Consider the following 57,671-nt stretch of genomic DNA (forward strand, 5'->3'; position numbering starts at 1 on the left):
TAGTCCCAGAGCACGGGGGGGGGGCGGCGCCCCCCAACCCCCCCCCCTTTCCCCTTTTTCCCCCCCCCCCCCCCCACTCCCCCCCCCCCCCCCCCCCCCCCCCCCCCCCCGCCGTCCATGTCGGCAGTTCACCCGAACTGCTGCTCCAGGTCCTTCAGTTTGCGCTCCAGCGAGTCGAGCCGGGGCAGCGTCTGGGTGTCGTCCTCGGCGGTGAGATCCACCGTCCGCGGCTCAGTACCCACGGCCTGGAGGGAGGGCCGGTGTCGAAGCGGCAGCTGTCCGGGGTCCGCTATGGCGGGCTCCGCGACGGCGGCCCCCACGGACTGCGTCGCGGAGCCCGCGCCGGAGGTCAGGGACGGCATGTCGACCTGACGGCCACCGCCCCGGCCGAGACCGAAGGCCCGGTGCTGGCGGTTGATCGCCTTGATCCTGGCCCGGTCGAGCCTCCCCTGCTCGCGCCTGCGGATCCGGTTCTGCTCCTTCTCGCGCCGGTCCTCGCGTACCTCGTCGACCGCCTCGTCCAGCGTCTGTACGCCCTCGAGCAGCATCAGCGACCAGGCGCCGAAGGTCTCCCTGGGCGCCCTCAGCCACCGTACGACCCGGATCTGCGGCAGCGGACGGGGCACCAGGCCCTGCTCGCGCAGCGCCGCCCGGCGGGTCTGCTTGAGGGCCCGGTCGAAGAGGACCGCGGCCGAGAGGGACATGCCCGCGAAGAACTGCGGGGCGCCCGCGTGGCCCAGACCCCGGGGCGCGTGCACCCAGTTGAACCAGGCCGCCGCGCCCGCGAACGTCCACACGAGGAGCCGTGAGCCGAGGGCGGCGTCACCGTGACTCGCCTCTCGGACCGCGAGCACCGAGCAGAACATCGCCGCGCCGTCGAGGCCGAACGGGACGAGGTACTCCCAGCCGCCGGTGAGGTTCAGGTTCTGCCGGCCGAAGCCGACGAGGCCGTGGAAGGAGAGCGCGGCGGCGACGGCCGCGCAGCAGAAGAGCAGGACGTACGAGGCGGTTCCATAGATCGCTTCCTTGCGTCTGCGGCGTTCCTCACTGCGTTCCCAGGAGTCTTCGGCCGGGGCCTGGTCACCGGCGCGCTTGCCGCGCGCGAGCACCGCCACCGCCGTCAGGACTCCGGCCACCATGACGCCACCAGGAAGCAGCCAGTCCAGCGATATGTCGGTCAGTCTCATGCGGTGTCCCTTGCATCGCAGTAGGGCGTTTCGGCCGCCCATACTGGCCGACCCCGGAGGCCGCTCAACGGGTTTCGCGGCAAGAGCACGCCATTGGGGCCGGACGGCATACGAATAGGTGCCATCTGGTCGAACGACCGTACGGCGCAAGGGAGTTGCGTTCGACTCACGCCACCCGTACGAGTGGCGTAATCCGCCCGTCCGTCAGGCGGTCGCGGCGAGCCTGCGGACCCGCTCGGCGTCACAGGTGCGCGGACACGTCAGACAGGTGTCCTCGGGGCGCAGTGTGTAGAAGAAGCAGCACGTCACCCGGTCCCGGGTGGAACGGGGCGTTCCGTCGGCCGCCTCGCCACCGGCGAGCTCGCGGAAGCCCGCGGCGCCGGCGTACGGCTTGGCCGTGCCGGGCATCAACAGCTCCAGCTCGGCCATCGCCCGCTCCTCCTCGCCGAGCAGCGCCGCGATGTACCAGAGTCCCTCGACGATCTCGTCCGTCGCCATGCCCCACAGCGCCCGCTTCCCGCGCCGCATCCGCGGCCCGAAGCCGGCCAGGACGTCCGCGAAATGCTCGGCCAGCGCGTCCCTGACCTCGGCGCGCAGCGCCTCCTCGTCCGGGACGACCCGGGCCCCGGGCAGGGAGGCGGCGGGATCGCCCGGCAGGCACGCGAACTCCTCGATCCGTACGGACATCCGCCCGAGGGCCCGCTGGAAGGCCACGTTACGAGCGGGCAGCCGCGGGACCCTGCGGTGCAGGAACCAGGGAACCGTGACCAGCAGGCAGGCGGGCCAGGCGTACCGGTGCAGCCCGAAGCTGGCGACCACGTCGGGGCGGGCCTGCTGTCCGTAGTCGCGCAGCACCTGCGCGTTGTCCCACGCGAGGAAGGCGTCGAGCGCGGCGCCGCCGGCCGCGAGCTCGTCCGCGCCGACCCAGCCAGCTCCCCGGGGCGCCCGCTCGCCGCTGCCCAGCTCCTCTATCCGCAGCCCGGAGAACACCTCGCCGAGGCGGGCGTACGAGGCCGCGACGGGCGAGGCGAACGGGGCGGGGAGCAGCGTGGGGAGGGCCATACGGGACCACCGAATCGCGATCGTTAGCAGGTTAGCCTTACCTTACCCGATGCGACCGATGTTTGAACTGCGGCCCCGTCCGCCTATGGTGCACAGGGGGCCTCGGTATCGCGAGCCAGGCCCGGCACGACCCCGCAGGAGGACCCGGGTGGAGCAGGGCAGAGCGCGCGAGCGGTCGGAACGGCAGCTGTACCCGCCGTTCGGCGACACGGTACGGGTCCCGGAACAGGCACGAGGCGCTGCCACGGCGCAGGTATGTGCTCCGTTGCCACAGGCGCGCGGCGGCGCCTCCGGATCCGTTCCGCTGCCACAGGCGCGTGGGGAGCACACCCACAGTGAGCCGCCCGCGCCCAGGCTCGCCCCGCGGCCCGTCCAGCGGCACTCCGTGCGCGGGCAGATCCTCCAGGCGCTGCGCACCGCCCTCGTCGGTGGCGAACTCGTGCCCGGCGAGGTGTACTCCGCCCCCGCCCTCGGCGAGCGCTTCGGCGTCTCGGCCACCCCCGTCCGTGAGGCGATGCAGCAGCTCGCCATCGAAGGCGCCGTGGAAGTCGTCCCGAACCGGGGATTCCGGGTCGTCGAGCGCACCCCGCGCGAGCTCGCCGAACTCGCCGAGGTCCGCGCGCTCATCGAGATCCCGGTCATGCTCCGCCTCGCCCGCACGGTCCCGGCCGCCCGCTGGGCCGAGCTCCGGCCGCTCGCCGAGGCCACCGCGGCCGCCGCCGCCCGCGGCGACCGGGCCCACTACGCCGAGACCGACCGCGCCTTCCACCGCGCCGTCCTCTCGCTGGCCGGCAACGAACAGCTCCTCGCCGTCGCCGACGACCTGCACCGCCGCTCGCAGTGGCCCCTGGTGAGCGGCCCGGTGACCCGGCACGGCGACCTCGTGGCGGACGCGGCGGAGCACACCGCCCTCCTCGACGCCCTGATCGCCCAGGATGTCACCGTCGTGCAGTCACTGGTCCGTGAGCATTTCACCGGATCGGCGGACTGACGACTAAGGTCGTTGCCGTAGTCCCGCCCGTACAGCGCCGTCCGTGAGGTGTCTCATGCCGTCCGCGACTCCGTCCCCGGCATGGGGAAGGTGCCCGTGACCGGATCCGTCCGCGGAGACCGCCCGGCCGCCGGTACGGAGGCCGAGGCGGCGGCCCTGCTCGGCTGGCTCACCGACCCGGACGCGCCCCGCCTCTGCCTCGTCGTCGGCGGTCCCCGCCGGGGCAAGTCCGCGCTCCTCTCCTGGCTCGCCGCACACGGCACCCGCGGCGGGTCGCGCCGCAGGCGCGCGGCGCGCGAGCTGATCCCGCTCGCCGGCCAGTGCGCGCTCGGCGCGGCCTGGACGATCGCGAACCGGCTCGGTGTCGTGGCCGGGACGCCCGGCGAGCTCGTCCGGGCCGTCGCGACCACCGAGGCCCGCCGCGCGGCCCTCGTCCTGCCGGACCTGCACGCCGCCGCCGAGCCGGAGGCGATCGCCGAACTGATCGCGGAACTCGCCGCATCGGGCCGCGTCAGGCTCGTCGTCGAGACCTGCACGGGAACGCCCGCGTACGCCCTCCTCGCCACCGGCCGCGTCACGGTCGTGGACCTCGGCGAGGGCCCGGAGAGGGCGGGCGCGGAGAGGGCGGGCGCGGAGACCCAAAACACCGCCGAACGACGGGAGTCGGGGGCGCGGCCGGGCACGGGGCCGGGTTCCGGACCGGGTTCGGGTGCGCGGTCAGGACCGGGTGCGCGGCCCGGTTCGCGGCCGGGGCCGGCGCCTGGACCGGAGCCGTACGAGGCCCGGCATCCGGTCGACCTGGCCGACCCGGTCGCCGTGTGCACGGCCGACCCCCTCCGCGTCACCACCGCGTACGTGACCGGCCCCGGCGACGACCGCGGCGGCCTGCGGTCCGCCTGGCTGCGCGCCGGCCAGTCGCTCTGCCGCGACCAGAACCCGGCGGACCGGGCCCTCGTCCTGCTCGCGGCCCTCGGTGACGCCGCGGACCCCCGGCTCCGTCCGGCGTTGCGCGCGCTCGCGGCCGACGCGCCCTGGAGGGTGCGGTGGACCCGGGTGCGCGGCGACCTGACCCCGCCCTGGCCGGGCCCGGTCACGGCCCTCGGCGCGATCGGCGACCGCCTGCTCGTGGCGGGTACGGCCGATGCCGTACGCATCCTCGGCGCGGCGGACGCGACCCCCGTGGGCGAGCCGTTGCGGAGCCCGTCGGGCGGCCGGGTCAAGGCGCTGGCGCCGGCGCCGGACGGCACGGTCCTGCTCCTGGACGATCGGGGCCGGCTGCTGCCCGTGCCCGGGCCGGGGCCCCGGCCGCCGTATCTCGAACGGCTCACCGCGGCCGTCGTGGCGACCCTCACCCGGCACCCGGGCAGCGCGCTCGCGGCGATCAGCGGCTCCGTGGTGGTGGGTGACCGGCTCGGCTCGGTCCACGCCTTCGGCCTGACGGGCATTCACCAGGCCGCGCTGCACAGCGGCCGCGTCACGGCCGTCACGGCGGTCGAGACGGCCACGCCCTTCCTGTGCAGCGGCGGCCTCGACGGGACGGTACGCCGCTGGATCCCCGGCCAGGACCCGGATCCCACCCCGATCGCCGAACGCCGGGCAGCGGTCGTCGCGTTGCATGCCACGGAGACCGCCGAAGGCCTGTCACTGGCGATCGCGTGGGCGGACGGACTCGTCGAACTTCACGGCCTCGACACCGGCGCCCGCCTCTCCTTCCGCCCCGGCCCGCCGGTCCGCGCGGTGGCGGTGACTCCGGATGGGGCGGTGGTGGTGGGGATGGACGAGGCGCTCGTGTGCCTGGACCGGTGGGCGGCGGTACGAGTGAGGTGACGCAGCGTCAGTCCCGGTTGGGGCGCCGGCGGCTCGACAGCCCTCGGCCACGCGGCCCGAGCGCAGGGCCCGCGCGCCCGCCCCGGCCCCGGGACTGGCCCCCGGGGGCGGGGGCCTTCCCCTCATCCCCGGGGGTGTACGCGCGGCCCGAGTGCAAGGCCCGCGCGCCCGCCCCGGCTCCGGGACTGCCCCCCCGGCTCCGGGACTGCCCCCGGGGGCGGGGGCCTTCCCCTCACCCCCGGGGACGTACGCGGCGCTCTCGTACCGGCCCCGGCCCCCCGATCCCCCGTCAGATTGCTGGCCGAGGCGTCAGTTGGGCCGCCAGCCACGTCGGGACGCCGCCCAGGAGACGGAAGAGGCGCGCCGCCTCGGCCCGTAGGCGGCCCGCCTCCGGTTCCGTCTCCGTGTCGGCGAGGGCCGTGAGGGCCGGGGCCGTGCCGACCAGGTAGCCGAGCTCCTCGCGGATGCGGAGGGACTCGGCGAAGCCGTGCCGGGCCTCGGCCAACTCGCCCTCGCGCAGGGCGAGTCCGGCGAGGTGACGCCACGTGGAGGAGAGCAGCAGCTCGTCGCCCTGGGCCGTCGCGCCCGCGTGGGCGCGACGGTAGGCGGCGCGGGCCGCCTCGGGCGAGTCGCCGATGTTCTGCGCGATCAGCCCGCGCCGGTAGTCGAGCAGCGGGCGCCCCTCCGCCGAGGGGCCGATGAGCGCCGCCGCGCGACCGAGCGCCGCGGTCGCCTCGTCGGCCCGGTCGCGTACGCCGAGGAGCGTCGACGCGTAGGCGAGATAGCCGCGTTCGCACGCGGCCGCTCCGCGCTCCTCGTCGGTCTGGGCCACGGCCTCGGCCGCCCGCAGCGCCTCCTCCGCCTCCGCCCAGCCCTTCTCGGTGTACAGGCACCGCTCGATCAGCAGGGCCGCCCGTTCCAGCGCCGCGGCCGGTTCCGCCGCGCGTGGTGTGAGCAGAGCGGCTGCGTCCGTCCAGCAGCCGCGCGAGCGGAGACGCCATATGGCCGTCTCCATCGGGGTCGCCCCGCCGTAGGCAAGGGACGGATCGTCGCCACCCGTTGTTTCGGAACCAGACATGGCGGTGTCCGCCACATTGCCCTCCCCGAGCGCGCCATTGAGCTGTTGAGTCAGCCCGCATCTCAGCACGAAGGCGCGGCGCTGGCCAAGGGGTCAGGTGAAAGTTTTCACAAGTACGGAAGGTTGACCGGTATGCGGACGTCAGCGTCCGGCGCCGTCGGGGTGCCGATACCTGTGACACCGTCAGGGTCCATATTCCCTCGAAGAGATGAACGTCGCCGTGCCGCCTTCGGGTGACGGGACCCGATCGCCGCCCTTGGGGTGGACTGGCGGCGACCGCGAGCCGGGAGACCAGGCGTCGCCGGCCCCCGCGCTCAGGAGTCCTCGCCGGGAGCGTGCCCGCTGCGGCGCCGCGGCGACCTCGCCTCAGGGGCCGGGACGCTGCTCGACCGGCGTACGCGGGCTGCGCGCGGGGCACGGAGGCGGTCGAGACCGTCGAAGGGGCTGCCTGGAGCGGCCTGTGGGCGTGGGCCGCGATGGCCCTGGCGCTCGGCTGTCTGGCGCCGGTCGCGGATTCAGCAGCCGCGTTGGGCCAGGCGGGTGATCTTCGGGCGACGGCCCGGCCCGCGTGGCCGCGCAACCTGCGTCTCGCGGCCCCGGACGGGCGCGTGCGGGAGGCCGCCAAGTGTCCGGCCGCGCGGTCGGTGAACGCGGCGCCACGCTTCCGGACGGCGGCGTGCGCGCGTCGAGCGGGCGGCGCCCTGCTCGCCTGGACGCGGCCGGGCGGGCCGACCTCGCCCGAGCGCGCGCCCCGGCGCCCCGCGTGGGCTCCCGTCGCCCGCGCCCCGTGGGCCGGAGGCCCGGCCCTCGCCAGACGGAGGCCCCGCCGACAGGGTGCCGGTGCCCCGGCCGAAGCCCTCGCCCCCCGAAGCCGGAGCCCCCGCCCCGGAGCCGCGCCGACCCCGGCCCCCGCCGGCCGGAGGTCGGTAGCCCCCGCCGACAGGATGCCGGTGCCCCCGGCCCGAAGCCGGAGGCTCCGCCCCCTACGACATCCGCAGTGCCAGGAAGAAGTCCAGCTTGTCCTCCAGGCGCGACAGGTCCCTGCCTGTCAGTTGCTCGATCCGGCCCACCCGGTAGCGCAGGGTGTTCACATGCAGGTGCAGGCGCGTCGCGCAGCGGGTCCAGGAGCCGTCGCAGTCGAGGAAGGCCTCCAGCGTGGGGATGAGCTCCGCGCGGTGGCGGCGGTCGTAGTCGCGCAGGGGGTCGAGCAGACGGGCCGTGAAGGCGCGGCGGACGTCGTCCGGGACGAACGGGAGGAGCAGCACGTGCGAGGCCAGCTCGTGGTGGCCCGCCGCGCACACGCGGCCCGGGCGGGCGGCGGCGACGCGGCGGGCGTGCCGGGCCTCCTCCAGGGCGCCGCGCAGGCCCTCCGCCGAGTGGACGGCCGCGCTGACGCCCAGCGTGAGGCGGCCGTCGTCGGCGAGGCCGGACGACAGCGGGTCCCGTACGGCGGCCAGCAGCTCGTCGGCGTGCAGGCCCAGCGTGGTCGTGCCCTCGTCCTCGCTGTCGGGCAGCGGGGCAGCCGGCAGCGGCACCAGGGCGATGGCCTCGTCCCCGTGGTGCGCGACCGCGATCCGGTCGGCCGAGTCGGCGCCCACGGTCGCCGGGTCGACGAGGATCTCCTCCAGGAGCGCCTGTGCCACCGGGCCGGTTTCGACCGTGCCCGCCCCGCCCTCCGCGTCCCACTCGACGCGGGCGACGACGACCTGCCAGTGCGGGGCGGTCCCCAGGCCCGGCAGCAGGACCGGGGCGGCGACCCGCAGGCGGGCGGCGATCTCGGCGGGCGCGGCGCCCGTCTGCACCAGCTCCAGGACCTCCTGCGCGAGCCGGCGCCGTACCGTACGCGCCGCGTCCCGCCGGTCCCGCTCCACGGCGATCAGCTGGGTGACGCCCTGGAGCAGGTCGAGCCGGGCGGCGGGCCACTCGCCGGCGTCGGCCTCGACGGCCAGCAGCCAGTCCGACAGGACGGTCTCCCGTACGTCGCGCGAGGCCGGCGCGGCGCCCCGCCCGGTGTTGCGGATCGGGAAGAGGGAGTACGTGGTTCCGGCCATGCTCAGCCGGTGCGGGCCGCGTCGTCCGGTCCGGGTCGCGGCCAGGTGCTCGCCGGCCAGCTTCGAGGCGAGCGAGGCGTCCAGCGGCTCTCCCGCACCGGCGATCTGCCGGCCGGTGGGGGAGAGGACCCAGGCCCGGAGGTCCAGGTCGGAGCCGAGGAGGTCCAGGACGACCTCGGGTCCGCCGCCGGCAGGACCGGAGGTCATCAGCCGCCTGTGGCGGTCGACGACCGCCGCCAGGTCACCCGCCCGCTCACCGGACACCTGTCGAACAACGTGCTCCGTGATCGTCGCGAATGCAACGGTCTCGTTCACTGCGAACAGCGGCAGCCGATGGCGCGAACACGCCTGTACGAGATCGTCGGGGATGTCCCCGAGCTCCGCCTCGCCGGCCGCGAGTGCCGCCACCCCAGCGGAGGCCAGGATCCGGACGAAGGGCTCGGCGTCCTCCGGCTTGTGCAGCCAGGCGAGCCCGGTGAGGACCAGCTCCCCGCCGGACAGATACCGGCTGGGATCCTTGAGGTCCGTCGTCATCACGCCGCGGACGGTGCGATCCAGCTCGTCCTCACCACCGAGCAGGCGCAGCCCCAGCGCGTCGGTTTCCAGCAGTGCGCGCAGCCGCATCTCGTTGCCGCCGTTCCTTCTCGTCCGTCACAAGTCTGTCACTCCCGGCGGTTCTCGTCCGCCGTGCTCCCCGGGGGCGACCGGCTGTCCGGCCGACCGTCCGGCGGTCCCGCCGATGGTCGCCGAGACTGTCGTGATGTCGCCGGTGGCGTGGTGCCACCGTTTCCAGGGGGAAACGGCGAGGTTGCCGATCACCGCCGTTCGTTCGAATCTACAAGACGAACAAGGTCACCAGCCAACTCCTTCATGTTTTCGGTGACTGCACCCCGGCGGGCCGGGCTTGTGTACTAGGCCACACATCGCGTTAACAGCACGTGAACATGAATTCGAAGTCGAGGGCCGGCCGTCCCCCCGGGCCCGTACGACCGACCCCCGACCACTAGAAGCACAAGAAGAGAGCCACCATGGACTTCCTTCGCCCCGCCAGCTGGGAGGAGGCGCTCGCCGCCAAGGCAGAGCACCCCACGGCCGTGCCCATCGCGGGTGGCACCGACGTCATGGTCGAGATCAACTTCGACCACCGCCGTCCGGAGTACCTCCTGGACCTGAACCGTATCGAGCTGCTGCGCGAGTGGGAGGTCGGCGAGGAGAACGTCCGCCTCGGCGCTTCCGTTCCGTACACCCAGATCATGGAGAACCTGCGGACCGAGCTGCCGGGCCTCGCCCTCGCCTCGCACACCGTGGCCTCCCCGCAGATCCGCAACCGCGGTGGCGTCGGCGGCAACCTGGGCACCGCGTCCCCCGCCGGAGACGCACACCCCGCCCTGCTCGCCGCGGGTGCCGAGGTCGAGGTCGAGTCGCAGGCCCGTGGCAACCGGTTCATCCCCATCGACGAGTTCTACACGGGCGTCAAGCGCAACGCGCTGCAGCCCGACGAGCTCATCAAGACCGTCCACATCAAGAAGGCGGACGGCCCCCAGCAGTACTCCAAGGTCGGCACGCGCAACGCGATGGTCATCGCCGTCTGCGCCTTCGGCCTTGCGCTCCACCCGGAGACCCGTACGGTCCGCACCGGCATCGGTTCGGCCGCGCCGACCCCGATCCGCGCCAAGGAGGCCGAGGCCTTCCTGAACGCGGCTCTGGAGGAGGGCGGCTTCTGGGAGAGCGGCAAGATCATCACCCCGTCGATCGCCAAGCAGTTCGCCGACCTGTGCTCGGGCGCCGCGAACCCGATCGACGACGTCCGTGGCACCGCCAAGTACCGCCGCCACGCCGTCGGCATCATGGCCCGCCGCCAGCTCGGCTGGACCTGGGAGCAGTACCGCGGCACCGGCCGCACGCTTGAGGGAGCTGCATAACCATGCGCGTCAATTTCACGGTCAACGGTCGTCCGCAGGAAGCCGACGACGTCTGGGAGGGCGAGTCCCTTCTCTACGTTCTGCGTGAGCGCCTGGGTCTGCCCGGCTCCAAGAACGCCTGCGAGCAGGGCGAGTGCGGTTCCTGCACCGTCCGTCTCGACGGGGTCCCTGTCTGTTCGTGTCTGGTCGCCGCCGGCCAGGCCGAGGGCCGCGAGGTCGTCACGGTCGAGGGTCTGGCGGAGTACGCCAAGCAGCGTGAGGAGCACGGTGGTTGTGCGTCCGGCGCCTGCGGCACCCCGCTCGAGTCGGCCCAGAAGTGGGAGGCCAGGCCGGGTCAGGACTCGCAGACCGGCGAGGGCGTCGAACTGAGCCCGATCCAGCAGGCGTTCATCGACGCGGGCGCCGTCCAGTGCGGCTTCTGCACCCCCGGTCTGCTGGTCGCCGCCGACGAGATGCTGGAGCGCAACCCGTCCCCGACGGACGCGGACATCCGCGAGGCGCTCTCCGGCAACCTCTGCCGCTGCACCGGTTACGAGAAGATCCTCGACGCGGTCCGCCTCGCGGCCACGCGCCAGGAGCGCCAGGGAGAGGCGGTCTGACGATGGCTCAGAACACACGCACCGTACCGGCGGGTTCGCCCACGGACGTCACCCAGAAGCACACCAAGGGCGGCATCGGCGAGTCCACGCTGCGCCCGGACGGCACCCTGAAGGTCACCGGCGAGTTCGCCTACTCCTCGGACATGTGGCACGAGGAGATGCTCTGGGGCCAGATCCTCCGCTCCCCGGTCGCGCACGCCGAGATCGTGTCCATCGACACCTCCGAGGCCCTGACCGTGTCGGGCGTCTACGCCGTCCTGACGCACGAGGACCTGCCGGCCGCGAAGAACTACGGCATGGAGTTCCAGGACACCCCGGTTCTCGCCTACGGCAAGGTCCGTCACCACGGTGAGCCGGTCGCCCTCGTGGCCGCCGACCACCCGGAGACCGCGCGCCGCGCCGCCGCGAAGATCAAGGTCGAGTACAAGGAGCTGCCCCTCATCACCGATGAGGCCTCGGCGCTCGCTCCCGACGCCGTACTCGTCCACGAGAACCGCGACGACCACCACTCCGGTCACGTGCCGCACCCGAACATCGTGCACCGCCAGCCGATCATCCGCGGCAACGCCGACGAGGCCGCCAAGCGTGCCGACGTCATCGTCAAGGGCGAGTACACCTTCGGCATGCAGGACCAGGCCTTCCTCGGCCCGGAGTCCGGCCTCGCGGTGCCGGCCGAGGACGGCGGCGTCGACCTGTACGTCGCCACCCAGTGGCTGCACTCCGACCTCAAGCAGATCGCGCCCTGCCTCGGCCTGCCCGAGGAGAAGGTCCGCATGACGATGGCCGGCGTCGGCGGCGCGTTCGGCGGCCGCGAGGACATCTCGATGCAGATCCTCGCCTCCGTGCTCGCGCTGCGCACGGGCAAGCCGGTGAAGATGGTCTACAACCGGTACGAGTCCTTCTTCGGGCACGTCCACCGGCACCCGGCGAAGCTCTACTACGAGCACGGGGCCACCAAGGACGGCAAGATCACGCACATGAAGTGCAAGATCGTGCTCGACGGCGGCGCCTACGCCTCGTCCACGGCCTCGGTCGTCGGCAACGCCTCGTCCCTCTCGGTCGGCCCGTACGTCATCGACGACGTCGAGATCGAGGCGATCGGCCTCTACACCAACAACCCGCCCTGCGGCGCCATGCGCGGCTTCGGCGCGGTCCAGGCCTGCTTCGCGTACGAGGCCCAGATGGACAAGCTCGCCGCGAAGCTGGGCATGGACCCGGTGGAGTTCCGCCAGCTCAACGCCATGGAGCAGGGCACGATCATGCCGACCGGGCAGCCGGTCGACTCGCCCGCCCCGGTCGCCGAGCTGCTGCGCCGCGTCAAGGCCCGTCCGATGCCGCCCGAGCGCCAGTGGGAGACCGCGGGCGAGGGCGCGGACGTCCGCGCCCTGCCCGGCGGCCTGTCCAACACCACGCACGGCGAGAGCGTCGTCCGGGGTGTCGGCTACGCGGTCGGCATCAAGAACGTCGGCTTCTCCGAGGGCTTCGACGACTACTCGACCGCCAGGATCCGCATGGAGGTCATCAACGGCGAGGCCGTCGCCACGGTCCACACCGCCGCGGCGGAGGTCGGCCAGGGCGGTGTCACGATCCACGCGCAGATCGCCCGTACCGAGCTCGGCGTGCAGCAGGTCACCATCCAGCCCGCCGACACCCAGGTGGGTTCGGCCGGTTCGACCTCCGCGGGCCGCCAGACGTACATGACCGGCGGCGCCATCAAGAACTCCTGCGAACTCGTCCGCGAGAAGGTCCTGGAGATCGGCCGGCGCAAGTTCGGCTCGTACCACCCGGCGTGGGCCACCGCCGAACTCCTGCTGGAGGGCGGCAAGGTCGTCACCGACGGCGGCGAGACCCTCGCCTCCATCGTGGACGTCCTCGAGGACGAGGTCGTGGAGATCGAGGAGGAGTGGCGGCACCGCCCCACCGAGGCCTTCGACCTGCGGACCGGCCAGGGCAACGGCCACGTCCAGTACGCCTTCGCCGCGCACCGCGCGGTGGTGGAGGTCGACACAGAGCTGGGCCTGGTCAAGGTCATCGAGCTGGCCTGCGCCCAGGACGTCGGCAAGGCGGTCAACCCGCTCTCCGTCGTCGGCCAGATCCAGGGTGGCACCACCCAGGGCCTGGGCGTCGCGGTGATGGAGGAGATCATCGTCGACCCGAAGACCGCGAAGGTGCGCAACCCCTCCTTCACGGACTACCTGATCCCCACCATCCTCGACACGCCGACCATCCCGGTCGACTACCTCGAGCTGGCCGACCCCAACGCGCCGTACGGCGTGCGGGGCATCGGCGAGGCCCCGACCCTGTCGTCGACCCCGGCCGTCCTCGCGGCGATCCGGAACGCGACGGGTCTGGAGCTCAACAAGACGCCGGTCCGCCCCGAGGCGCTCACCGGCACCCTGTAGGACTCTCCGGGCGGTGCGTGCCTCCCAGGCCCCGGGAACGTCACACTTCCCAGCCCGCCCGTACCGCCCGGAGTAACACCAGCACCACCCAGTAGTACCGAGCACCACCAGCACCACCAGCACCATCCAGCAGTACCGAGTAACACCAGATTGACCTGATTCAACCAAGTTCGTCTCGGGCCGTCCCCCGGGTCGTGCAGCCCACGCAGTATCCCAAATCCCGCAGCTTGTCTGACCTTCGGAAAGTCTTATGCGGGTGCCCCTTTGAACCTTGGGAGTAGGCCCCATGACCCAGTCGTCAGTGGAGCCCAAGACCGCCTCGGAGGACGCGGGCTCCGGCTCGAACGTCCCCGCCGGCCGCTCTTGGCTCGACCGGTACTTTCACATCTCGGAGAGAGGATCCACCGTCGCGACGGAGATCCGCGGCGGCGTCACCACCTTCATGGCGATGGCGTACATTCTCCTGCTCAACCCCTTGATCCTCGGCGGCAAGGATGTGGACGGAAACGTCCTCAGCCAGCCCGCCCTCATCACGGCGACCGCCCTGGCCGCCGCGGTGACCACCCTGCTGATGGGCTTCTGGGGCAAGGTCCCTCTCGCCCTCGCAGCGGGGCTCAGCGTCTCCGGTGTGCTTTCGTCACAGGTCATCTCCGTCATGACCTGGCCGCAGGCGATGGCCATGTGTGTGGCCTACGGTGCGGTGATCTGCCTCCTGGTGGTCACCGGCCTCCGTGAGATGATCATGAACGCCATCCCCCTGGCGATCAAGCACGCGATCACGATCGGCATCGGCCTCTTCATCGCGATCATCGGCTTCGTCAAGGCCGGCTTCGTCCACGAGAACCCGTCCCCGGGCGGTGGCCCGGTCACCCTCGGTCCGCTCGGTGAGCTCCAGGGCTGGCCCGTCCTCATCTTCGCGGTGACCCTGCTGCTGATCTTCGCGCTGCAGGCCCGCAACATCCCCGGCGCCATCCTGATCGGTATCGTCGCCGGCACCGTCATCGCCATGATCGTCAACGCCGTCGCCGACATCCCGGCCAAGGGCGCGGGCTCCTGGTTCTCCGGCGCGCCGGAGCTCAACGGCAGCGCCGTCTCCACACCGGACTTCTCGCTCATCGGCAACGTGTCCTTCAGCGGATGGGGCGACGTCGGCTACATCACGGTCACCATGATCGTCTTCACCCTGGTGCTCGCAGGCTTCTTCGACGCCATGGCCACGATCATCGGTGTCGGCTCCGAGGCCAACCTCGCGGACGACAAGGGCCGCATGCCGGGCCTGTCCAAGGCCCTGTTCATCGACGGCGCCGGCGGCGTCCTCGGTGGTGCGAGCGGCGGCTCCGGCCAGACCGTCTTCGTCGAGTCGGCGACCGGCGTCGGCGAGGGTGCCCGTACGGGTCTCTCCTCCGTCGTCACCGGCGCGTTCTTCGCGGCCTGCCTCTTCTTCACCCCGCTCACCGCGATCGTGCCCGCCGAGGTCGCCTCCGCGGCCCTGGTCGTCATCGGCGCGATGATGATGCAGAACGCCAAGCACGTCGACTGGAGCGACCGCTCCGTGGCGATCCCGGTGTTCCTCACCGTGGTCCTGATGCCGTTCACGTACACCATCACCACGGGTGTCGCGGCCGGTGTCATCTCCTACGCCGTCATCAAGGTGGCGCAGGGCAAGGCCCGCGAAGTGGGCGCCTTCATGTGGGGCCTGTGCGCGATCTTCATCGTGTACTTCGCCATCCACCCGATCGAGAGCTGGCTCGGCGTTGGCTGACGCCTTACCGTCGCCCTCCACACACATATCGAGGAGTTCGAGATGCTGGACATCGCCGAAGAGCTGCACCGGTGGGTCGAGCAGGGACGCGACTTCGCCGTCGCCACGGTCGTGGCGGTCGGCGGGAGCGCGCCCCGGCAGCCGGGCGCCGCGCTCGCCGTCGACAGCGGCGGCACGGCGATCGGATCGGTCTCCGGTGGGTGTGTGGAGGGTGCGGTCTACGAGCTGTGCCAACAGGCCCTCGAGGACGGCAAGACCGTCGTCGAGCGCTTCGGATACAGCGACGAGGACGCCTTCGCGGTAGGTCTGACCTGCGGCGGAGTCATCGACATCCTCGTCACGCCGGTACGCGGCGGGGTCTTCCCCGCCGCCCTGGCGGCGGCGGCCGTCAGGGAGCCGGCGGCCCTGGCACGGATCACCGAAGGACCCGAGGACCTGATGGGGCGGGCGCTGCTCGTCCGCCCCGACGGTTCGTACGAGGGTGGCCTCGGCGGCCATCCCGAGCTGGACCGCACCGCGGCCGGCGAGGCCCAGGCCATGCTGGACGCGGGCCGCACCGGCACCGTCGAGATCGGCGAGGACGGCAGCCGCTGCGGACAGCCGCTCACCCTCCTCGTCGAGTCCTCCGTGCCCGCCCCGCGCATGATCGTCTTCGGCGCCATCGACTTCGCGTCCGCCCTCGTGAGGGTCGGCAAGTTCCTCGGCTACCACGTCACCGTCTGCGACGCCCGTCCCGTCTTCGCGACCGCGGCCCGCTTCCCCGAGGCCGACGAGATCGTCGTCGACTGGCCCCACCGCTACCTGGAGACCACCGAGGTGGACTCCAGGACCGTGCTGTGCGTCCTCACCCACGACGCCAAGTTCGACGTCCCGCTCCTCGAGGCGGCCCTGAGACTGCCCGTCGCCTACGTCGGCGCGATGGGCTCCCGCCGTACCCACGAGGACCGCAACAAGCGCCTGCGCGAGGTCGGCGTCACCGAACTCGAACTCGCCCGCCTGCGCTCGCCGATAGGCCTCGACCTCGGCGCCCGTACCCCGGAGGAGACCGCCCTCTCCATCGCCGCCGAGATCGTCGCCAACCGCCGCGGCGGCAGCGGCGTCTCCCTCACCGGCGCGCACACCCCGATCCACCACGACGGACCGCGCGCGCCCGACGGACGGATAGGTTCCGTCGCGTAACGAGCGGGCGGGCACCAGCCATTCGGCTCATTGACGCGTACGGAGCGGGGGAGCGACGCTCGCGGGAGCGCTCCCGTCGCCCGGGACGTGCCGAGAGGACGTCTTCCATGCGCCACCGCTCCACCGCCGTGCCCTCCGCGCGGATCCTGGTACTCGCCTCCCTCGCCCTCGCTCTGCCGGCCGCCGCCCTGCTGCCGACGACGGCCGGCGGCGCCCCGCCCGCGCCCGTCCGCTTCCACACCCCCGCCGCCAACCCGGACGCGCTCGCCCAACAGCGCGAGCTCGTGGCGCGCGGCGAGGAGAGCGCCGCGGCCGGGCTGCTCGCCATGGTCCGTACCCCGCACGCCGTCTGGTTGGAGGGGACCTCCGAGGAGGCCGAACGCGATGCGCGCGAGGTCACGGAGGCGGCCGCCCGCGAGGGGACCGTGCCGGTCCTCGTGCTCTACAACGTGCCGGGGCGGGACTGTTCCCAGTACTCCGCCGGCGGGGCCGCCACCGAAGCCGCCTACACCGCCTGGGCCGACGCCGTCGCCCGGGGGATCGGCAGTCGCCGGGCGCTCGTCGTCCTTGAGCCGGACGGGATCGCCCTCCTGCCCTCCGAATGTGGTCAGGACGACCCCGAGGGGACACGTACAGCTTCCCGCTACGCCGCGATCCGGCACGCCGTCGACACCCTCGAACCACTCGCCGGTACCGCTGTCTACATCGACGCGGGGAACCCGGGCTGGCACTCCGCGGGCACCCTTGTCCCTCGCCTGGTGAAGGCCGGTGTCGACCGCGCGACCGGCTTCGCCGTCAACGTCTCGAACTACTACTCCGACGCCGACAGCGCCTGGTACGGCACCCTCGTCTCCGGCTGCCTCGCCCACGCCGCCCGGGCCGGCGACCCCGCCGACTGCCCCGACCGGACCTGGAGCCGCGCCGACGCCGACGCGTGGCTGACCACCCACGCCGCAGCCACCGCCGACCGCGCCCACTTCGTCACGGACACCAGCCGCGCCGGCCGCGGCCCCTGGACCCCGAAGCCCGGCGCCCACCCCGACCCGCAGGAGTGGTGCAACCCGCCCGGCCGCGGCCTCGGCCCCCGGCCCACGGCCGCGACCGGCGACCCGCTCCACGACGCCCGGCTGTGGATCAAGGTCCCGGGGGAGTCCGACGGCCGCTGTCTGCGCGGTACGGCCGGCCCCGAGGACCCCGAGCGCGGGACGGTCGACCCGCAGGCCGGCGACTGGTTCCCGGCCCAGGCGCTGGAACTCGTACGGCTCGCCGACCCGCCGATCCTGCCCGGCCCGACCGGCGACGAGTCCTAGACCGGGTCCCCGATCAGCGCCCGGAAGTGGGCGCAGGCCTCCGCCTCTTCGGCGTGCGTGGCGACCGGCTCGTACGCACCGCGCTCGTAGATCCCCGTCTCCCACCCCTGCCCGCCGGGTGCCGTCCGCAGATAGACGAAGTCCGGCGGGGTGGGCGCCGGTTCGTGGACGCCCTCGATCCAGTAGTGGCCCTCGGGCACCCCGGCCGCGCGGAGTGCCCGGGCCAGTTCGGAACGGTTCACGTGGTGACGGGCTTGAGGTAGCCGTTGTCCAGCAGCCACTTCACGTTCAGGCGCTGCCCGTCGCCCGGGTTCAGGAACGCCGGGTCGAGCTTGATCTGGCGGCCGCCGCCCGGCTGCTCGAACCAGGGGGCGATCCCGCCCTCCCAGACGGTGAACTCCTTGGTCACCTCGTAGAGGTGGTAGTCGCAGGGGAAGGCCGCGTCGCGGGTGTTCAGGTTCTGCGGGGGCAGCGCGCGCTTGGCGTACAGGTCGCCGGCCGGGGCGAGGTAGGAGCCGTACTCCGAGCCGAAGCGGTCCAGGCGCTCGCCCTCCTCCAGGGTGTCGGGCGCCTTGTCGATCTCGCCGTTGACCTCGGCGAAGCCGTCGTTCGGCGGGTACTTCCAGCTGCCGGTGTCGGCCGGGCCCTCCCAGTACTTCTTCAGGAAGTCCGCCGAGGACAGCTTGCCGGTGCGGTGGTAGTGACGGAGCAGCGGGCCCACCGGGGCCTGCTTCTTCTTCGGCAGGTACTTCGGGCCGAGCCGCTTGTCGCCCTCGAACTCGCCGGTGCACGGTGCGGGCGGCGCCTCCACCGGCGCCGCCTGCGCGGCGGGGGCGGTCGCGAGCGCGGCGGTGACGCCCATCGCGGCGAGTACGGCACGGATCCTCAGGTCGGTACGGCTGCGCTCCACGCGGGTTCTCCCTGTGTCGTGGCGAATCGATGCGCCGCACACAGTAGTGGATCATCTGCGCAGAGTGACGGGGCGACGGCCGGTATCGGCCATGTGCCCGAGCGCGCCGGTTCAGCTCTTGCGCAGGCCGTTCAGGAGCAGCTCGGCCAGCTGCTCGTACGCCTCCGCGTCCGCGAGCCCCGTCGCCGCGGCGACCTGCCGCTGCTGGATGCGGACCATGACCGAGGCGATGACGTCGGCCGCGAAGGTCACGTGCACCTCGCGGAAGGCGCCCGCGCGCACGCCCTCCTCGATCAGCTGCTGCACCCGCCCGGCCGCCGCGCGGGTGTTGCGCTCGTAGACCTCGGCGGCCGGTTCGAAGGCGGCGACGTCGTCGAAGAACTGCGGGGAGACCGGGGCCAGTTCCGCCGCGACGGCCCGCAGATAGGCGGCCAGTCGCTCCGCCGGCTCCTGCTCCGCCGCGAGTACCGCCTCGACGCGCGTGGTCGCGCGCCGGAAGAAGTGGACCACGGCCGCCCGGACGAGCTGCTCCTTGCTGTCCGCCAGGCCGTAGAGCGTGCGCTTGGAGCAGCGCAGCCGGGCCGCGAGATCGTCCAGGGTCAGCTGGGCGAAGCCCTCGCCGACCAGGAGGGCCACCAGCTCCTCGAACAGGGCGGACCGGCGGGCCGCGCCGCGGCCCGTCAGCTTGGGAGCGCCGGCGGCGGGAGTGTCGATCACTTGAACAGTATGCAGGTCGACCCGTTCGGGGGGTTACGGCGGAACTCTTCTGCGCTACGCTCAACGGTACTGCCGTACCACCCGCAGTACCGTTTCAACCGGTGCTGAGCGTCACTGGAGTCGCCATGGATGTCGACCGCCTGCTTCCCACCCCCGAGGCAGCGGACCTCATCGCCCTCACGCGGGAGATCGCCGACAAGGAGCTCTCTTCCCGCGTGGACGAGCACGAGGCCGCCGAGAAGTACCCCGAAGGTCTGTTCACCACCCTCGGCCGGGCCGGACTGCTCGGCCTCGCCTACCCCGAGGAGTTCGGCGGCGGAGGCCAGCCGTACGAGGTGTACCTCCAGGTCCTGGAGGAGCTGGCGGCGCGCTGGGCGGCCGTCGCCGTCGCGACCAGCGTCCACACGCTCGCCTGTCACCCCCTGCACACCTTCGGCACCCAGGAGCAGAAGGAGCGCTGGCTCCCGGCGATGCTCGCCGGCGAGACCATCGGTGGCTACAGCCTCTCCGAGCCCCAGGCGGGCTCCGACGCCGCCGCCCTGTCCTGCAAGGCCGAGCGCACCGACGACGGCCCGAACGGTGCCGCGTACCGGATCACCGGCAACAAGGCCTGGATCACCCACGGCGGCAAGGCCGGCTTCTACACCCTCTTCGCCCGCACCGCCCCCGGCAGCCACGGCATCTCCTGCTTCCTCGCCCCTGGCCGGACCGAGGGCCTCACCTTCGGCCTGCCCGAGCGGAAGATGGGCCTCCAGGCCGTCCCCACCACCTCCGCCCACTGGGACGGCGCGCTCATCGACGCCGACCGGCTCATCGGCGACGAGGGCCAGGGCCTCCAGATCGCGTTCAGCGCGCTCGACTCCGGCCGCCTCGGCATCGCCGCCTGCGCCACCGGCCTCGCCCAGGCCGCGCTCGACGCCGCCGTCGACTACGCCAACGAACGCACCACCTTCGGCCGGAAGATCGTCGACCACCAGGGCCTCGGCTTCCTGCTCGCCGACATGGCCGCCGCCGTCGACTCCGCCCGCGCCACTTACCTCGACGCGGCCCGCCGCCGCGATCTCGGCCGTCCCTTCAGCCGCCAGGCCAGCGTGGCCAAGCTGACCGCCACGGACGCGGCCATGAAGGTGACCACGGACGCCGTCCAGGTCCTCGGCGGGTACGGCTACACCCGCGACTTCCCGGTCGAGCGCTACATGCGCGAGGCCAAGATCATGCAGATCTTCGAGGGCACGAACCAGATCCAGCGGCTCGTCATCAGCCGTGGCCTGGCCCGCTGACACCCTCCCTTCTGCCGACTGTTCCAGCTGACTGTTCCCGCTGACGTTTCGAGGAGTTCCATGGACATCGCCGGCTCCGCCGCGCTCGTCACCGGCGCCGCATCCGGTCTCGGCGCCGCCACCGCCGCCGCTCTCGCCGCCCGGGGCGCCACCGTCTACGGCCTGGACCTGGACAAGGCCGTCGCCGCGGCCGGGCCGCTGCCCGAGGGGGTCATCCTGTTCGCGGCCGACGTCACCGAGGAGGCGCCGGTCCGCGAGGCGCTCGCCAGGATCGAGGCCGACGGCGCGGAGCTGCGGCTCGCCGTCAACTGCGCGGGCATCGCCCCCTCCGCCCGCGTCCTGGGCCGCAAGGGCCCGCACGACCTCGACCTGTTCCGTACCGTCCTGAACGTCAACCTGCTGGGAACGTTCAACGTGATGCGGCTGGCCGCCGAGGTCATCGCCCGTCAGGAGCCGGACGAGAGCGGCCAGCGCGGTCTCGTGGTCAACACCGCGTCGATCGCCGCCTTCGAGGGCCAGGTGGGGCAGATCGCGTACGCCGCCTCCAAGGCGGGCGTCGCCGGCATGACCGTCACGGCCGCCCGCGACCTCGCCCAGTTCGGCATCCGGGTCGTCACCATCGCGCCCGGCATCGTCGACACCCCGATGATGGCCGGATTCAGCGAGGAGGTCCGCGAGGGGCTCGCCGCGAGCGTCACCTTCCCGCAGCGCCTGGCCCGCCCCGACGAGTACGCCCGGCTCGTCACGATGGTCGCCGAGCACGACTACCTCAACGGGGAGACGATCCGGATGGACGGCGCCCTGAGGATGGCGGCCCGCTGAGCCGCGTAACGTCACGTCGGAGAGCACTTGGTGCCGGTCCAGGATGGCACCAAGTGCCGCGTTCCCGCCCGCCGGATGTTAGGTTCGGGCCATGGGAACAGCGTCGACGAACTCCGTGAAGCCCGCGATGCGGGACTCCCTCATCGCCGCGGCCTTCCAGCTCTTCCTGGAGCGCGGGTACGAGCAGACCACCGTCGACGACATCGTCACCCTCGCCGGGGTCGGCCGGCGCTCCTTCTTCCGGTACTTCCCGTCGAAGGAGGACGTGGTCTTCCCCGACCACGAGCAGAGCCTCGCCGACATGACCGAGTTCCTCGCCGCGAGCGCCGACACCGACGACCCGCTGGTCCGGGTCTGCGACGCCACCCGCCTGGTCATGCGGATGTACGCCGAGAACCCCACCTTCTCCGTCCAGCGCTACCGCCTCACCCGCGAGGTGACGGGCCTGCGGACGTACGAACTCTCGGTCGTCTGGCGGTACGAGAAGACGCTCGGCGACTACCTGCGGACCCGCTACGCCGACCGGCGCGACGGCACCCTGCGGGCCAACGTGGTCGCCGCCTCCGTGGTCGCCGCGCACAACCACGCGCTGCGCCACTGGCTGCGCTCGGGCGGCGAGGGCGATCCGCTGGCCGAGGTGGACCGGGCCCTGGAGTTCGTCCGGGACACGTGGGGTGAGGACGGCGTCCGCGGAGAAGAGGCCGCCGAGGAGGACGTGGTCGTGGTGATCACCAAGCGGTCCACCCCGATGTGGCGGGTGGTACGCGAGGTGGAGTCGAGCCTCGGCGAAGGCTGAGGGATCACTGAGGGATCTCAGTATCTTCGATTGAGGGAACTGAGGTCTTTATTTCATGGCACTCAGTGCCATATCTTGTTCTCCATGCACGGTCGAGCCGCCGAGTGCAAGGAGAACGCATCGTGTTCCATACCGGGTCCATGGGACTGAGGAACGGGAGCACCGCCGTCCGGACCGAGGAATCGGCCGCGGACGCCGAGCTCTACTACCAGGTCTGCCGCTGGTGCCACACCACGGCCTTCCAGCGCCTGCTCTGTCCGACCTGCGGGTCGACCGACCTCGCGCCCGAACGCAGCGAGGGCGAGGGCGTGATCTCCGTCCGCCGTGGGGTCGCTGCGGCCGACAACGATCTGTGGCCGGTGCACATGGCCGAGGGCTTCGTCGTCCGGTGCCGGGTCGACGGACCGCCGCACGCGGTGCGCCCCGGCGTACGCGTCAGGATCTCCTCCCACGGCGCGGTCTCCGGGCACCAGCCGGTCGTCCGGCTCTGCGAAGAGGTCCCGCTCGACGGCTGGATCTGAGCCGCACGCGACGAAACCGGCCCGGTGGCACAGAGTGCCACCGGGCCGGTTTGCTTTCGGGGCGCGAAACCTACCGCGCGCCGATCTCGTCCGTCAGCTGCGGCAGCACCTCGAAGAGGTCGCCGACCACGCCGTAGTCCACCAGGTCGAAGATCGGGGCCTCGGCGTCCTTGTTGACGGCCACGATCGTCTTCGACGTCTGCATGCCCGCCCGGTGCTGGATCGCGCCGGAGATGCCCGCCGCGATGTACAGCTGCGGCGAGACCTGCTTGCCGGTCTGGCCGACCTGGTTGGAGTGCGGGTACCAGCCGGCGTCGACCGCGGCGCGCGAGGCGCCGACCGCCGCGCCGAGCGAGTCCGCGAGCTTCTCGACGACCGCGAAGCCCTCGGCCGCGCCGACACCGCGGCCGCCGGAGACCACGATCGCGGACTCGGTCAGCTCGGGGCGGCCGGTGGAGACGCGCGGGGTGCGCGAGACGACCGTGGCGGCGTTGCCGGTGAAGGCGACGGTGACGTTCTCGACCGTACCGGCGGCCGGGGAGGCCTCCGGGGCGGCGGAGTTGGGCTTGACGGTGATGACCGGCACACCGTGCGAGACCCGCGACTTCACCTGGTACGAGGCGGCGAAGACGGACTGGGTCGCGACCGGGCCCTCGTCGCCGGCCTCCAGCTCCACGGCGTCGGTGATCAGACCGGAGCCGAGGCGCAGCGCGACGCGCGCGGCGACCTCCTTGCCCTCGCCCGACGACGTCACGAGAACGGCCGCGACGCCCTTGTCCTTCGCGATCTGGGTCAGCGCGTCGACCTTCGGCACGACGAGCTGCTCGGTGAACTCGGCGCCGTCCGCGACGTACACGGTGGCCGCGCCGTACTCCCCGGCGGTGGCGGCGATCGACGCCGCGGCCTCGCCGGCGCCGAGCACGACGGCCGTCGGCTCGCCGATCCGGCGGGCCAGGGTGAGCAGTTCGAGCGCCGGCTTGCGGACCGCACCGTCGGCGTGGTCCACGAGAACCAGGATCTCAGCCATGATTCCTTGCTCCTGAACGATAGTGACGGTGGGTCAGATGAACTTCTGGGCGGACAGGAACGCGGCGAGCTGCTTGCCGCCGTCGCCCTCGTCGGTGACGATCGTGCCCGCGGTACGCGCCGGGCGCGCGGCGGCCGACTCGACCAGGGTCCAGGACCCGGCGAGACCGACCTCGTCGGCGTCGATGCCGAGGTCGTCCAGGTCGAGCTCCTCGACCGGCTTCTTCTTGGCGGCCATGATCCCCTTGAAGGAGGGGTAACGGGCCTCGCCGGACTGGTCGGTGACCGAGACGACGGCGGGCAGCGGGGCCTCGAGGAGCTCGGTGGCGGCGTCGCCGTCCCGGCGGCCCTTGACAAGTCCGCCCTCTACCGAGACCTCGGAGAGCAGGGTGACCTGGGGGAGGGAGAGCCGCTCGGCGAGGAGCGCCGGCAGCACGGCCATCGTGCCGTCGGTCGACGCCATGCCGCAGATGACCAGGTCGAAACCGGTCTTCTCCAGGGCCTTGGCGAGGATCGCGGAGGTGCCGATCACGTCGGTGCCGTGGATGTCCTCGTCGTTGACGTGGACGGCCTTGTCGGCACCCATCGACAGCGCCTTGCGCAGCGCGTCCTTGGCGTCGTCCGGGCCGACGGTGACGACGGTGACCTCGGCGTCGTCGGACTCCTCGGAAATCCGCAGCGCCTGCTCGACGGCGTACTCGTCGAGCTCCGAGAGGAGACCGTCGACCTCGTCACGGTCGACCGTCAGATCGTCGGCGAAACCGCGGTCGCCGGTGGCGTCGGGTACGTACTTCACACAGACAGCGATCCTCAGGGTCACGGCCTGGCTCCTTTCAAGTGACAGACGATTACGGGAGGTTGCGGGCCATGACGATGCGCTGGACCTGGTTGGTGCCTTCGTAGATCTGGGTGATCTTGGCGTCGCGCATCATGCGCTCGACGGGGTAGTCGCGGGTGTAGCCGTAGCCGCCGAGGAGCTGGACGGCGTCGGTGGTGACCTCCATGGCGACGTCGGAGGCGAAGCACTTGGCCGCGGCGCCGAAGAAGGTCAGGTCGCTGTCGACGCGCTCGGACTTGGCGGCGGCGGCGTAGGTGAGCTGGCGGGCGGCCTCGAGCTTCATGGCCATGTCGGCGAGCATGAACTGCACGCCCTGGAAGTCGGCGATCGGCTTGCCGAACTGCTTGCGCTCCTTCACGTAGCCCTTGGCGTAGTCCAGGGCGCCCTGGGCGATGCCGAGGGCCTGGGCGGCGATGGTGATCCGGGTGTGGTCCAGGGTCTTCATCGCGGTGGCGAAGCCGGTGCCCTCCGCGCCGATCATCCGGTCGGCGGGGATGCGGACGTTGTCGAGGTAGACCTCGCGGGTCGGGGAGCCCTTGATGCCCAGCTTCTTCTCCGGCGCGCCGAAGGAGACGCCCTCGTCGCCCTTCTCCACGACGAACGCGGAGATGCCCTTGGAGCGCTTGTCGGGGTCGGTGACGGCCATCACCGTGTAGAACTCCGACACCCCGGCGTTGGTGATCCACCGCTTCACACCGTTGAGCACCCAGAAGTCGCCGTCGCGGACCGCACGGGTCTTCATCCCCGCCGCGTCCGAGCCGGCGTCGGGCTCGGACAGGCAGTACGAGAACATCGCATCGCCCTTGGCCAGCGGACCGAGGTACTTCTGCTTCAGCTCCTCAGAGCCGGACAGGATCACCGGCAGCGAGCCGAGCTTGTTCACCGCCGGGATCAGGGAGGAACTGCCGCACGCCCGGGCGACCTCCTCGATCACGATCACGGTTGCAAGCGCGTCCGCGCCCGCGCCGCCGTAGGACTCCGGCACGTGCACCGCGTGCAGGTCCGCCGCGACCAGCGCGTCCAGCGCCTCCTGCGGGAACCGGGCCTCCTCGTCGACGGCCGCCGCGAACGGCGTGATCTTCGCCTCCGCCAGCGCACGGACCGTCTCCCGGAGCATCTCGTGCTCCTCGGACAGGCGATACAGGTCGAAGTCCTTGCCCATGATGGTGAGCTCCCCTAAGGCTTGTGGCACTGAGTACCCTCAGCAAAACACACTCAGTGCCATGAATGCCAGTGGCCAGGTCGAGTGGCGGAAACGCACACCCCTTGACGCTCGGCGACCGCCCTTCGATACTGGCGGCCAAATCGATTTGGCCACCCTCGCTTCGGCTCTCCGTCCCAGGGCCGCGTGCAGCAAGCAACGCCGAACGGAGCCCGAACGTGTCCAGTTCCCGTCAGACCCTGCCCGGTACGGAACAAGCAGCACCCGCCCCCGAATCCGCACCCGCGACGCCCCACCCCGTGGACGAATCCCGCCCCCTCGGTCGGATCCTGCTCTTCGGGATCCAGCACGTCCTCGTCATGGCCGCCACACCCATCTCCGCGATCTTCCTGATGAGCGCGACGCTCCGCCTCGACCCCGGACTGACCGTCAACCTGCTCTCCGCGGCCTTCGTGCTCTCCGGCGTCGGATCCCTGATCCAGTCGCTCGGCCCGTGGAAGTTCGGGCCCCGGCTGCCGTTCGTGATGCTGCCGGGCGGCGCGCCGCTCATCCTCTTCCTCGCCATCGCGGAACAGCACGGACTGCGCACGGCGACCGGCGCGGTGCTCCTCACGGCCGCCTTCTACTTCGTCGTACTGCCCCTCTTCTCGCGGCTGCTGGCCTTCTTCCCGGCCCTCGTCATCGGCACGATGATCGTCATCGTCGGCGTCAACCTGGTGAAGGTCGGCGCCGTCCTCGTCACCGGACGCCCGGGACAGCCCGGCTTCGCCGACCCCGTCAACCTCGGCCTCGGTCTGGCCACCATCGGCTTCACCGTCGCCTTCTACCTTCTCTTCACCGGCATCCTGCGCCAGCTCGCCGTCATGCTCGGACTCCTCGCCGGCACCGCCCTCGCCGCGTTCCTCGGCAGCGTCGACCTCGGCCGGGCCACTGACGGCGGTCTGTTCACCGTGCCGCAGCTCATGCCGTTCGGCTCACCCCAGTTCAACCTGGTCGCCGCCCTCCCGCTGATGCTCTACAGCCTCGCCTCCATGGCGGAGGCCACCGGCCAGACCGTCATCAACGCCGAGGCCGTCGGCAAGGAGATCGACAAGCGCTCCGACGTCCCGAAGACCGTCCGCGGCGACGCGCTCACCTCGCTCTTCGGCGGGTTCTTCGGACTGCCGCTCATGGTCACCAGCGGCGAGAACATCGGGATCGTCCGCGTCACGGGCGTACGCAGCCGGTTCGTGACCGCGGCCGCCGGAGTCGTCCTCGTCGTCATCGGGTTCCTGGCACCGGTGACCCGCGCGATCAGTGTCATCCCGTCCGCGGTCGTCGGCGGCACGGCGATGGTCGTCTTCGCCGTGATCACCGTGCTCGGCGTGCAGATGCTCGGCCGCTCCGACCTCGACAAGCACACGAGCACGTTCATCTGTGCGGTCGCCCTCGCGCTCGGTCTGCTGCCGATCCTCGTTCCCGGTGTGTACGGCGGCTTCCCGCCGAACGTCCGCATCCTCCTCGAAAGCGGCGTCGCCGTCGGCGCGTTCGTCGCCGCCGTCCTCAACATCCTCTTCCACCACGTCAGGCCGGGCATCACGGCCCGCCTCGCCGACGCCCGCCCGGCCAACTCCCGTACGGAAAGCAACCGATGAACCGCTCCACCCCCGACGACCACCCGAACCTGAGTGGCACCGCCCCCCGCCTCCTCGTACCGGACGCCGTCCTGCTACCCGAAGGCCCCGCCACCGGCCACGCCGTCGTCGTCGCCGACGGCTCCTTCCGCGCCGTGGGCCCCGCCGAGGAGCTGGTGCGCACCCATCCGCACCTCGACCCCGTACGCCTGCCGGGACACCTCCTGATGCCCGGCTTCGTCGACGCCCACCACCACCTCACGCAGAGCTTCGGTGCCGCGCTCGCCTTCGGGGAGCCGTCGGAGATCTTCCGCCGCGTGTGGGTGCCGCTGGAGGGTGCGCTGGACGAGGAATCGGCGTACGTGGCAGCCAAGTTGGCCGCGTACGAAGCCCTGCGCGGCGGCTTCACGACCGTCGCCGACGCCGGAACCCGCGCCGACGTGGACGTCGACGTCGTCGCGTCCGCCGCCCGCGACGCCGGGATCCGCTGCGTGCTTGGTCTCGTGTGCAACGACGCCGAGAACGAGAACCCCACCGTCCTGACCAGCGCGGAGAAACACCTCGCGCGCTACGACGGCGATCCGCTGGTCCACCCCTCCCTCGCCGTCTCCATCCCGGAGGCGGCGACCGAGGAGACCCTCCGGCGCACCGCCCGCCTCGCCGCCGAGTCCGGGGCCGTCGTCCAGATCCACGTCAACGAGCACATCGCCGGCGTCGAACGCTCCCTCGTACGTCACGGACTGCGCCCCCTGGAGCACCTGCACAGCATCGGCGCGCTCGGCCCCCAGCTGCTCGCCGCCCACGCCACCCTCCTCACGCCGCGCGAGCTCACCCTGCTCGCGGACACCGGAACGGCGGTCAGCTACAACCCCGTCGCCAGCGCGTGGAAGGGCAACGCCGTCGCGCCCGCCACCGCCATGGCCGAACGCGGCGTCCGCTTCGGGCTCGGCACCGACGGCACCCGGGGCGACGGATTCCGGCTCGCCGAGGCGGCCGAGTTCGCGCAGCGGCTCGCGTACGGGCTTGCCACCGGCGACTCGTCCTGCGGCGCCGGCTGGACCTGGCTGGAGCACGCCACGCGCGGCGGCGCCGACGCGCTCGGGCTCGGCGCCAGGACCGGCACGATCGCCGAGGGCCTGGCCGCCGACTTCCTCCTCGTCGACGTCGCCACCCCCGAACTCGCGCTCTCCTGGGACCTGCCCTGGGAGCTCGTACGGCGCGGCAACCGCGACCAGATCACCGCCGTGTTCGTCGCGGGACGCCTGCGCCTGTGGTGCGGCCGGCCCGTCGACTGGGACGGCCCCGCCCTCGTACGCCGGGCGGCCGAGCTGGCCCGCGCCGCCGTGGGAAGCGCCGCCATCACCCGCGTACACCCGACCTCCACGGCGGCACGGGAACGGAGCACGGCGCGGTGACCACCGAGACACTGGCGGTGCTCGCCGTCACGGTCACCGCCGCCGCGTTCGTCCAGGGCAGCAGCGGTCTCGGCTTCGCCCTGATCGTCGCTCCTGTGGCGGGCATCCTCGATCCGGGCCTGCTCCCGGTGTTCGTCCTGGCGTCGATGATCCCGCTCAATGTCTACGTCGCCTGGCGCGAACGGGCCTCGCTCGATCTGCGCGGCGCGGGCTGGATCACCGCCGCGCGGCTGGCCGCCACACCGGGAGGTCTGGCGCTGCTCTGGCTGATCCCGGACCGCAGCATCGGCCTGTTCATCGGCCTCGCCACGGTGCTCGCGGCCGTCGTGAGCCTGGCCGCGCCCGCGTTCACACCGGGTCGGGCGGCCTATGTGGGAGCGGGTGCGGTGACCGGCCTGACGGAGACGGCGACGGGGGTCGGCGGCCCGCCGCTGGCCCTCGTCTACCAGCACCGGCCGCCCGCCGAGCTGCGGTCCACGGTCGCCGCGTGCTTCCTCGTCGGCGAAGTCGCCTCGCTGCTACTGCTGTTCGCGACGGGCGAGGGAAACCCGGCGGACCTCGGGTGGGCACTCGTCCTGCTCCCCGCGATCGCCACGGGCGCCTGGCTCAGCCGCCTGGTCCACCACCGACTGGACGCCCGGCGAATGCGCCTGTTCGTGCTGCTCTTCGCCCTGGTCTCGGGGGTGGTCCTGATGCTCGGACTCTGACAGGGAGGAGGCCGGGGCAGGTTACGGCCCGGGGCGCACTGCGTGGCCGGGCCCGGCTGCCCTGGGTTCCCGGCGTGGCCGAGCGCCTGGCTGCCGGGCCCCAGCCCAGCGGTACGTAGCGGGGGCCACGGCCTCGGCCCGGACCCCGCGGCCTGGATGCCTGGTCTCGGCCCGGCCCGGCCCGGCCCCCCGGGACACCGCCCGCCTGCGCGACCTACGCCCCCGCCGAGACCCGCAGTGACGACGTGCGGACGATCACGCGTGGCTCGGGCACCGTGGCCACCGCCGTCGTGACGGAGTCGCCGGCGCCGCGCAGCCGGCCCAGCAGCAGTTCCACCGCCTGGGCCGCCGCGCGGTCCAGGTGCAGGTCGACGGCGGTCAGCGGCGGTTCGCAGGTGCGGGCGCGCAGACCGTCGTACCGGGTGACGACCATGACGTCGTCCGGGATGCGGCGCCCGCTGTCCCGGACCGCCCGGACCGCGCCCACCGCGAAGGCGTCCACCAGCGCGCAGACCGCGTCGATGCCGGGGTGCTCGGCGAGCAGGGCGGCACACCGCTCGTACCCGGCCTGTTCGCCGCCCGCCTCGGGGGCGGTCGCCACGATCGGCTCCCAGCCGTGTTCCTCGGCGACCCGGGTGAAGGCGGCGCGCGCGTCGACCGACGAATGCCGTGAACCGGAGCCGACCAGCAGGGCAGGCTGACAGGCCCCCTGCTCCCGGAGGTGGGCGAGGAGCAGCTCGGCGACGAGCCCGCCGCGCAGATCGATGTACGGCACGTCGGCGTCCGGCGTCGACACGGGCCTGCCGAGCGCCACGTACGGCAGCCCGCGCTCCCGCAAGGTGGCCACGGCCACGTCGTCCACGTCGGGCTCCACGACGATGGCCCCGTCGATGTCGACGGAGTACAGGGCGGACCCGGACTGCACGGGCGGTACGAGCACCAGCGCGTAGTCGTGCACGAGGGCGCTCTCGGCGGCCGCGGCCGCCACCTCCATGTAGAAGCCGAGCCGGGACGGCCCGCCGGCGACCGCGAACGGCATGGACGAGGCGAGCGCGATGGCCTTCGCCTGCCCGCGCCGCAGCCGCTGCGCCCGCAGGTTCGGCCGGTAACCGAGCTCGGCGGCAACCTGCTTGATGCGCTCCCGGGTCCGGGGGTCGACCTTGCCGATCCCGTTGAGGGCGTGCGAGACCGTCGTACGCGACACCCCGGCGACCCGCGCGACATCGGCGATCGTCGGCGGCTTCGGAGCGGCACCGGAAAGGGGCATGTGCGCGAAGGCTCCTCGCGTGATGAGGACGGGTGGTGACACCACCATCTTCGCCGAACGCCGGACCGGGCGTGCGGGCGTTGATCAGGCCCGCGTCGTACTCAGGCCAAATCGGTCGTGGAAGGCGGCACGGCCCGCGTCGGTCACCGTGATCACCCGGGTCGTGCCCTCGTGTGCCAGCCACGAGGAGTCCAGCGCGTGCCGGAAGAGTGCCGCGCCCACCGCGCCGGCCAGGTGCGGGCGCTGTTCCGTCCAGTCCAGGCACGTACGGACATGGGGGCGCCAGGAGGCGTCGGGGCGGTCGTCGGCGACGCCGAGTTCACGCAGCCAGTCACGGCCTGCCGCGGTGAGGGCCGGTCCGTAGTCCCAGGTCAGCAGCGCGCGCTCGGTCATCGCGTCGGTGATGGCCACGGCGAGCGCGCCCGCGAGGTGGTCGTAGCAGACACGGGCGTGGGCCAGGGCGCGGCGGCGGTTGAAGTCGGTCAGCGAGCGCACGGGGGTCGGCCGGAAGGGAGCCCGGGCTGCCAGATTCTCGATCATCTCGGCGGTGTCCGCGGTCGCCAGGCGCAGCAGCCGGTTCCGCCCCTGCCGCTCCTCGGCGAGGATTCCGCCCGCCACCAGCCGGTCGAGATGCGCGCTGGCGGTCGACGGCGCGACGCCCGCGGTGCGTGCCAGCTCCGACGCGGTCCACGCGCGGCCGTCAAGCAGTGCCAGGCAGATCGCCGCGCGGGTACGGTCCGCGAGCAGCCCCGCGAACTCGGCGAGGTCGGGGCCGTCTGCGTACGTGCTGTCGATGCCGGTCACCCGTACAGTCTCGCGCGGCGACAGTTCGGCCGGCGACGAAGGATCCGGACCCTAGGGTTCCGATCCATGACGACAGCGACCACCCGAACGCCCTCCCACACCGCGATATCGCCGCGCATCCTCTACTTCGGCACGCCCGTCGCGCTGCTGACCAGCGAGAACGAGGACGGCTCGGCCAACCTGGCCCCGGTCTCCTCCGCCTGGGCGCTCGGGCAGACCGTGGTGCTCGGCCTCGGCCGCGACAGCCGGACGGCGGCCAACCTCACAGCCCGGCCGGAACTCGTGATCAACCTTCCCTCGCCCGACCTCTGGGAGTCGGTGGAGCGGCTCGCCCCGCTCACCGGAGCCGACCCCGTGCCCGCCGCCAAGGCAGCGCGCGGCTACCGCTACGAACCCGACAAGTTCGCCGCGGCCGGCCTGACGCCCGTACCGTCCGAGACGGTACGCCCGCCGCGCGTCGACGAGTGCCCGCTGCAGCTGGAGGCCCGGGTCCGGCGCAGCTCACCGGACGCGGAGGGCGCCTTCCTGATCGTGGAGTGCGCGGTCGCGCGCGTCCACGCCGACCGGCGCATCGTGGTGCCCGGCACCCAGCACATCGACCCCACCCTCTGGAGCCCGCTCATCTTCAACTTCCGGCACTACCAGGGCCTCGCCCCCGAGCTCGGCCACTGCTTCACCTCGGAGACACCCACCCCGGCGTGATCTACGTACCGGGCACCCGCGTCCGCGCGATCACGACGGGCTCTTCGATGAGCCGCACGGTCGGCCGCGGCTCGGGCACCGGCCGCACCCACGCGGTCGGCTTGTCCGGGACCTCCTCGAGGAGCCAGTCCCGGCAGGTGCCGTCGAGTGCCAGCGGGTAGAGCGTGAGGGTGCCGTCCGGTGCGATGTGCATGCGGACGAATCCCGTGCGGTCGTCGATGGACTGCCCGGACATCTGCCATTCGGCGACCAGGCCCCGGTCCGTCCACAGCACCCACAGGGCGAAGAGCTGGGAGCCGAGGAGCGCGCCCATCACAGCGGCCACGACCAGCAGGATCGCCAGGACCCAGAACCCGTTCCAGGAGGGTGGGACCGACCGGGCCACGGCGACGGTGACGCACAGTGCCGCGACGGCGACCGCCAACTGAAACAGCACGCCTACGACAGGACCGGACGGTGTCCTGGGCCGCCGTCCGCGCAGCAGCCCGCTTCCCCAGCCGAACACGAAAGGCAGAACGAAGAGGGCGACACTCGTGCAGAGCAGGCCGAGCAGGTCGTCCGTGCCGGCACTCCGTAGGGCGCCGACGGGATTGTGTCTGCCCTCGGCCAGCGCGAACGCGCCACTCATCACCAGGACGAGCACCACCTGCAGCGCCCCCGCCAGGACCGCGAACCCGGGGTTGCGCCGCGGGAGCCAGTGCCGCGACCAGGGCATGGCGATCCCGCGCGCGAGCGAGCGGGACTCCGCCGCGTCGGGGTACGTGTGGGGTGCGAGGGCGAACGCCTGCGGCGGGTCGTCCTTCTCCCGCATCCGCGAGGTGGCCGGCGGCAGCGCCAGATCATTCGGAAGCCTGTGCGTGGATGCCAGGAACGCGCCGCCCAGGCCGCACGTCACCATCTGGCGCCGCCGGGGGTCCGGAGGCAGGGCGTCGCCGGATCCGGGCCGGTCATCGGGCAGCCGTTCCGCGTAGCGGGCGTAGTGGTGCTTGTCGCCGGTCAGCCACAGTCGAATGGACGCGCCCGTTTCCTCGGTTTTCCCGGTCTCCCGGTCGACCCGGGTCCGGACGATGTTCCGGTCGAACCAGTGCAGGGAGTTGAAGGCGTCGGGCTGCTCATGGCTCTTCACCCAGGTGGGCGCGGCGGAGCAGACGATCACGCTGTCGCCCGGCAGCAGTCGCGGCGAGAGGTACGTCTCGAAGTAGCGCCGCTGCGGATCGTCGACGTAGGAGCCGAGTTGGCTGTCCAGGCCGACGAGCCACCAGCGCTGCGGCAGTTGCACGGCGAAGTAGCTCCGGGTCTGCCGGGTCTGCCAGCCGCCGATGGGCCTTCCCTGGGCGAACATCCGCAGGAACGCGGTGAGTCCGTCGTACCAGTCGTGGTTGCCCGGCAGCACGACCATGAGCGGCTGGTCCGGTGCCGACGGGAGCGCGGCGCGGTACGGCCCCTTCATCCGGTCCTCGTACGCCGTCGTCGATGCCACCGGGTACACCTGGTCCCCGCCGAGGACGAGCAGCGAGCCACGGGGCAGCGAGCCAGGGGGCAACGAGTCGGTCGGCCCGGGGACGGCGAGCTGGGCCGCCGCCAGCGCGGATGCCACCGAGTACGTCGACTCGAAGCCGTCGCCGAGGTCGGCGACGAAGTCGATCCAGATCTCCTCGGCGCCGGGATTCGCCAAGGGTGCCCGCAGGAGACCGGCCTCGAGCGCGCCCTGTATCTCGCGCTTGTCCGCGTAGTCGGCGAACATGGCGGCCAGCCCGACCTTGACCCCGGTACGCATCAGTTCCTTCGGCGCCAGCCAGCGCACCGGTTCCTGTGGGGTGAACAGGAGCGCCGCCGCGTGCTTGCGCAACTCGGTGAACCGGAGCGGCGTCGCCGCGTGCTTGCGCACCTCATGGACGTCCACGCCGGCTCCTCTCCGTGGGCACGGCCATCGGTCAGACCGGTGACCAGGGCAGGACGTTCTGCCCGTACACGTCCCACAGCTTGCCGAAGAAGAACTGCCCGAAGCGCCCCAGCGTGGTCGCCCTGCCGGGCAGCGTCGCCGCTTCGACCCGGAAGGTGGTGAGTTGCTTCAGGAAGTCGGTCGGGCGGATGTGAACGGCTCCCGAGGCCACCACCTCGGCTTCGGGCTCCTCGTCGGCATCGACATGGCCACGGAGAACGCGCGTGTAGAGGACGGACGTGTCCTTCCAGATTCCCCGCCGGGAGTCCTCACTGACGTCCTTGTATCCACTGAGTGTCAGCCGGTGCCCGGCTCGGTCGGTGAAGAACAAGCGGTAACGCATCCGCAGGTGTTCCGGGTCGGGGTCTTCCACGAACAGCTGGAAGGTTCCTCGCTCGACCGGAAGGCGTCCGCCCAGCTCCTGGCAGACGATCTCTCCCTGCAGTGAGGCTTCGTGCTCCGGACCGACGAGGAAGCGGTCCACTCCGCGGATGTCGACGGTCAGGTGCAGGGCCATGTCGGCGGCTGCTCCACCCGTGAAAGCGAGGCGGCCGACCATACGTTCGGTGAATCGGATGCGGGTCGGGTCGTCGGGGTGGTCCGGAGACGGTGGGGCGCCGGGCTTCCAGGGAATCCCCTGGTCCGTGCACCAGCGGCGAGCACGGTGGACTCCCAGTTCCACGGCCTGGGCGAAACGGTCCCTGCTGAAGTTGATGAGGTAGTTCAGCGGGACTTCGGCGCTCAGGAGTCTGACATCGATCAGGCGCCCGAACTCTCCGTGGTCGCCGCTGCGGATGGCCGCGTTGCTGGCCTCGATCCGACGCAGCCAGTGCTTCAACTGACCGTTGGCCGTCGTCTCGATGATGTGGAAGTAGTTGGCCACGAAGCCGTCCCGCCAACGGTGGCGCCGGCTGACCGTCCAGATGATCCACAGTTCGTCACAGCCTCGCCGGATCGCCTCCTCGACGTTTCCGTCGGTCAGATAGACCGGGTCGATGTAGGTCTGCCCGTCGATGACGACCGGAGGGAACCACATGGGCAGCGAAACCCCGGCACAGAAACGATCCTCGTCCATGGCGTCGGCGGTCACGGTCTCCAGTTCGTTGGAGCTGAAGTTGTAGAGGTTGAAGGTGGCTTCCCGATCGGTGGCCCGGATTCTCTCCCAGTCCAGCCCCCAGTCCGGAAAGACGCGACGCCGATAGCCGTCCAGCGTGAAAAGGGAACGGGCGTACGGCCCCTTCGGCAGCTCTCGCCAGTTCGGGGTGACGCCTTTCAGCGGAGAGAGACCGCGCCAGTTGTCCGCTATCTCGCGCCCGGACATCCCCTGGCAGTACATCGCGAGGTTGAACACACCTCCGCTGGCGCCGTCGGCGTGGTCGAATTCCAACTCGGCCTCGTCGAGCAGGACCTGGAGGACCCCGGCCTGGAAGGCCACCTTCACCCCGCCGCCGGCGAGGATGAGAGATCTGCGCGGGGTTCCGCTGCGGGGCTCGGTGCCTTGTCCGGTTGTCATGAGGGCCTCGTGGGGTTCTGCCGGTGATCCTCGATGATGCGGTCGGCCGACCGGTCGGCCAGCGCCGCGATGGTGAGCGAAGGATTCGGGCCTACGGGACCTGGCATCACCGAGCCGTCGGCGATCGACAGCCCCGGACAGCCGTACACGCGCCCGAAGGAGTCCACCACGCCTTCCCGCTCATTGCGCCCCATCGGGGCGCCACCCACGGGATGCACGGTGATGAGGCGGTTGAGCCACCACAGGGGATTCGAGGCGTAGCGCCCGCCCAGACTCTGGGAAACGCGCTCCATCGTCTCGTTCATCCGGTCGAAGTACGGATCGGAGGCGGCCAGCTGCCAGTCGAGGTCCAGATGCCCGTCCCGGAGGAACATCCGGCCGTTGGGGACGTCCCTTCCCATGCCGAGCAGCGGCATGGAGGTCGCGGTGAACTGCCCTTTGCCCATGGCCTCGCCGAGCTGTCGCCCCACACGGCTCTTCGCCGTTCTGGTCAGCTGCGACCACCCTCGCCGCAGCAGGAACCTCGCGACTCTGTTGGACATCGTGAGGGCATTGTGCTCGACGAGCCAGTTGAGGAATTCCGGGTAACCGGCATCCTCGATATAGAAACCCCGGGAGGTGTCGTCGTTCGCCTTACGGTCCATCCGCATCGCACTCGTGATGACCGGGCCGAAACTCGGCTCCAGCATGCGCGGCACCGTCTCCCCGGGCCCGTCCTGACGCCTCTCCCGCGCCTTGAACACCAGCCCGAGAAAGTCCCCGTTTCCGGAGAAATGCGTACCCAGTGCCGGGCTGAGGGCGGGAAAGGCGCTGCGGTTTCTCAGCAGCAGATAGGTGGTGCCGAGTGAGCCGGCGGAGAGAATCAGCCGTCTGGCCCTGACGGTGCGCCGCTCGGGAGGAGCGAGCGGATCTCCGTCCCCGGCGGCGCGGTGCTCGATGTACGAGACCAGGAACCCCTCCTTGACCCGCTCGAACGAGCGGACCTCACAGAGGGTCCGGATATCCACCCCGAGCCGGTCCGCGGCGCTGAGGTAGGTGAAATCCAGGCTGTTCTTGCTGCCGAAGTTACAACCCAGGTCGCATTCACCGACAAGTCTGCACGTATAGCGCGGGCTGTGGTGCAGATTGTCCTCGCCGCCCTCGATGGGAGCGCCGGGCACCGGGGGATCTCCGAAGGAGACGGCCAGCAGGGGAAGCTCCCAGGGAAGACCGAGCCGCGAGGCCGCCTGCTGCATGGCGATGGTCTTGGGCGTGTCCTGGTACGGCTTCTCATGGAACGGGTACCGCTGCGCACCCAGCATGGTCTCGACGTGACCGTAGTGAGGATCGAGGTCCTTGAGCGTGACAGGCCAGTCCTCGTAGCCGCCATCGAACGACTCGTGCACGAACCAGCTTTCCGGCTTGCGGATCAGCACATTCGCATAGATCAACGAGCCTCCGCCCAGCCCGCTCGACACGAGGGCGTCGAGCTTCGAGAAGCTCCACATGTCGTACATCCCGTACAGCCGGGAATCCGGATCCCAGAAGTTCCTGGCCGCGTCATGGGGACTTCGTGGAAAAGAGCCGGGCGGGAACGGCTTTCCTCTTTCCAGCAGGCATACGTTCAGGTCGGCGTCGGCCAGTCGAAACGCGGTCACGGACCCACCGAAACCCGATCCGACGACGACGGCATCGAAGACGTCCACGCTCGCCACCTCTAGAAGCCGAAGCCCATGCCCTGACTTCCCCCGTATGCGGCTGCCGCACGCACGACCTCTCTCCATGGTTCACCCACGTGTGCCGACGCGCACGTCGAACCGGAATTGCGCGGTCGATACTCCCCACGCGCTCTCCAACGGGGCTTCACCTTCCCCGGGTTCTCCTCCCCAGGGGCGGCAGGCTCTTTACAGTGATCATGTGCCTGACAGTAATCAGTTCAGCGGCACCACACACCCGGAGGGGGCGATCAGCGCATGACCAAGCCTGAGAGCGCGGTACACGACTACGACGTCGTCATCAGCGGAGCCAGTCTCGCCGGCAGCGCCGCGGCGATCCTGCTCGCCCGACGCGGTGTCCGCGTCGCCCTGCTGGAACGCCGCTCGGACCCCGAGGCGTACAAGGTGCTGTGCACCCACTCCCTCACGGCCAACGCCTACCCGGTCCTTGACGAACTCGGCCTGGTCCCCGCTCTCGAGAAGGCGGGAGCCGTCCTCAACAAGGCGCGCTGGTATACCCGTTGGGGATGGATCGAGCCGAGGGCCGATCCGGCGGGCCCCGCGCTGCCGTACGCGTACAACGTCCGCCGCAGCACCCTCGACCCGCTGATCAGGTCCCACGCGGCCGAGACGCCCGGCGTCGATCTGCTCCTCGGGCACCAGGTGACCGGGCTGCTCCGCGAAGCCGGGCGAACCGTGGGCGTGCGCGCGTCGACACCGCGGGGCGAACGCGAGATCCGGGCCCGCCTGGTGGTCGGCGCGGACGGCAAGGACTCGGCCGTGGCGAAGTTCGCCGGGGTGCCTGCTCGGCCGTACGAGAACGCGCGGTTCGCGTATTTCGCGCACTTCCGCAACCTTCCGTTGCCCGGCGGAATCGCTCACACCTGGTTCCTGGAGCCGGACTTGGCTTACGCGTTTCCCAACGACGATGGGGTGACGGTCCTCGCGGTGCTCCCGGACAAGAAACGGCTGCCGGCCTTCCGGGAAGACCTGGAGGGCAGCTTCTTCGCCTTCGTCCGCGCCCTGCCCGAGGCGCCGCCCATCGACTCCGCCGAGCGCATCACGAAGATCACCGGCTTTGTCGACTACCCGCTGCACAGCCGCAAGCCGACCGCCCCCGGCGTCGCGCTCATCGGCGACGCCGCCCTGACCGGCGATCCCCTGTGGGGAGTGGGCTGCGGGTGGGCCCTGCAGTCCGCGCAATGGCTGACCGACGCGGTCGGCTCTGCCGCAACCGGTCGGGGCGACCTCGACAGGTCGCTCGCGCTGTACGCACGCAGACACCAGCGCCGGCTGCTCGGTCACCAGTACCTGGCCGTCGACTTCGCCAAGGCCCGTCCGTTCAACCCCTTGGAGCGGCTGATGTTCTCGGCGGCAGCGCGCGACGAGTCGCTGGCGCGGCACATGCACATGTTCGGGTCCCGCCTGATAGGCCCGCTGCGCTTCCTGAACCCCGTCGCCCTGGCCAAGGCCTCGGCCGTCAACATCAAGCACCGCGGGGCGCCTGTGCCACCCACACGGTGAGCCGCGCCGTCGTGCCCTGTCCGGTGACGTAAGAGTCTCGTTATCTGGGGGTGGCTTCCCTGGGGGTCGGTTGCTCGCGTTGGATGGCGGGGAGATTCCGAGGTCGATCGAAGGGGGTGCGCCGTGGGGCGCGTCGTGAGGAAGAAGCTCTGGGCCGGGGTGGCCGTCGCCGGGGCCGCGGTGTTGGTGGTCGGGCTCGTCTGGTTCAAGCCCTGGACCCTCTGGGTGGACGAGACGGTCCACGAGGCCCTGCCGGCGCCCACCGCCGCGAGCCCTGAGGCTTCGGCACCCGCATCCCCGGACGCCACGCCGTCGGCGACCCCGTCACCGGCCGGGCCCCGGACCCTGGCGGAGGGACTGTTCAAAACTCATGAGCACCCGACGACCGGCTCGGTGAAGCTCGTACGGCTGGCCGACGGAACCCACACCCTCCGGCTGGAAGGTCTGGACACGAGCAACGGGCCCGACCTGAAGGTCTGGCTGAGCGACGCGCCCGTGAAGGAGGGCAAGGCGGGCTGGGGTGTCTTCGACGACGGGAAGTACGTCAGCCTGGGCAAGCTCAAGGGGAACAAGGGCGACCAGAACTACCCGCTGCCCTCGGACGTCGACTGGTCCGCGTACTCGAGCGTCAGCATCTGGTGCGACCGCTTCGACGTGTCCTTCGGTGCCGCGGAGCTCGTCCGTACCTGACCGGGAACGAGCCGTCCGCGGGGCGGGACGTGGGCGGGACGTGGGGGAGCGGCATGGAGTTCCGCGTTCCGCAGTCACGATGATCACGCCGTGAGCGCGAGATCTGGCGTGGACATCGCAAGCCGATGCTTGGAAGCATGCGCGCGTCTGTTCCCTCTTGATCAGAAGGAGTACGGCGTGCACAGAACCACCGACCGGTCCCGCGGACCGGTTCGGCGGGGCAGAGCCCATGGCCTCGCACTTCCCCTCGCACTGATCCTCCTCGCCGAAGCAGGCGCCGCGTTAGGCCTCGCACCCGTCGCCACCGCAGCCACCACCACGGAGACCGTGGTCACGTCCCGGACGGCGCCCGCCGCCTCCGCGGCCTCGCGGGACGAGACGAACGCCCGGCTCACCGCCCAGGCACAGGGCCGGCGGATCGAGGTCCTCAGCGCCCGCACCGAGAACACCACCCTCTGGGCGAACTCCGACGGCACCATGTCGGTCGAGTCCTTCGCCGGACCCGTGCGCTACCGGGAGAACGGCCGCTGGGTCGCGGTCGACGTCAATCTCGTCAAGAACCCGGACGGTTCCGTACGTCCCAAGGCGCACCCGCGCGGTCTGCGGCTCGCCGGGCGTACCGGAACGACGGGCGGTGACCTCGTCACCCTCGGGCGCGGGGACCAGGAGATGGCCCTCGGCTGGCGGGGCGCGCTGCCGGAGCCCACGCTTCGCGGCCCGAAGGCCACGTACGAGAACGTCCTCCCCGGCACCGACCTCATCGTCGAAGCGACCCGCACCGGGTTCGAGCAGTACCTCGTGGTCGCCGACCGGCAGGCCGCCGAGCGCGCGGCGAGCTTCACCCTTCCCGTACGGACGAAGGGGCTCAAGGCCGATCAGCAGGCCGACGAGACGCTGGTGCTCACCGACACCCGCACGGGCAAGGAGGCGGGGCGCGCCCCGACCCCCTTCATGTGGGACGCCTCCGCGGGCCCCGACAGAGCCGGCGCGCACAAGGCCCGGGTGGACCTCGATGTGGCCCACCGGGCAGGAGGCTTCGACCTCACCGTCAACGCCGACCGCGGCTTCCTCGCGGACAAGAGCACGAAGTACCCGGTGACGATCGACCCCGCCGTCTACTTCGGCACCAACTTCGACACCTTCGTCCGCAACGGCGACACCGCCGACTTCTCCGGCGGTGTCGACCTGCGCGTGGGCCGCGAATGGCAGAAGGGGGAGGCGCGCGCGTTCATCAACTTCCCGCGCGACCCCTCGGTCACCGGCCAGGACATCCTCAACGCCGAGCTCAACCTCTACTCCACCTGGTCCGACTCCTGCGAGCCGCGCTCCTGGGAGATCTGGGACACCGGCACCGCCTCCACCGCCACGACCTGGGGCACTCAGCCCGCCTGGCGCTCCAAGGTGACCTCGTCGACCCAGACGCACGGACACACCGCCTGCGGCCCCCGCTGGATCTCCGAGGACATCACCCCGCTGGTCGAGCAGTGGTCCCAGACCAGCCGCACGGTCGACACGATCGGCCTGCGCGCCACCGACGAGGCCGACCCCAAGGCGTTCAAGATCTTCGCCTCGGCCGACGAGCCCAGCGTGGCACCGTCGATCCTCGTCACGTACGAGACGCCCGCGGACCCGGTGAAGGACCACGTCGTCTACTGGAACGACGTCCTGCAGGAGACCTTCCGGCAGGTCGGCGGAGCACCCGGACCGCTCGCCCGCGCCGGGGCGATGATGCACGGCGCGATCTACGACGCCGCCAACTCGGCGCGCTGCGCGGAGGGTCCGGCCAAGTGCCTCGGTGACGCCTACCTGGTGAAGGCCACCGCCACCAACGGCGCCCTGCCGGACGTGAACAGCGCGATCGACCACGCGGCCTTCGAGGCCCTGAAGTCGGTCTACCCGACCCTGAACTTCGACGACGAGATCGCCGCCGCGCGATCGACGATCCCCGCCGCGGTCACCGCCGAACAGCGCGCGGCCGGCACGGAGATCGGACAGAAGTCCGCGGCCGCGATGGTCGCCGCCCGGCAGAGCGACGGCTCGGCGCCCATCGCCCCGTACACCGGCAGCACCGCACCGGGGTACTGGCGCCCGACCGGTACGGGTGACGGCGCCACGCCGCAGTGGGGCACGGTCAAGCCGTTCGGCATGGCGAGCAGCACCCAGTTCCGCCCGGCCGGGCCCGCCGGGCACACGCAGATGAGCACGCTCCTGCCGAGCCAGGCGTACGCGGACCAGGTCAACGAGGTGAAGAGCCTGGGCGGCGCGGAGTCCACCGCGCGCACCGCAGACCAGACGAAGGCGGCCCTGTTCTGGGCCAACGACCTCGACGGCACCTACAAGCCGCCGGGCCAGCTCTTCGACCACACCCAGATCCTGTCGCGCCAGCACGGCATGACGGTCGCGGGCAACGCCAAACTGTTCGCGCTCACCGCCTTCGCCATGGCGGACGCCGCGATCGTCGCCTGGGACATGAAGTACCAGACCGCCATCGATCTGTGGCGGCCGGAGAGCGCCATCCGGCTGGACGGCGACGGCAACGCGAACACCACCGCCGACGGCACCTGGCAGCCGCTGTCCCAGGACCGCAACGGCAACCACTTCAGCCCCGCCTTCCCCGCGTACATCTCGGGCCACGCGACGTTCGGGGGCGCCTGGGCCAGGGCGACGCAGGACTGGTTCGGCACCGACCAGATCAGCTGGACGGCGACCACCGAGGACCCCAACGCCCTTGGTGTCACCCGGAGTTTCTCCACGATCTCGGCCGCGGCGACCGAGAACGCCGTCGGACGCGTCTGGCTCGGCGTGCACTACCGGTGGGACGGCACCGACGGCGTGAGCGCCGGCGGAAACGCCGCCGCGTACGTCTCGGGGAACCGGCTCAAGGCGAACACGGCCGCCGACTGGACCGCGTACGAGGTCCTGCACAACCTCGCGGGCTGCCAGGAGGTCGGAAAGCGGCTGGTCGCGGAGCACCGCTGGAACGCGTACCAGTGCACTCAGGTCCGAGCCCCGGAACCCGACCACACGCTCTCCGTGAAGTAGCCGGCCGATGAGGAGAAGAGACACAGTCATGCGCGTGCGGAAGAACTCCCGAAAGGGCACGGGGCGCGCGGCGATCGCCCTCGTCGCGGCCTGCGCGATCGGCGCCGTCGCGGCCCCGCTGGCCATCGCCGTCGCCTCGGCCCAGCCGTCCGCCGGTCCGGCCGCCGGTCAGGCCGTGGACGGCGGTCCGAACGACCTGCTCCTGCCCACGCCGGAGGCGCCGCGCATCTCCGACAGCGCGTACGCGGGCTTCCAGCTCTGCGGGGCGGAGACGGGCGACCCGGTCGTCACCAGCGGCTCCCCGACCCTGGCCGCAACCCTGGAATCGGTCGCCCCGCCCGGTACGGTCGAGCCCGCGCGGCCGGGCCCGCGCCGCAAGGTGACCTTCGAGGTCGACACGGCCGGCGGCGAACCGGTCGTGCACAAGCAGCTGACGAGTGACACCAGCCACGACGCCGCCTTCCAACTGCCCGAGGGCACACTGCTCGACGGCGCCTACCGCTGGCGCATGCGGGTGAAGGACGGCAACACGGCCTCGGAGTGGACGGCCTGGTGCTCCTTCACGGTCAAGCGCCACTGACCGGCTGAACCACCTGTGCCCCGGAGCGCGAGCAGCGCTCCGGGGCACATCGGCCTCACGTGTCCCGTACCCGGAGCCTCGCGTTTTTCGGGTATCCGTATCGGCCCGCTCCGGATTGCCCCGGCCTCTCGCCGGCAGGCAGAGTGATCACCGGACGGTGCCGCACGACACCTGTGCCCGCCGACCGGAGTAGCCGCTCACGGATGGTGCCGGGCTTCGTGCGGCACCGCACGGGGGCTCCGGTCGGCGGGTTCACAGGTCATCCGGGTTCGGTGAGCGGAAGCACCACCGAGACACGTGTGCCGTTGCCGTCGCTGGTCACCGTGCAGAGCGGTGCGTACGCCTCGACGAGCAGAAGCCCCCGGCCGCAGAGGGCGTCCGCGTCGTGCTTCTCCGTGCGACGGGTCCGGCGGTGCCTCCAGCGGCCGGTGTCCCTGATCTCGGCGGTGAGCGCGGTGCCGTCCAGGACGAGCAGCAGAGAGACGCCGGGGCTGCCGCTGTGCAGCAGCACGTTCGTGGCCAGCTCGGTGACGATCAGGGACAGGGCCTCGTCGACCGCCTCGGGCAGGTGCCAGCCCTCGACCACCTGGCGGGCGAAGCGCCGCAGGGCCGGTACGGACTCGGGCGCCACGGGCATGGCGCAATGGCGTGCCTGTACGGGGTGAGTCTCGCTGCGGGCACTCTCTGCCCCCGCGGAACGGGGTACTCCACGGTGCTGATCACGCGCGCCTCCTGGAGGGCCTCGCCGCCATGGTCCGGGTGCGTCGTGCCTGCCGACCCGTGCGGTGGAAAGCGGCTCATATCACCCACGCTCCTGGGCCAGGGCATCCCCCCGCAATCAGGGCACACTGAAGTACGGATACGTAAAGAACTGCGCAGCGTAAGTAGTGAGGACAGGTATGACGGCGCCAGCGTCGGCCGGCGAGCATCCCCTGCGGCGGTTGCTCGCCGCAGCGGTGTCGGGCGGCCCGGTGCTGGCTCTGGTCGAGGGGCGGGCGGGCACCGGCAAGACCCGGCTCGTGCGTGCCCTGCTCGAGGAGCCTGCCGTGGCCGGCCACCGTCACGTGGTCGTGGCGTTCCCGTCCGACGGGCCGCCGGTCGTCCGTACCTCTGGGACGTCCCTTGCGACGTCCCCCGACGGGCCGGTGGATCCGTACGCCGAGCTGGGCGCGCTGCGGCAGACGGCGGAGCCGGTACTGCTGGTGGCGGAGGACGTCCAGTCGGCGGACGAGACCGCCGTGGAGCTGCTGCGGGGCCTGCTGGCTCGGCCGCCCGCGCACCTCGTGGCCGTGCTCACCTACCGGCCGGAGGAACTCGCCGCTCCCGGCCTCCCGCTGGGCGGCGCCGTCCACTACCCGGGTGACCTCGATGTCGTACGCGTACGGCTGGGCCCTCTCGATGCCGAGGAGGTCCGCCGCTGGACGGTGGGGGTCCTGGGCGAGCGTCGGTGTCCGGCCGAGTTCACCGCGCGGCTGTACGAGCGCACGGGCGGCGTCGCGCAGGTCGTGGCCGATCTGCTGCGGCTGCTCGACGACGGGCGCCGGCGTGAGCGGGCGCGGTTCAGCGCGCGGGACATCGACGCGGCCCCCGTGCCGGTGCGGCTGGCCGAGCTGACGCTGGGCCGGCTGCGGGCGGTGGGGGAGCCCGGGCGCAGGCTCGTCGAGGCGGCGGCCGTCCTCGACGAGCCGTCGAGCGCGCGGGACCTGACGCGGGTCGCGGGCCTGACCGGGAAGGCGGGCCTGACCGAGGAGGCGGGCGTCACCGAGGCGGCGGGCCGGATCGAGAGGGCGGGCCGGATCGAGGAGGCGGGCGTCACCGGGAAGGCGGGCCTGACCGAGAGGGCGGGCCGGACCGAGGAGGCGGGCCTCAAAGAGGAGGCGGGCCGCGCGGCGCTGCTCGCCGCGCTCGCCGCCGCGGTGCTGGACGAATGCCCCGGTGGGACGTACGGCTTCGGGGTTCCCCTGGCAGCCCGGGCCGTGTACGAGGTGCTGCCCGGCCCGACGCGCCAGGAACTCCACCGCAGGGCGGCCGAGGTGCTGGCGGAGCGGGAGCCGGTGCCGTGGGCGCGGCTCGCGTACCACCAGCGCGGCTGCGGGGATGCGGCCGGCTGGCTGGGGAGCGTGGAGTCGGCCGCCAGGGCGGCGGCCGAGGCGGGGGAGCACCAGACCGCGATCGGCCTCCTGGAGGACGCCCTTGCCGACCCTTCGGTGCCGGCCGGGGACCGGGTCCGGTTGGCGCCGGTCCTGGCGCGCAGCGCCACGGTGGGCCTGCGCTCCGACCAGACGGTGGACGTGCTGCGCCGCGCGGTCGACGACCCGGACCTGCCGGCGGAGGTGCGCGGCCGTGTCCGGCTCGATCTCGCCCTGGTGCTGGGCAACCAGCTCGGGCGCAGCGCCGACGGCCGGGCCGAGCTGGAGCGGGCCGCCGGGGAGCTGCGGGACCAGCCCGGACCGGCCGCCAGGGCCATGTCCGCGCTGGCCATGCCGTACTGGCCGGGCGGCTCGCTGTCCGAGAACCTGCGCTGGCTCGGGCGCGCCGAGGCGGTGGCGGCCCGGAGCGGTGACCCGGTGGTGGAGGCGGCCGTCTCCGCCAACCGGGTGGCCGTCCTGCTGAGCGTGGGTGACCCCGAGGGCTGGGTGCTGGCCGAACGACTGCCCGAGGACAGCGACGATCCGGAGTGTCTGCAGCATGTCGCCCGCGGACTGTGCAATGCGGCCGACGCGGCGGTGTGGCTGGGCGAGTACCGGCGGTCGGCCGAGCTCCTGTCCCGCGGCGTGGACCTCTCCGTCCGCAGCGGCCAGTCGTTCGCCGAACAGACCGGCCGGAGCACCCGGCTGCTGCTCGACTGGGTCACCGGACGGTGGTCGGATCTTCCCGCGCGGTGCGGGGAGTTCGTCGAGGAGGCCGGCGAGATGCCGTGGATCGCGGCGGACGCCCGTCTGGTACTTGGCATGGTCGCCCTCGCCAAGGGCGAGTGGAGTCAGGCGACCGACCGGCTCGCCGGCGTCGGCCTGCCGGACGGCGCGGTGCCGCTGGTCGACACGGCGGCGGGCGCGCGCATCCGGCTCGCGCTGGCACGCCAGGAACCGGACGCCGCCGCGGCGGAGGCGGAGCGCGTCTGGGCACGTCTGAGGGACAAGGGCGTGTGGGTGTGGGCCGCCGAACCGGCGCCCTGGGCCGTCGAGGCGCTGGCCCGCGCGGGCCGGGTGGAGACGGCGCGGGACATGGTGGCGGAGTTCGCCGACGGGCTGCGGGGGCGGGAGGCGCCGTCCGCGTCGGCCGCCCTGGAATGGTGCCGTGCCGTCCTCGCCGAGGCGGACGGCCGGCCCGATCGGGCCGTCGCGCACTTCAGGCGGGCCCACGACGCCTACGCCGCGCTGCCGAGGCCGTACGAGGCCGCCCTCACCAGGGAGAGCGCCGGCCGCTGCGGGCTGAGCGTCGAGAACGGCGGGGACGCCGCCGCGGCCGACGACCTGAAGGCCGCGGAAGCGGCGCTGGAGGAGCTGGGTGCCGTATGGGACGCGGCACGGGCTCGCGCGACCCTCCGTGCCCATCGCCCGGAGCAGCCGCGCCGACCGGGGCGGCCGGCCTACGGCGAGCAGCTCTCGCCACGCGAGGAGGAAGTCGCGGCGCTGGCCGGAATGGGCCTGACGAATCGGGAGATCGCCTCCACCCTCCATCTCTCGCCCCGCACGGTCGAGCAGCACGTCGCCCGCGTCCTGCGCAAGCTCGGCGTCCCCTCGCGACTCGACCTCGCCCGCACGTCCCCGTCCCCATCCTCGCCCCCGTCGGCTGGGCGCCCGCCGTCCTGAACGCGGCTCGTCAGGGCCGCTAGGCGCGGGGCTCTGTCGCCTTCAGCCGGATCACCGCGCTCGCATGGTCGCCCGCCGGCAGGTCCAGCGGAAGGCCGTGGGTCAGGAGGACGGCTCCGTGGTGGACGACGCCGGTGCGCTCGTCGAGGTAGCGGCCGGCCGGGTCGAGGCCCCGCAGGCGCAGGGGTGGCGTCGGATGCCCGTGCGCCGGGGCGAGTCGCCAGGCGATGACGACGGTGCGGTCGGCGTGGGTGTACTGGACGGCGTCGCCGTCCAGCCGGTACTGGAGGCCGTGCTGGACGACCGGGCGGATCTCCTTGTACCGGGCGACCAGATCGGCCGCCTCCGCCAGCTCCTCCGGGGTCCACCGGGTGAGGTCGCCGCCCAGGCCCAGCGCCCCGGCCATCGCGATGTGGAAGCGGAAGCGCAGCGGCACGGTCCGGCCCGTGAACGGGTTGGGGCAGTCGGTGACCCAGGCCCCCATGGTCCTGGCCGGGTAGAGCTGGCTGTAGCCGTGCTGGATGGCGATGCGGTCGACGGCGTCGGTGTTGTCGGAGGTCCACACCTGGTCCGTACGGGCCAGGACGCCCAGGTCGGCACGGCCGCCGCCGCCGGCGCAGGCCTCGATGCGCAGGTGGGGGTGGTCGGCGCGGAGCCGGTCCATGACCGCGTACACCTGGCGTACGTGCTCGAACCAGAGCAGGTCGGCGTCCTCGCCGCGCTCGGGCCAACCGGACTCGCTGAAGGGCCGGTTCATGTCCCACTTCAGGAAGTCGACGGCATGGTCGGTGACCAGGCGGTTCAGCCACGCGTGGGCCCAGGCGGCGACGTCGGGGCGGGCGAAGTTGAGGACGAGCTGGTTGCGCAGGGTCGTCCGCTCGCGGCTCGGCATGTGCAGCACCCAGTCCGGGTGGCGGCGGTAGAGCTCGCTGTCGGGGTTGACCATCTCCGGCTCCACCCACAGCCCGAAGCGCATGCCGAGCCGGTGGACCTCGCGGATGAGCGGGTTCAGCCCGTCCGGGAACGCCTTCGGGTTCGGCGTCCAGTCGCCGAGCCCCGCGGTGTCGTCGCGGCGGGCGCCGAACCAGCCGTCGTCCATGACGAACAGCTCCGCGCCGACCCCCGCGGCCAGCGCCGCAAGCCGCATCTGGCCGGCCTCGTCGACGTCGAAGCCGGTCGCCTCCCAGGAGTTGTAGACGACAGGCCGCAACTCCTCGGGCCGCGGCAGGACATGGCGGCTCTGGTACGTGTGCCAGGCGCGGCTCGTCCCGCCGAAGCCGTCCGCGCGGTAGAGGCCGGCGAAGACCGGGGTCTGCCAGCGCTCTCCCGGCCGTAGCCGCCAGGTGAGCCCGTCGTGGCCCGCGCCGCCGCTCCAGCGGACCTGGTCGTCCTGAGCGCGCCAGGCGGTGATGTGCCAACTGCCGCTCCAGGCAAGGGCGGAGCTCCACACCTCGCCGGTGTCCTCGGTGGCGTCCCCGGCGTCGAGCATCAGCCACGGGTTGGCGTCGTGGCCGGTGAGTCCCCGACGGCTGGTCAGGACGAGTTCGGCGTACGGGAGCGGGGCGCGGCGGAGCTGGGACTCGCGGCCCCACGCGCCGATGACGTGGCTGACGCGGTAGTCGGGGCGGTGGGGGAGTGTCCAGGCGGCCGAGTCCACGCGGTGGAGCGTCAGCGGAGCGTCGTCGGGCGACGTGCCGGTATGGCTGAGCTCCGCCCAACGCTCGATCACATCGCTGTCCTCGTACACCCGGTAGTGGAGCACGATCTCCAGCGGCTGTCGCCGGTCACGCCAGCGGATGGCGAGATGGCCTCCGTCCACGGTGTGGTCGAGGTACTGCCACTCGACACCCCGGCTCCCGTCGGCGAAACGCACCAGCAGAGCCGGCGGTCCGTAGCTCGCGCCCGCCTCGGTCGGGTACTCCTCGCGGCCGTACGCCGTACCGGCGAAGCTGTTGCCGGGCGCGGGCGGCGGGGGCGCTGTCAGCGCCTGATCCAGCGTCAGCGGCGGCCCCCAGTGCACCTGACGGGGTGCGTCGTCCCCGTCGTCGAGCCGGAGGACGTAGCTGCTGTTACGGGTATTGAGCGCCCATATGCGGTGATTTGGGTCGTACGACACCAGGTTCATGCGGGGCAGCGTAGGTTCTCAACTCCCTGGAATTCAATTATTGACGGAGGTAATTAATGGCCCTACGGTACGGCGCATGCCTCCGATCCCAGAGCCTCGTGCCCCGATCACCACGCCCGCCGCGGCGGCCGTGTTCACCACCGTCCTGACGCGCGGTCCGGTCTCCCGTGTGGAGATCGCGCGGCGGACGGGGCTCTCTTCGGCGGCGGTCACCAGGACGGCCCGCCCCATCATCGAGGCCGGATACCTGGAGGAGCTGGCGGCCGAGGAACGCAGCGCGCCGGGCGCGGGCCGCCCGGCCAGCCCGCTCACGATCAGGGCCGACCGCGAGTTCTTCATCGGTGTCAAGATCACCAACGAGGACCTCATCGGCGTGGTCTGCGACCTGCGGGCCGAGACGCGCGCCTCCCGCCACCACGTCCTCACGGACCACACCGTCGACGGCGTCGTCACGGCCCTCGCCGAACTGGTCGAGGAGCTGCTGTCCGAGAACGACGCCTACCGGGAGCGCACCCACAGTCTCGGCGTGGCCGTCTCCGGTGACGTCGACCGGGCCTCGGGGAACGTCCGGTACTCACCCTTCCTCGGCTGGCGCGACGTCCCGCTGGCACGGCTGCTGACCGAGGCGACCGGCCTGGTCACCACGCTGGAGAACGACGTCAAGGCCCTCACCGTCGCCGAGCAGTGGTTCGGCGAGGGCGTCGGGGCGTCGTCGTTCGCCCTGGTGACCGTCGGCACCGGCATCGGCTGCGCCCTCGTCGTCAACGGCGGCCTGGTCGCCGGCGCGTACAACGTGGCGGGCGAGCTCGGCCACGTACGCGTCGCCGAACCGGGGCCCACGTGCCACTGCGGGGGCAGCGGCTGCATCGAGGCCCTGGCGTCGACCGAGGCCATCGTCGCCCACGCCCGGAACGCCGCCCAAGATCCCGGGCTTTCGATGGACGAGGCCGTCGCGCGCGCCCGCGCCGGCGACGAGGCGGTACGTCATGCCTTCGACCGGGCCGGACACGCCATCGGCCTCGGCCTCGCCGCCGTCTCCAACCTCATCGGACCCGAGCGGATCGTCGTCTCGGGGGAGGGTCTTGCCGCCTACGACCTCCTGGAGCCGCAGATCCGGGAGTCCTACGCCCAGCAGTCGTTCGGAGCCGCAGCGCGCTGTGCGCTGATCATCCGGCCCCTGCCCTTCGAGGAATGGGCACGCGGCGCGGCCGCGGTCGCCCTCCAGAACCTGTTCACCACCGAGTCGATCTGAAAGACCTTGCCCCACCTCCACCCTCACCGTCAGGAGCCGCACCCATGCACACCAACCCGAGGGCCTACGGCCGCAGATCCTTCCTCACCACCTCGCTCCTCATAGCCGGCGGTGCCGTGCTCCCCGCGTGCACCAGCGACCCGATGAAGAAGGACGCCGGTGCCGGCGCCGGGGCGAAGATCACGATCAACCAGTGGTACCACGCGTACGGCGAGCAGGGGACGCAGGAGGCGGTCAAGCGGTACGCCCAGGCGTACACCAAGGCCAACCCGGACGTCGCGATCAACATCACCTGGGTCGCCGGCGACTACGAGACGAAGCTCAACTCGAGCCTGCTGACCGCCGACGCACCCGATGTCTTCGAGATCGGCGACTTCCGCCATCAGATGGTGAAGAACGGCCAGCTCGCCCCGCTCGACGACATCCTCGGCAGCGCGAAGTCCGAGTTCGCGAAGGCGGATCTGGACGGCGCCACCGTCGACGGCAAGGTCTACGGCATCAAGATGATCGACGACATCATGATGCTGTACTACCGCCGCAGCGTCCTGGACAAGGCCGGCATCAAGCCGCCCACGACGTACGCCGAGCTGGTCGAGGCGGCCCGCACGCTCACCACCAAGAAGATGAAGGGCCTGTTCGTCGGCAACGACGGCATCGGCGACGCCGGTTATCTGATGGCCTGGTCCGGCGGCGGCGATCTCCTCGAAGGCGGCACGAAGGTCGCCTTCGACCGGCCGCAGACCGCCACCGCCATCGGCGCCCTGCGCCAACTCCACGACTCCAAGTCCCTGCTCCTGGACTTCACCACCGACTGGTACGACCCCGGCGCGATCAACCAGAACGCCACCGCCATGCACTGGTGCGGCCTGTGGGCGATGCCCGACATCAAGAAGAACATCGGCGACGACTTCGGCGTCGTGCCCTGGCCCGCCTTCGGCGCCACCGGCCGCCCCACCGCCCGCCTCGGCGGCTGGTACGAGCTGGTCAACGCCAAGAGCATGCACGTCGAGGAAGCCAAGAAGTACGTCCAGTGGCTCTGGCTCCAGCAGGCCGACCTCCAGAAGGACTGGTGCGTGAGCTACGGCTTCCACGTGCCCCCGCGATCGAGTGTCGCCGCGCAGACGACGGAGTTCGCCGCCGGCGCGGCCAAGGAGGCCGTGGCCATCTCCCAGAAGTACGGCACGTCCTTCCCGAACCTGTGGAACACCGCCATGGCCACCGCCTTCGGCGAGGCCGTCACGAAGATCGCCAAACAGCACGCCGACCCGGCCGCCGCCCTGGCCAAGGCCGCCGCCGCGTGCCAGGCCGAGCTCGACAAGCAGCTCGGCTGAGGAGCCGTACGACCATGGTTCTCTCCACCTCACCACCGCCGCGAAAGGCGCGTCCCGGGGCACGGCTCAGGCCCCGGGCAGCCGCCCGGAGACCGGCACGTCGCAGGACCGACCGGTCCGCGGTCCTCGCCTTCGTCGTGCTCACCGCGCCCATGGTGCTCGGGCTCGGCCTGTTCAAGTACGTCGCGATCGGCTGGAGTTTCCTGCTGAGCCTGGGCGAGGCCCGGGGAACGCTGAACCCGGCCCGCTGGGTCGGCCTGGACAACTACGCGTTCCTGCTGGCCGATCCCGGCTTCCGCTCCTCGCTCCTGACGATCGTCCTGTTCACGCTCGTCATCGTGCCGGTGACGTTCGCCGCCTCGCTCGCGCTGGCCGTCCTGGTCCATCGTGTCCGCCGCGGCCGGGGCTTCTTCCGTACGACCTTCCTGCTCCCGGCGGCCGTCTCGTACGTCGCCGCCACCCTCGTCTGGCGGATGAGCCTCTTCAACGGGCTGCCGTCGGGGATCGCCAACACCCTCGGCGGACTGCTCGGCTTCGAGGCGGTGCCGTGGATCGCCACCCAGGACCCGCCGCTGTACTGGATCGTCCTGATCACCCTGCGGCTGTGGCTCCAGGTCGGCCTCTACATGATCCTCTTCCTGGCAGGGCTCCAGGCCATCCCGCCCCAGTTGTACGAGGCCGCCGCCCTCGACGGGGCGTCCGGGTGGCGGATGTTCCGCCACATCACCCTGCCCATGCTGCGGAACACCTCGGTGGCGCTCCTGCTGCTGATGACCATCGCCGCGTTCCAGGCATTCGACGAGTTCTACAACCTCTTCAGCGGCGGCCTCGGCGGCGGCAGCGGCACCGCGCCCGTCAACCCGCCCCTCGTCCACCTCTACAACGTGGCGCTGGGCGACCAGAACTACGGCGTCGGCTCGGCGGGCGCCTTCCTCCTCACCCTGCTCATCGTCGCGGTCACCCTCCTCCAGGGCCGGATCGTCGGCCTCGGCCGGAAGGACTGACCCGACGTGAACCGCAGCCGCTCGCCCCTCGGCACCCTCGCCACCCACCTTGCCCTGGGCCTCGCCGCCACGGCCTTCCTCCTCCCCTTCTACGTCATGCTGCGCAACGCGCTCATGACACCCCAGCAGGTCACCGCCCCCGACTGGCGGTGGCTGCCGGATCCGCTCACCTTCGACAACTTCACCGGCCTCTTCACCGACCCGGCCGTCCCCATGGCGGGCGCCCTCGGCAACTCGCTGCTCATCGCGGTCGTCACCGCACCCGTCTCGACGCTGCTCGCCTCGATGGCCGGCTACGCCCTCGCCCGCATCCCCGTCCCCGGCAGCGGCGCGGTGTTCTCCTTCATCGTGGTCACGCTGATGATCCCCGGCTCGGTGACCTTCATCCCGACCTTCGTGGTCGTGGGCTCGCTGGGCGGAGTGAACACCCACTGGGGCATCATCGCGCCGGGCCTCTTCAACGCCTTCGCGGTGCTGCTGTTCCGCAACTTCTATCTCCGCTTCCCCACGGAGATCGAGGAGGCCGGACGTCTTGACGGCCTCAGCCACCTCGGCGTGTACCGCAGGATCGCCCTGCCCAACTCCGTGTCCATGCTCGCGGCGCTCGGCGCCCTGTCGTTCATCGAGAGCTGGAACGCCTTCCTCTGGCCCCTGGTCATCGGCCAGGACCCCGGCACGTGGACGGCGCAGATCGCCCTGTCCACCTTCCTCACCGCACAGTCGGTCAACCTGCCCGGTCTGTTCGCCGGCGCGGTCGTCACGATCGTGCCCCTCGCCGTGATGTTCCTGGTGGCCCAGCGCCACATCGTCCAGGGCATCACCCTCAGCGGCCTCAAGGACTGAGGCCCACCCCTCCCCACCGGGGCCGTCCCCACCGGCCCCACCCGACACAGGAGTTCCGCATGAACAACTCCATGTCCCACCCCCTCAGACGCTTGGCTCAGGCCACGGTCCTCTGCGTCGCCCTCGTCCTCGGCGCCCTGCTCCCCGCCACCCCCGCGCACGCCGCGCCGGTCACCGTCCCGGTCGGCGAGCGCGTCAACGACACGGCTGGCAACCCGGTCCACGCGCACGGCGGCGGAGTCATCCAAGTGGCTGGCTACTACTACTGGTTCGGTGAGGACCGCAACGCCGACGACACCTTCCGGTACGTCTCCGTCTGGCGCTCCAGCGACCTGCGCGACTGGGAGTTCCGCAACCACGTCCTCACCCAGGCCAGCCACTCCGAGCTCCAACTCGCCAACCTCGAACGCCCCAAGGTCGTCTACAACCAGACCACCGGCCAGTTCGTCCTGTGGGCGCACAAGGAGAACGGCGTCGACTACAGCGAGGCCAAGGTCGCCGTCGCCGTCTCGTCCACCGTCGACGGCGCCTACACCTACCAGGGCAGCTTCCGCCCCCTCGGGTACGAGTCCCGGGACATGACCCTGTTCCGCGACGACGACGGCAGCGCGTACCTGGTGTCGGCAGCCAACGACAACGCCGACCTCAACGTCTACCGCCTCACCTCCGACTACACCGGCGTCCAGTCCCTCGTCCGGACCCTCTTCCCCGGCGAACGCCGCGAGGCCCCCGCCCTGTTCAAGCGGAACGGCGTCTACTTCCTGCTCACCTCCGGGCAGGACGGCTGGCTGCCCACCCAGCAGAAGTACGCCACCGCGAGCTGCGTCAGCTGCGCCTGGAGCGCCAACGCCAACGTCGGCGACTCCCAGACGTACGGCTCCCAGACCGCGTACGTCCTGACGATCCAGGGCGCCTCGGCCACCAGCCACCTCTACATGGGCGACCGCTGGGCCGGCTCCTGGGGCGGCCCGGTCGAGGACTCCACGTACGTCTGGCTGCCGCTGACCTTCCCCAGCAACACATCGATGACCATGGCGTACGCGAAGCAGCTCAGCATCGACACGGCGGCCGGGACGGTCACCCCGATCGGCACCGGCTACGACACGCTGACCCTCGCCCACTCCGGCAAGTGCGTGAAGGCCACCCAGTCCGCCGTCGTCCAGTACGACTGCACGGGCGCCGCCGACCAGCAGTGGCGCATCGACTCGCACGGCACCGGCGACGGCCGCTCCCGGCTCGTCTCGCGGAGCGCCAACAAGTGCATGGACCTCTCCGTCGCGGTCATCACCTGGACCTGCGGTGTGAGCAAGCCCAAGCAGCACTGGTTCGTCCAGGACCTGGGCGCCGGCCGCGTCCGGCTCGTCAACGCCGTCACCGGCGAGTGCGCCGAGGTCTCCAACGGCTCCACCGCCAACAACGCCCAGCTCCGGCCCGCGACCTGCTCGGGCGCCGCCAACCAGCAGTTCCAGCGCACGTCGCTGTGACCACCAAGGAAACGATCATGCGAAGAACACGCATTGCGGCGGCAGTCGGCGCCGCGCTCCTGGGAATATGCGCGACCGTGCTCCCCCCGGCCATGGCGGAGAGCCTCCCGCCGGGCGGCACGTCCATGCCCACCCACCCGATCGTCCCGGGCGCCGCCTGGAGCGACGACACCGGCCGCCTGGTGCAGGCCCACGGAGCGGGCATCTTCAAGGCCGGCTCGACGTACTACATGGTCGGCGAGGACAAGGAGGCGGGCCAGACGTACCACGCCGTCGCCTGCTACTCCTCCAAGAACCTCACCGACTGGCACCACGAGGGCAGCGCGCTGTCCCGTCAGGCCGACGGCGACCTGGGCCCGAACCGGGTGGTCGAGCGCCCCAAGGTCATCTACAACGACAAGACCCGCCAGTACGTCATGTATATGCACATCGAGGACAAGACGTACCAGGAGGCGAAGGTCGGCGTCGCCACCAGCCCGACCCCGTGCGGCCCGTACACCTACCGGGGCAGCGAGCGGCCGCTCGGCTTCCAGAGCCGTGACATCGGCCTGTTCAAGGACGACGACGGCACCGGCTACCTCCTCACCGAGGACCGCGAGCACGGCCTGCGCATCGACAGGCTGTCGGACGACTACCTGAAGGTCGAGAGCAACACCGCCCTGGTCGCCGGCTTCGAGTCACCCGCCATGGTCAAGGTCGACGGCCGCTACTTCCTGTTCGGCTCGTACCTCACCGGCTGGTCCAGCAACGACAACGTGTACGCGACCGCCACCTCACCGGCGGGCCCGTGGAGCGAGTTCAAGAACTTCGCCCCGGCGGGATCGCGCACCTTCGACTCGCAGACCTCGTCGATCGTCCCGGTCACCGGCAGCCGGGGCACCACGTACGTCTACGTCGGCGACCGCTGGAACCCGCGCCGCCTCTTCGACTCCAAGCCCATCTGGCTGCCACTGCACATCAGCGGCACGACGGCGAAGCTGGCCTGGCAGGACAGCTGGAGCCTGGACACCGCGTCCGGCACGTGGGCCCCGCAGAACGCCGACAGCACATACGAGGCGGAGGCCGCCGGCAACACCCTGACGGGTGAGGCGGTCAGGTCGGGCGGCAAGGTCGGCTACGTAGGCATGGGTTCGGCCCTCCGCTTCAACAACGTCACTGTCCCCCACACCGGCACGTACACCCTCAAGATCACCTACTCCAACGGCGACGCGGACGACCGCAAGGCGACGCTGAAGGTCGATGGCGGGGCGCCGATGACGATCTCTTTCCCGCCGACCGGAGGAGACCGTACGGGCGTGGCGACCGCCACGGTGACCCTGACCGAGGGCACCCACACCCTGGAGTTCGGCAACGCCACCGGCTGGGCCCCGGACTTCGACCGGATCGCCCTGCCCAACGGCCCGTCGACGTCCCTTGAGCTGACCGGCCGCCCCACGTACCAGGGCTCGCCGGTGGTGCTTGCGAAGGCGGGCGAGGACAACCCGCTGACAGTGACCTTCGCGAACCACGGCCCGACGGCGGCCATCAACCCGTCGGTGTCGCTGAAGGCACCGGAAGGCTGGACCGTCTCCGGTACGGGCGAGCGGACGGCGGCCACCGTAGGATCCGGCCGCTCCACCATGTCCTCCTGGACGGTGAAGCCCGCCGCGGACACGAAGCCGGGCACGTACGAGCTCACGGCCACGGCCGCGTACCGCTGGAACGGCGAACTGCCCGCCACCATCGACGAGACCATCAAGGTCACCGTCCCGCCGCCCGCCCCGACCGGCACGCCGTACCTCAGTGACCTGCCGGTCATGTCCTGGCTGGTCGGCTGGGGAGCGCTGCAGCGCGACCTGAGCCCGGGCGCGCTCCCGATGGTCATCGAGGGCGTCCCGTACGCCAAGGGCCTCGGCGCCCACGCCAAGTCGAACGTCCACTTCTACCTGGGCGGCGCCTGCCGTACGTTCAGCGCGGTGGTCGGCATCGACGACGAGGACGGCCCCAGGGGCTCGGTCACCTTCGAGGTGTGGGCCGACGGCAAGAAGGTCGGCGAAACCGGCATCATCCGCGGCACCGACCCCGGCCTGCCCCTCACCGCCGACGTGACCGGCGCCACCGAACTGGAACTGAGAGCCACGGACGCCGCCGACGGCAACCACTACGACCACTCGGAGTGGGCCAACGCCCGCCTGACCTGCTGAACCATCGCACACAGAGGAGACCGGTGGCCGGAGGCGACATGACGCGCCTCCGGCCACCGGCGCGCGTCATCCGGCGTTTCCGCGACCGGCAGCCTCGGCTATTCCGTTGATCATCACGCGGGGACGTCCGAGAGCGGCCTGCTGTACAGCACCCTGCCCATGGGAGATCCTTCGCCGGTGACGTGGGCGCGGATGGACACGATGTAGTCGTCGCGGTTGATGCGGCCGTCGCCGTCGGCGTCCAGGGCCGCGAACGCCGCTTCGGCCTTGGCGGCCGGGTTGTTCAGTGCTGTGCGCAGGGCTGTGAACTCGGAGAGGTCGAGGGCGCCGTCCTGGTCAGTGTCGGCGAGGTCGAAGAGCGCGCCGAGGACGGGCGCGCAGACGGTGTCGAACGCCTCGGCGCCCGCCCATGTCGCGTATTCGTCGAAGGTCATCTTTCCGTCGCCGTCGGCGTCCATCGACGCCCACGCCCGCTCGCCGAGCGTGCGTGCGGTGACGACGAGTTGATCGTCCTCCTTGCGCCCCGTCGCTAGCGCCACGCTTCTCGTGCGCGCCATGTATTCCTCCCTGGAGACGATTCCGTCTCCGTCCTCGTCCAGCATGGCGAAGACGAGTCTCTGCGCGGCTGTCTGGTCCATCACGATTCCTTCTACCGGGGCGTTCGAGTGTGAGTGCTTGATTCCGATTCGGCTGTCCTACCCA

Annotated in this window: 45 protein-coding genes; 27 read left to right on the forward strand and 18 right to left on the reverse strand. The window is 71.7% G+C overall.

Translation table 11 applies throughout. From position 1 onward, the window contains the following. Nucleotides 1-128 precede the first annotated feature (128 nt). Together ACZ4VI_RS18860 and ACZ4VI_RS18865 are read right to left on the reverse strand one after the other, a co-directional pair. Complete coding sequence (locus ACZ4VI_RS18860) at nt 129-1,187, reverse strand: DUF2637 domain-containing protein (protein WP_468000456.1); 1,059 nt, start codon at nt 1,185-1,187, stop codon at nt 129-131. 204 nt (nt 1,188-1,391) lie between these two features. Next, nucleotides 1,392-2,249 (reverse strand): (2Fe-2S)-binding protein, encoded by an 858-nt coding sequence (locus ACZ4VI_RS18865; protein WP_468000458.1) that lies wholly within the window; start codon nt 2,247-2,249, stop codon nt 1,392-1,394. 148 nt (nt 2,250-2,397) lie between these two features. Between ACZ4VI_RS18865 and ACZ4VI_RS18870 the strand changes: the two genes are divergently transcribed. Next, nucleotides 2,398-3,240 carry a GntR family transcriptional regulator gene (locus tag ACZ4VI_RS18870; RefSeq protein ID WP_468000459.1) on the forward strand — a complete coding sequence of 281 codons (843 nt, stop codon included), beginning with the start codon at nt 2,398-2,400 and terminating at the stop codon, nt 3,238-3,240. 96 nt (nt 3,241-3,336) lie between these two features. Then, entirely contained in the window at nt 3,337-5,067 is a 1,731-nt protein-coding gene (locus ACZ4VI_RS18875) for a WD40 repeat domain-containing protein (RefSeq protein WP_468000461.1), read from the forward strand. Nucleotides 5,068-5,356: 289 nt separating this feature from the next. Here the strand turns inward: ACZ4VI_RS18875 and ACZ4VI_RS18880 are convergent, their stop codons facing one another. Both ACZ4VI_RS18880 and ACZ4VI_RS18885 read right to left on the reverse strand, forming a co-directional pair. Beyond that, nucleotides 5,357-6,145, reverse strand: a complete 789-nt coding sequence (locus ACZ4VI_RS18880) for a hypothetical protein (RefSeq protein ID WP_468000463.1) — start codon at nt 6,143-6,145, stop codon at nt 5,357-5,359. A 983-nt stretch (nt 6,146-7,128) separates the two neighbouring features. Continuing rightward, nucleotides 7,129-8,820: a PucR family transcriptional regulator gene (locus ACZ4VI_RS18885; protein ID WP_468000465.1), complete on the reverse strand. Its 1,692-nt coding sequence runs from the start codon at nt 8,818-8,820 to the stop codon at nt 7,129-7,131. A 404-nt stretch (nt 8,821-9,224) separates the two neighbouring features. Here ACZ4VI_RS18885 and ACZ4VI_RS18890 point away from each other — a divergent pair, with 404 nt between their 5' ends. From ACZ4VI_RS18890 to ACZ4VI_RS18915, 6 genes are all read left to right on the forward strand, one after another. Beyond that, the gene (locus ACZ4VI_RS18890; RefSeq protein WP_468000467.1) at nt 9,225-10,118 is read left to right on the forward strand and encodes an FAD binding domain-containing protein; all 894 of its coding nucleotides are present in this window, start codon (nt 9,225-9,227) and stop codon (nt 10,116-10,118) included. A 2-nt stretch (nt 10,119-10,120) separates the two neighbouring features. Further along, nucleotides 10,121-10,717 carry a (2Fe-2S)-binding protein gene (locus tag ACZ4VI_RS18895; protein WP_468000469.1) on the forward strand — a complete coding sequence of 199 codons (597 nt, stop codon included), beginning with the start codon at nt 10,121-10,123 and terminating at the stop codon, nt 10,715-10,717. A gap of 2 nt (nt 10,718-10,719) precedes the next feature. Then, nucleotides 10,720-13,119: a xanthine dehydrogenase family protein molybdopterin-binding subunit gene (locus ACZ4VI_RS18900; RefSeq protein ID WP_468000471.1), complete on the forward strand. Its 2,400-nt coding sequence runs from the start codon at nt 10,720-10,722 to the stop codon at nt 13,117-13,119. A 286-nt stretch (nt 13,120-13,405) separates the two neighbouring features. Beyond that, complete coding sequence (locus ACZ4VI_RS18905) at nt 13,406-14,881, forward strand: NCS2 family permease (RefSeq protein WP_468000473.1); 1,476 nt, start codon at nt 13,406-13,408, stop codon at nt 14,879-14,881. 42 nt (nt 14,882-14,923) lie between these two features. Next, complete coding sequence (locus ACZ4VI_RS18910; RefSeq protein WP_468000475.1) at nt 14,924-16,060, forward strand: XdhC family protein; 1,137 nt, start codon at nt 14,924-14,926, stop codon at nt 16,058-16,060. Between the two features lie 107 nt (nt 16,061-16,167). After that, complete coding sequence (locus tag ACZ4VI_RS18915) at nt 16,168-17,370, forward strand: glycoside hydrolase family 6 protein (RefSeq protein ID WP_468000477.1); 1,203 nt, start codon at nt 16,168-16,170, stop codon at nt 17,368-17,370. On the opposite strand, the gene ACZ4VI_RS18920 is transcribed toward ACZ4VI_RS18915, so the two are convergent. From ACZ4VI_RS18920 to ACZ4VI_RS18930, 3 genes are all read right to left on the reverse strand, one after another. Next, nucleotides 17,367-17,612, reverse strand: coding sequence for a hypothetical protein (locus ACZ4VI_RS18920; protein ID WP_468000478.1), 246 nt, complete (start codon nt 17,610-17,612; stop codon nt 17,367-17,369). The two genes, ACZ4VI_RS18915 and ACZ4VI_RS18920, sit on opposite strands and share 4 nt — an antisense overlap. Then, nucleotides 17,609-18,232 (reverse strand): TNT domain-containing protein, encoded by a 624-nt coding sequence (locus ACZ4VI_RS18925; RefSeq protein ID WP_468000752.1) that lies wholly within the window; start codon nt 18,230-18,232, stop codon nt 17,609-17,611. The genes ACZ4VI_RS18920 and ACZ4VI_RS18925 overlap by 4 nt, the downstream gene beginning before the upstream one ends. A gap of 159 nt (nt 18,233-18,391) precedes the next feature. Further along, nucleotides 18,392-18,997, reverse strand: a complete 606-nt coding sequence (locus ACZ4VI_RS18930) for a TetR/AcrR family transcriptional regulator (protein WP_468000480.1) — start codon at nt 18,995-18,997, stop codon at nt 18,392-18,394. Between the two features lie 125 nt (nt 18,998-19,122). Here ACZ4VI_RS18930 and ACZ4VI_RS18935 point away from each other — a divergent pair, with 125 nt between their 5' ends. The 4 genes from ACZ4VI_RS18935 (at nt 19,123) to ACZ4VI_RS18950 (ending at nt 22,416) form a co-directional block, all read left to right on the forward strand. After that, nucleotides 19,123-20,277: an acyl-CoA dehydrogenase family protein gene (locus ACZ4VI_RS18935; RefSeq protein WP_468000481.1), complete on the forward strand. Its 1,155-nt coding sequence runs from the start codon at nt 19,123-19,125 to the stop codon at nt 20,275-20,277. 60 nt (nt 20,278-20,337) lie between these two features. Then, the gene (locus ACZ4VI_RS18940) at nt 20,338-21,099 is read left to right on the forward strand and encodes an SDR family NAD(P)-dependent oxidoreductase (protein ID WP_468000483.1); all 762 of its coding nucleotides are present in this window, start codon (nt 20,338-20,340) and stop codon (nt 21,097-21,099) included. Between the two features lie 91 nt (nt 21,100-21,190). Further along, nucleotides 21,191-21,895, forward strand: a complete 705-nt coding sequence (locus ACZ4VI_RS18945; RefSeq protein ID WP_468000485.1) for a TetR family transcriptional regulator — start codon at nt 21,191-21,193, stop codon at nt 21,893-21,895. A gap of 122 nt (nt 21,896-22,017) precedes the next feature. Then, a complete protein-coding gene (locus tag ACZ4VI_RS18950) occupies nt 22,018-22,416 on the forward strand; it encodes a Zn-ribbon domain-containing OB-fold protein (protein ID WP_468000487.1) in 399 nt (132 codons plus the stop codon). 70 nt (nt 22,417-22,486) lie between these two features. Here ACZ4VI_RS18950 and ACZ4VI_RS18955 read toward each other — a convergent pair whose 3' ends face one another. From ACZ4VI_RS18955 to ACZ4VI_RS18965, 3 genes are read right to left on the reverse strand one after another with little or no spacing between them, the layout of a single operon-like run. Continuing rightward, entirely contained in the window at nt 22,487-23,443 is a 957-nt protein-coding gene (locus ACZ4VI_RS18955; protein WP_468000489.1) for an electron transfer flavoprotein subunit alpha/FixB family protein, read from the reverse strand. 33 nt (nt 23,444-23,476) lie between these two features. Then, nucleotides 23,477-24,262 carry an electron transfer flavoprotein subunit beta/FixA family protein gene (locus ACZ4VI_RS18960; RefSeq protein ID WP_468000491.1) on the reverse strand — a complete coding sequence of 262 codons (786 nt, stop codon included), beginning with the start codon at nt 24,260-24,262 and terminating at the stop codon, nt 23,477-23,479. A 28-nt stretch (nt 24,263-24,290) separates the two neighbouring features. Beyond that, nucleotides 24,291-25,442: an acyl-CoA dehydrogenase family protein gene (locus ACZ4VI_RS18965; RefSeq protein WP_468000492.1), complete on the reverse strand. Its 1,152-nt coding sequence runs from the start codon at nt 25,440-25,442 to the stop codon at nt 24,291-24,293. Between the two features lie 218 nt (nt 25,443-25,660). Between ACZ4VI_RS18965 and ACZ4VI_RS18970 the strand changes: the two genes are divergently transcribed. Genes ACZ4VI_RS18970 through ACZ4VI_RS18980 form a run of 3 tightly spaced genes read left to right on the forward strand, consistent with a single transcriptional unit; the run spans nt 25,661 to nt 29,177 of the window. Further along, nucleotides 25,661-27,076, forward strand: a complete 1,416-nt coding sequence (locus tag ACZ4VI_RS18970) for a uracil-xanthine permease family protein (RefSeq protein WP_468000494.1) — start codon at nt 25,661-25,663, stop codon at nt 27,074-27,076. Further along, nucleotides 27,073-28,470, forward strand: coding sequence for an amidohydrolase family protein (locus ACZ4VI_RS18975; protein ID WP_468000495.1), 1,398 nt, complete (start codon nt 27,073-27,075; stop codon nt 28,468-28,470). Before ACZ4VI_RS18970 ends, ACZ4VI_RS18975 begins: the two co-directional genes overlap by 4 nt. Beyond that, a complete protein-coding gene (locus tag ACZ4VI_RS18980) occupies nt 28,467-29,177 on the forward strand; it encodes a TSUP family transporter (RefSeq protein ID WP_468000497.1) in 711 nt (236 codons plus the stop codon). The genes ACZ4VI_RS18975 and ACZ4VI_RS18980 overlap by 4 nt, the downstream gene beginning before the upstream one ends. 214 nt (nt 29,178-29,391) lie before the next feature. Here ACZ4VI_RS18980 and ACZ4VI_RS18985 read toward each other — a convergent pair whose 3' ends face one another. Both ACZ4VI_RS18985 and ACZ4VI_RS18990 read right to left on the reverse strand, forming a co-directional pair. Further along, the gene (locus tag ACZ4VI_RS18985; protein ID WP_468000499.1) at nt 29,392-30,444 is read right to left on the reverse strand and encodes a LacI family DNA-binding transcriptional regulator; all 1,053 of its coding nucleotides are present in this window, start codon (nt 30,442-30,444) and stop codon (nt 29,392-29,394) included. Between the two features lie 84 nt (nt 30,445-30,528). Next, a complete protein-coding gene (locus ACZ4VI_RS18990) occupies nt 30,529-31,239 on the reverse strand; it encodes an ArsR/SmtB family transcription factor (protein WP_468000754.1) in 711 nt (236 codons plus the stop codon). Nucleotides 31,240-31,314: 75 nt separating this feature from the next. Here ACZ4VI_RS18990 and ACZ4VI_RS18995 point away from each other — a divergent pair, with 75 nt between their 5' ends. Continuing rightward, nucleotides 31,315-31,950: a flavin reductase family protein gene (locus tag ACZ4VI_RS18995; protein ID WP_468000500.1), complete on the forward strand. Its 636-nt coding sequence runs from the start codon at nt 31,315-31,317 to the stop codon at nt 31,948-31,950. Nucleotide 31,951: 1 nt separating this feature from the next. Here the strand turns inward: ACZ4VI_RS18995 and ACZ4VI_RS19000 are convergent, their stop codons facing one another. From ACZ4VI_RS19000 to ACZ4VI_RS19010, 3 genes are read right to left on the reverse strand one after another with little or no spacing between them, the layout of a single operon-like run. Next, entirely contained in the window at nt 31,952-33,853 is a 1,902-nt protein-coding gene (locus ACZ4VI_RS19000; RefSeq protein WP_468000502.1) for a hypothetical protein, read from the reverse strand. Nucleotides 33,854-33,884: 31 nt separating this feature from the next. After that, the gene (locus tag ACZ4VI_RS19005) at nt 33,885-35,405 is read right to left on the reverse strand and encodes a patatin-like phospholipase family protein (protein ID WP_468000504.1); all 1,521 of its coding nucleotides are present in this window, start codon (nt 35,403-35,405) and stop codon (nt 33,885-33,887) included. Further along, nucleotides 35,402-37,090 (reverse strand): GMC oxidoreductase, encoded by a 1,689-nt coding sequence (locus ACZ4VI_RS19010; protein ID WP_468000506.1) that lies wholly within the window; start codon nt 37,088-37,090, stop codon nt 35,402-35,404. Before ACZ4VI_RS19010 ends, ACZ4VI_RS19005 begins: the two co-directional genes overlap by 4 nt. 267 nt (nt 37,091-37,357) lie before the next feature. Here ACZ4VI_RS19010 and ACZ4VI_RS19015 point away from each other — a divergent pair, with 267 nt between their 5' ends. From ACZ4VI_RS19015 to ACZ4VI_RS19030, 4 genes are all read left to right on the forward strand, one after another. Beyond that, a complete protein-coding gene (locus tag ACZ4VI_RS19015) occupies nt 37,358-38,623 on the forward strand; it encodes an NAD(P)/FAD-dependent oxidoreductase (protein WP_468000507.1) in 1,266 nt (421 codons plus the stop codon). Nucleotides 38,624-38,758: 135 nt separating this feature from the next. Then, nucleotides 38,759-39,313: a DM13 domain-containing protein gene (locus ACZ4VI_RS19020; RefSeq protein ID WP_468000509.1), complete on the forward strand. Its 555-nt coding sequence runs from the start codon at nt 38,759-38,761 to the stop codon at nt 39,311-39,313. A gap of 177 nt (nt 39,314-39,490) precedes the next feature. Then, entirely contained in the window at nt 39,491-42,355 is a 2,865-nt protein-coding gene (locus ACZ4VI_RS19025) for a DNRLRE domain-containing protein (protein WP_468000510.1), read from the forward strand. 34 nt (nt 42,356-42,389) lie between these two features. After that, the gene (locus ACZ4VI_RS19030; protein ID WP_468000512.1) at nt 42,390-42,935 is read left to right on the forward strand and encodes a hypothetical protein; all 546 of its coding nucleotides are present in this window, start codon (nt 42,390-42,392) and stop codon (nt 42,933-42,935) included. Between the two features lie 259 nt (nt 42,936-43,194). Here the strand turns inward: ACZ4VI_RS19030 and ACZ4VI_RS19035 are convergent, their stop codons facing one another. After that, nucleotides 43,195-43,572 carry an ATP-binding protein gene (locus ACZ4VI_RS19035; RefSeq protein ID WP_468000514.1) on the reverse strand — a complete coding sequence of 126 codons (378 nt, stop codon included), beginning with the start codon at nt 43,570-43,572 and terminating at the stop codon, nt 43,195-43,197. A 262-nt stretch (nt 43,573-43,834) separates the two neighbouring features. Between ACZ4VI_RS19035 and ACZ4VI_RS19040 the strand changes: the two genes are divergently transcribed. After that, nucleotides 43,835-46,747, forward strand: coding sequence for a helix-turn-helix transcriptional regulator (locus ACZ4VI_RS19040; RefSeq protein WP_468000516.1), 2,913 nt, complete (start codon nt 43,835-43,837; stop codon nt 46,745-46,747). Between the two features lie 19 nt (nt 46,748-46,766). Here the strand turns inward: ACZ4VI_RS19040 and ACZ4VI_RS19045 are convergent, their stop codons facing one another. Then, nucleotides 46,767-48,872, reverse strand: a complete 2,106-nt coding sequence (locus ACZ4VI_RS19045; RefSeq protein WP_468000518.1) for an alpha-galactosidase — start codon at nt 48,870-48,872, stop codon at nt 46,767-46,769. A 76-nt stretch (nt 48,873-48,948) separates the two neighbouring features. Between ACZ4VI_RS19045 and ACZ4VI_RS19050 the strand changes: the two genes are divergently transcribed. From ACZ4VI_RS19050 to ACZ4VI_RS19075, 6 genes are read left to right on the forward strand one after another with little or no spacing between them, the layout of a single operon-like run. Continuing rightward, complete coding sequence (locus tag ACZ4VI_RS19050) at nt 48,949-50,124, forward strand: ROK family protein (RefSeq protein ID WP_468000519.1); 1,176 nt, start codon at nt 48,949-48,951, stop codon at nt 50,122-50,124. A 44-nt stretch (nt 50,125-50,168) separates the two neighbouring features. Further along, nucleotides 50,169-51,455 (forward strand): ABC transporter substrate-binding protein, encoded by a 1,287-nt coding sequence (locus ACZ4VI_RS19055; protein ID WP_468000521.1) that lies wholly within the window; start codon nt 50,169-50,171, stop codon nt 51,453-51,455. 14 nt (nt 51,456-51,469) lie between these two features. Beyond that, nucleotides 51,470-52,459, forward strand: coding sequence for a carbohydrate ABC transporter permease (locus ACZ4VI_RS19060; protein ID WP_468000523.1), 990 nt, complete (start codon nt 51,470-51,472; stop codon nt 52,457-52,459). A 6-nt stretch (nt 52,460-52,465) separates the two neighbouring features. Further along, complete coding sequence (locus tag ACZ4VI_RS19065; RefSeq protein WP_468000524.1) at nt 52,466-53,302, forward strand: carbohydrate ABC transporter permease; 837 nt, start codon at nt 52,466-52,468, stop codon at nt 53,300-53,302. 59 nt (nt 53,303-53,361) lie between these two features. After that, nucleotides 53,362-54,786, forward strand: a complete 1,425-nt coding sequence (locus ACZ4VI_RS19070) for an RICIN domain-containing protein (protein WP_468000526.1) — start codon at nt 53,362-53,364, stop codon at nt 54,784-54,786. 17 nt (nt 54,787-54,803) lie between these two features. Further along, complete coding sequence (locus ACZ4VI_RS19075; protein WP_468000528.1) at nt 54,804-56,969, forward strand: NPCBM/NEW2 domain-containing protein; 2,166 nt, start codon at nt 54,804-54,806, stop codon at nt 56,967-56,969. A 113-nt stretch (nt 56,970-57,082) separates the two neighbouring features. Here the strand turns inward: ACZ4VI_RS19075 and ACZ4VI_RS19080 are convergent, their stop codons facing one another. After that, nucleotides 57,083-57,607 carry an EF-hand domain-containing protein gene (locus ACZ4VI_RS19080; protein ID WP_468000530.1) on the reverse strand — a complete coding sequence of 175 codons (525 nt, stop codon included), beginning with the start codon at nt 57,605-57,607 and terminating at the stop codon, nt 57,083-57,085. Between the last annotated feature and the right edge of the window lie 64 nt (nt 57,608-57,671).

Source organism: Streptomyces sp. NPDC029169, assembly GCF_055563935.1.

Bases quoted from the DNA above. Each gene is read 5' to 3' on its own strand.
- ACZ4VI_RS18985 (WP_468000499.1), bottom strand. From the start codon at position 30,444: ATGCCCCTTTCCGGTGCCGCTCCGAAGCCGCCGACGATCGCCGATGTC.
- ACZ4VI_RS19005 (WP_468000504.1), bottom strand. From the start codon at position 35,405: ATGACAACCGGACAAGGCACCGAGCCCCGCAGCGGAACCCCGCGCAGA.
- ACZ4VI_RS18905 (WP_468000473.1), top strand. From the start codon at position 13,406: ATGACCCAGTCGTCAGTGGAGCCCAAGACCGCCTCGGAGGACGCGGGC.
- ACZ4VI_RS19070 (WP_468000526.1), top strand. From the start codon at position 53,362: ATGAACAACTCCATGTCCCACCCCCTCAGACGCTTGGCTCAGGCCACG.
- ACZ4VI_RS18890 (WP_468000467.1), top strand. From the start codon at position 9,225: ATGGACTTCCTTCGCCCCGCCAGCTGGGAGGAGGCGCTCGCCGCCAAG.
- ACZ4VI_RS18955 (WP_468000489.1), bottom strand. From the start codon at position 23,443: ATGGCTGAGATCCTGGTTCTCGTGGACCACGCCGACGGTGCGGTCCGC.
- ACZ4VI_RS18915 (WP_468000477.1), top strand. From the start codon at position 16,168: ATGCGCCACCGCTCCACCGCCGTGCCCTCCGCGCGGATCCTGGTACTC.
- ACZ4VI_RS18935 (WP_468000481.1), top strand. From the start codon at position 19,123: ATGGATGTCGACCGCCTGCTTCCCACCCCCGAGGCAGCGGACCTCATC.
- ACZ4VI_RS19015 (WP_468000507.1), top strand. From the start codon at position 37,358: ATGACCAAGCCTGAGAGCGCGGTACACGACTACGACGTCGTCATCAGC.
- ACZ4VI_RS19060 (WP_468000523.1), top strand. From the start codon at position 51,470: ATGGTTCTCTCCACCTCACCACCGCCGCGAAAGGCGCGTCCCGGGGCA.
- ACZ4VI_RS18860 (WP_468000456.1), bottom strand. From the start codon at position 1,187: ATGAGACTGACCGACATATCGCTGGACTGGCTGCTTCCTGGTGGCGTC.
- ACZ4VI_RS18865 (WP_468000458.1), bottom strand. From the start codon at position 2,249: ATGGCCCTCCCCACGCTGCTCCCCGCCCCGTTCGCCTCGCCCGTCGCG.
- ACZ4VI_RS18885 (WP_468000465.1), bottom strand. From the start codon at position 8,820: ATGCGGCTGCGCGCACTGCTGGAAACCGACGCGCTGGGGCTGCGCCTG.
- ACZ4VI_RS18910 (WP_468000475.1), top strand. From the start codon at position 14,924: ATGCTGGACATCGCCGAAGAGCTGCACCGGTGGGTCGAGCAGGGACGC.
- ACZ4VI_RS19055 (WP_468000521.1), top strand. From the start codon at position 50,169: ATGCACACCAACCCGAGGGCCTACGGCCGCAGATCCTTCCTCACCACC.
- ACZ4VI_RS18925 (WP_468000752.1), bottom strand. From the start codon at position 18,232: ATGGGCGTCACCGCCGCGCTCGCGACCGCCCCCGCCGCGCAGGCGGCG.
- ACZ4VI_RS19080 (WP_468000530.1), bottom strand. From the start codon at position 57,607: ATGGACCAGACAGCCGCGCAGAGACTCGTCTTCGCCATGCTGGACGAG.
- ACZ4VI_RS19040 (WP_468000516.1), top strand. From the start codon at position 43,835: ATGACGGCGCCAGCGTCGGCCGGCGAGCATCCCCTGCGGCGGTTGCTC.
- ACZ4VI_RS19045 (WP_468000518.1), bottom strand. From the start codon at position 48,872: ATGAACCTGGTGTCGTACGACCCAAATCACCGCATATGGGCGCTCAAT.
- ACZ4VI_RS19050 (WP_468000519.1), top strand. From the start codon at position 48,949: ATGCCTCCGATCCCAGAGCCTCGTGCCCCGATCACCACGCCCGCCGCG.
- ACZ4VI_RS18995 (WP_468000500.1), top strand. From the start codon at position 31,315: ATGACGACAGCGACCACCCGAACGCCCTCCCACACCGCGATATCGCCG.
- ACZ4VI_RS19035 (WP_468000514.1), bottom strand. From the start codon at position 43,572: ATGCCCGTGGCGCCCGAGTCCGTACCGGCCCTGCGGCGCTTCGCCCGC.
- ACZ4VI_RS18940 (WP_468000483.1), top strand. From the start codon at position 20,338: ATGGACATCGCCGGCTCCGCCGCGCTCGTCACCGGCGCCGCATCCGGT.
- ACZ4VI_RS18975 (WP_468000495.1), top strand. From the start codon at position 27,073: ATGAACCGCTCCACCCCCGACGACCACCCGAACCTGAGTGGCACCGCC.
- ACZ4VI_RS18945 (WP_468000485.1), top strand. From the start codon at position 21,191: ATGGGAACAGCGTCGACGAACTCCGTGAAGCCCGCGATGCGGGACTCC.
- ACZ4VI_RS18900 (WP_468000471.1), top strand. From the start codon at position 10,720: ATGGCTCAGAACACACGCACCGTACCGGCGGGTTCGCCCACGGACGTC.
- ACZ4VI_RS18965 (WP_468000492.1), bottom strand. From the start codon at position 25,442: ATGGGCAAGGACTTCGACCTGTATCGCCTGTCCGAGGAGCACGAGATG.
- ACZ4VI_RS18895 (WP_468000469.1), top strand. From the start codon at position 10,121: ATGCGCGTCAATTTCACGGTCAACGGTCGTCCGCAGGAAGCCGACGAC.
- ACZ4VI_RS19075 (WP_468000528.1), top strand. From the start codon at position 54,804: ATGCGAAGAACACGCATTGCGGCGGCAGTCGGCGCCGCGCTCCTGGGA.
- ACZ4VI_RS18880 (WP_468000463.1), bottom strand. From the start codon at position 6,145: ATGTCTGGTTCCGAAACAACGGGTGGCGACGATCCGTCCCTTGCCTAC.